Source organism: Luteibacter sp. KNZ12-1A (genome assembly GCF_056755675.1).
Genome location: NZ_JBPGXU010000013.1, coordinates 1 through 56684, shown reverse-complemented (window position 1 = coordinate 56684; position 56684 = coordinate 1). Strand labels below are relative to the sequence as shown.

Sequence of the window (56684 nt, the reverse complement as noted above, 5' to 3'; positions counted from 1 at the left end):
GCGGCATCCTTTCCCGAGCGACGGTGCAACCGGAGCGACGAGGGTGGCGGCCGACGGCTCTGCCTACCGCGCTCCCGGACTTCCGTGAAGAACCAAAAAAAAACGGCGCGAGTGCCGCTCGCGCCGTTCTGGGTCACCTTTCGAGGGAGGGGTGGGTAACCCGCCGTGCCTTGGGCCGGGGAGACACCGGGCACGAAACGAATTGTGACGGGGGGCGATGACAGCTCCGTGACGCGTCGCTTCAACACCGATGACGGCCTTGCAAATTCCGACTTATGCACATTGGGCCAAATCCTCACTTGGCCGTCACAGCTGCTGCCAGCACGCAAGTGAATGCCTTAACCTCATGAATAACAACGGGATTAGTTATTACGAATCCATGTCATCATCCCTACCTCGCTGGGGGCCACCAAAAACCGTCGTATTGCCCACAGAGTTATCCACAGGCTGTGGATGATGCGAAACCCGCCACGACCGGCCGGCTCGCCCCTTCTGATAGGATTGCCGGTTCCATATCCGCGCCGCGTATTCCGTGAAACAAGAGCTGAAACAACTCGTCCTGCAGGCCATCGGTGCGCTGCGGGAGTCCGGCAAGCTGCCGTCCGACTTCGTCGCGCCCACCTTCGTCATCGAACGTACCCGTAGTCGCGAGCACGGCGACTTCGCGACCAACGCCGCGATGATGATGGCCAAGACCGCCGGGCGTAAGCCGCGGGACATCGCCACCGACCTGGTCGAGGCGATGCCGGCGTCCCCGTGGGTCGGCAAGGTCGAGATCGCCGGGCCCGGTTTCATCAATTTCTTCCTTGCGCCGGCCGCTTTCCACGCCGAGATCGTCCGCGCCCTCGGCGAAGGCGACCGCTATGGCCGCAACCGGGATGGCTCCGGCCGCACGGCGGGCGTCGAATTCGTCTCCGCCAACCCGACGGGCCCGCTGCATGTCGGCCACGGCCGCGCGGCCGCCATCGGCGACAGCCTCGCCCGCTTGCTGGACGCGGCAGGCTGGAAGGTATTCCGCGAGTTCTATTACAACGACGCCGGCGTCCAGATTGCGAACCTGGCCCTCTCGACCCAGGCACGGGCCAAGGGCATCGCTCCGGACGAGCCCGGCTGGCCGGAGTCCGGTTACCGGGGCGATTACATCGCCGAAGTGGCGCGGGCCTTCCTGGCAGGCGAATCCGTCGAGGCCGATGGCGAGACCGTGACCGCCAGCGGTGACGCCGACAACCTGGACGATGTGCGCCGCTTCGCCGTGGCCTACCTGCGCCACGAGCAGGACCTCGATCTCAAGGCCTTCGGCGTCGGCTTCGACGTCTATTATCTGGAGTCGTCGCTCTACACCGAGGGCAAGGTCGAGGAAACCGTGCGGGAGCTGGTCGCCCACGGCCACACTTACGAGGAAGGCGGTGCGCTCTGGCTGCGCTCCACGGATTTCGGTGACGACAAGGACCGCGTCATGCGCAAGTCCGACGGCACCTACACCTATTTCCTGCCGGACGTGGCCTACCACCGCACCAAGTGGCAACGCGGCTACGAGCGTGCGATCACCGAACTGGGCTCCGATCACCACGGCTCCCTGGCGCGCGTGAAGGCCGGCTTGCAGGCGCTCGACACGGGCATTCCGAAGAACTGGCCCGAGTACGTGCTGCACCAGATGGTCACCGTCATGCGCGGTGGCGAGGAGGTGAAGATCTCCAAGCGCGCGGGCTCGTACGTCACCTTGCGTGACCTGATCGACGAAGCCGGACGCGACGCCACGCGTTACTTCCTGATCGCGCGCAAGGCCGATTCGCAACTGGTGTTCGACATCGACCTGGCCCGTTCACAGAGCAACGACAACCCCGTGTACTACATCCAGTACGCCCACGCGCGCGCCTGCCGCGTGTTCCGCGAACTGGCCGACCGTGGCCTGTCCACCGACCGTGGTAACGGCCTGGCGAAGCTCGACCTGCTCGCGACGGAGCACGAATCGGCGTTGATGGTGCAGCTGTCGCGGTATCCGGAAATGGTCGAGGCCGCGGCGGCCAATCTGGAACCGCACCTGATCGCGCAGTACCTGCGTGAACTCGCGGGCGAGCTTCACAGCTACTATCACGAGCACAAGTGGATCGTCGATGACGCCGACCTGCGCGATGCCCGTCTCGCCCTGGTGGCGGCCACGCAGCAGGTGCTCAGGAACGGTCTGGATCTGCTGGGCATTTCCGCCCCGGAGAGCATGTAATGGCAACACGCAAGAAGGGCAAGGGCCGTCAGGCCGTCCGCAATGGTTCGAGCGGCATGCCGGGCTGGAGTTGGGCGCTGATCGGCATCCTCGCCGGCGCCCTGCTCATGGCTTTCGCGATGCGCGGTACCTGGATGCCGATGATGCACCAGCAGGATGGGCCCGCACCGAATCCACAGGCCACGGCGCAGAAGGGTAGCGACCCCGGCGTCGTCGACCAGCAAGCCGCCGAGCCGGAAAAACCGAAGAAGCCGTCCTACGATTTCTATTCGGTGCTGTCCGAGAAGGAAGTTCGCATCCCCGATGCGGAGATCCGCGCGCAGGCCAGCGCCGAGGCACAGCAGAAGCAGCAACAGGCCACGCAGCAACAACAGCAGCAAGCCGCCGCCGCGCAACAGCAGGCGGCCGCGGCCCAGCAGGCCCAGGTCACTTCGGCGACCTCGAACCTGCCGAAGGCAACCACGCAGACGGTAACCGCGGCACCCCCGCAGCAGGCACCCGCGGCCACTTCCGCAGGTTCTGGTTACCTCCTGCAGGTCGGCGCGTTCCCGAGCGCGGCGGATGCCGAGGCGCTCAAAGCCAAGCTCGCCTTGCAGGGCTTCGTGGCCAACGTGCAGTCGGTCAAGGTCGGTGCGCAGACATACAACCGTGTACGCCTTGGCCCATTCAAGTCGGCGACGGAACTGGAAGGCACCAAGCAGCGTTTGCAGTCGGCGGGCATCAGCGCCATCGCGCTGAAAGAAGGCGGTTGAACCAACGCCGCGTCTTGGACGAACACGAAAAGCCCGCCTGGCAAGGCGGGCTTCTTTTTTCAGGGTGCCTACCTACCCCCGGCTAGGGGATTCAGGCCTCTGGAACCGCGTTGTCCGGCAGATCCGTATAGGGCATCGAGAACGAACCCTTTCGGATGATGCGATCGCCGAGTTCCTCACCGGCCGCATCGAACTCGAAGGTGGCATCGACGCGGGTTCGATCGACATTGAACTTGAGGTCGATCCATCCGCTGTCGGCGTTGAATACGGCGAAGCCGACAAAGGGCGGCGGTGCGTCCATGGGCTCGCCAAGGGCCATCTCCGGCTTGGGCCCCCCGGGTGGCGCCGTGGGCAGCCCGAATTCGTAATGACCGTCGCGCACGTGGGTATCCCCGTTTCTCACCGGAATCGAGAGGATCAAGGCGCGGCCCCTCTCCGTCGGGCCATGTTCGATGCCCAGATAGCGCCGACCATCCAGTTGAAAAACGGATTCGTAGGCGAACGCCTTCGTCGCGACGAACGGCGCACCATTGACCCTCGCCGTGATCAGGCCATCGGCAGTCGCTGCGCGGACGGCACGGTCTTCCTGGGCTTGTATGGCCGACAGCGGGACGGTTCCGGTGGAACCCACATGCACTCGTTCGGTCGCCACGGCATGGAGCGAGGCCGTCAAGAGCGACGCCGCAAGAATGGAACGGGTCAGACTGGGTCGATATTTCAAACGGTGGTCCTCACGATTGGGAGGACCACCATATTTTCTGCTGTCGCGAATCACCATCGGACTGCTCTGAAAATGCCGATCCATTTGCAGCAGGGATGAGGAAGGCGGACTCGATCGCAACCGTTTATGACGGCCGTTTCAAGCGAATCAGCGCCGAGATATCGTCGTCACCGTAGCCCTGGGCCATCAGTTCACCGAAGTCCGCCAGCGACTGCTCGATGATGGTGCGGTCGGTACCGGCGTCGGTGGCGATGCCGCGAACGATGCCGAGATCCTTGTGCAGCAGGGCCAGCTTGAAGCCCACCGAAAACTCGTTGCGCAACATGGTCGCGCCGCGCTTGTCGAGGAACCAGTTGCCCGCCGCGCCCGCTGCCAGCGTGGGGATGAGGCGATCCGCTTCGAGACCCAGCGCCTCGCCAAGGGCGAGCCCTTCCGTCACCGCATGGGCGATACCCGCCACCAGCACCTGGTTCACCGCCTTCGTCGCCTGGCCGCTGCCGATGGGGCCCATGTGCGTGATGCGCGCGCCATAGGCTTCCAGCACCGCACGCGCACGCTCCAGCACGGCCGCGTCGCCGCCAACCATGACCGAGAGCTTGCCGTTCTTCGCGCCTTCGACGCCACCGGACACCGGCGCATCGAGGAAATCCGCGCCGACGTCCGCGAGCATGCGCGCCGCCTTCGTGGCCGTCGCGGGCGCCACGGTCGAGTGGTCGACCACGATGGCGCCCTTCCTGAGCGACGGCGCCAGCGCTTCGACCACGCCGATGACATCGGCGTCGGCGCTGACGCAGAGCGCGATGACGTCGCAGGAGGCCGCGATATCCGCGAGGCTCGGCGCCTGGACGCCGAGTTCCTTCGCCAGCGCATCGGCCTTCGCCTGGCTGCGGTTGCCGACGGCGGCCAGCAGGCCCTTCGCATGGAGATGGCCGGCCATGGGCGCGCCCATCGCGCCCAGTCCGATGAAAGCTGCCCTGAGAGTCATGGTCGTGCCTTGTGTCCTGCGGTTTCCGCGAGATACGTGTAGCCGGTGAGGCCCTTGTCGAGCGACGTCGCCAGCGTTTCCGCCTCGGCACCGGCAATGCCTGCCGCGGCGATGCGATCGGCATAGGCCTGGCGAAGCAGCTTCAGGTCGTAGCCCACGTAGTCGAGCATCAGGTCGGTCGTGTCGCCATGGCGGATATGCGCGAACTCATAGCCGTCTTTCGTCGCACGCACGTTCACCGCGTCGGTGTCGCCGAACAGGTTGTGGATATCGCCCAGGGTCTCCTGGTACGCGCCCACCATGAAGATGCCGAGGCGATACGACTCGTCGTCCTTCAGCGGGTGCAGCGGCAGGCTCACGTCCACGCCTTCCGCGTCCACGTAGTGGTCGATGCGGCCGTCGGAATCGCAGGTGAGATCGGCGATGACACCGCGTCGCGTCGGCTCTTCGTCCAGCCGGGAGATCGGCACGATCGGGAATATCTGGTCGATCGCCCAGATGTCCGGCACCGATTCGAAGACGGAGAAGTTCACGAAGTACTTGTCGACCAGCTTCTCGTCCAGGTCGTCCAGGGCCTGCCGGTGGGCACGCTCCGCCGGAAGCAGGCGCGGCCGCACCGCGTTCGCGATGGCATAGAACAGGTCGTCGAGCCTCGCGCGATCGCGCAGGTCGAGCTGGCCCAGCGCGTAGAGGGTCTGGCCCTCCGCAAAATGGTGTTGCGCCTCGTGGAAGAGCTCCAGCGGTGGCCGGTGGTCGAGTTCGGCGTGGGTCTCGCGCAGGTGTCGAAGCACCATCGGTTCACCCTCGCGCGCCGCGGGAATGGCGCCCTGCGGGAGCGACTCCACTTCGCTGACGTTCACCACCATCACCGCGTGGTGCGCCGTCATGGCGCGCCCCGACTCGGTGAAGATCACCGGCGCCTTCATGCCGTGCTCGGCCACGGCCTCGGCCAGGGGCTGGACGATGCTGGCCGCGTACTGTTCGAGGCTGTAGTTGATCGAGTTGTAACTGCGCGAGCGCGTGCCTTCATAGTCCACGCCCAATCCACCACCGACGTCGACGATCTCAAGCGGCACGCCCAGTCGATGCAACTCGACGAAATAGCGGACGGCCTCGCGCATGCCCGCGGCGATGTCGCGGACGTTGGAGATCTGCGAGCCCATGTGGAAGTGCTGCAGCTTCAAGGTGTGCTTGAGCCCCGCGGCCTCCAGGCGCTGGATCAACTCCAGCACCTGGCCGGGGCTGAGGCCGAACTTGCCCTTGTCACCGCCCGTGTTCTGCCACTTGCCGGCGCCGATCGAGGACAGGCGCACGCGCACGCCGAGCAGTGGCTCGACATCCAGCGCCCGGGCCTCGGCGAAGACATGGTCCAGTTCGGACAGCTTCTCGATGACGATATGCACGCGCAGGCCGAGCTTGAGGCCGATGAGCGCGAGGCGGACGTACTCACGGTCCTTGTAGCCGTTACAGACCACCATGCTGCCCGGCCGCGCGTGGGCGAGTACCGCCATCAGCTCCGGCTTCGAGCCGGCTTCGAGGCCGAAACCCTGCTCGCCGGCGGCGACCAGTTCGCTGACCACGCCGCGCTGCTGGTTCACCTTGATCGGATAGATGGCCGTGTAGGAGCCCGCGTAGCCGGCGTCGTCGATCGCCTTGGCGAAGGCCTGCTGCAAGCGGGTCAGGCGGTCGGCGAGGATGTCGGGAAAACGCACGAGCAAGGGCAGGCGCAGGCCTTCGGCGGTCGCCTTGGCGACGATGGCGGGCAGGTCGAGCGCCGGGCCTTCGTCGCCGCGGGGGCGCATCAGCAGGTGGCCATCGTCGCCTACGTCGACGTAGCCATTGCTCCAGTGGGGGATCGCGTAGGTCAGCTTCGCGCGATCGGTGGTCCAGTTCGTCATGGGTGTGACGATCTCCAAGTGATTGTGACGTGTCCCCGGAAGGGGGGCGCGGAACAGTCGCAGCGGCGAACCTTGACCTGAAGCGGGCCTGGCGGCCGGGAGCCTCGCACGCCGCGGGGCCGACCAGACTTTCTTGCTGCGCGCGGCCCGGTGCGGGTACGGCAGGCCGTCTATTGTAGCGGCGCCTCGTGACATCCGGGTATCGGCCGGCCCCGTCGTAAGGCTTCGCTCACGTACCAGGCAGGGCAAGGACTTGGCCGCATTCTGGCCCGGAGCCGGTACAATCCGGGGTTTAGTCCCCTTACCCGTTTCCAGGAAAGCGTCATGTCGCAGCAGCAGCTCAGCTGGTTTACCGAGGCCCACCAGGCTTCGGGATCCTCCATCGGTTTCCGCGTCGAGCGCCTGTTGCACGCCGAGAAGACCCCGTTCCAGACGATCGAGATCTACCAGACCACCGACTGGGGCAACCTCATGGTGATCGACGGCTGCGTGATGCTCACCGGCCGCGACAATTTCCTCTACCACGAGATGATGACCCATCCGGCGCTGTTCACCCACGCCCGCGCCAAGCGCGTGGTGATCATCGGCGGCGGTGACTGCGGCACGCTGCGCGAGGTCCTCAAGCACGAGGAAGTCGAGACGGCCACCCAGGTGGAGATCGACGAGCGCGTCACCCGCCTCGCCGAGCAGTACTTCCCGGAACTGTGCGACGCCAACGACGACCCGCGCGCCGAACTCCTGTTCATCGACGGCATCAAGTACATGGCCGAGGCCGACCCGGAATCGATCGACCTCATCATCGTCGACTCCACCGACCCCGTCGGCCCGGCGGAAGGCCTGTTCAACGCCGCCTTCTACTCCAGCTGCTACAAGGCGCTGCGTCACGGCGGCATCCTGGTGCAGCAGTCGGAATCGCCGCTGGCCCACATCGAGTTGATCAAGGCCATGCGTTCGGCCATGCGTACGTCGGGCTTCAAGGCCGTGCGCACCCTTCCGTTCCCGCAGCCGTGCTACCCCACCGGCTGGTGGAGCTGCACCATGGCCCGCAAGGACGGCGACCTCTCGGGCTTCCGCGAGCGCGGCGCCATCAGCAAGAACTTCGCCACGAAGTACTACAACGCCGACATCCACAAGGGCGCCCTGGCCCAGCCGGAATTCATGCGCGAGGCGCTGGGCGAGTAAGCACCGGAGTGGTGGTGGGAGCCGACCTTGTCGGCGATCCCGCAGCAGCGGGCCGGGTTGCGGCAAGCACCCATCGCCGCTGAAGCGGCTCCCACAACAGCCATCGAGTAGACCGGTCAGGAAAGACCTGGTGGGAGCTTGGGAACAAACCTGTGGGAGCCGACCTTGTCGGCGATCCCGCGGCAGCGGGCCAGGTCGAGGCGAGCACCCATCGCCGACAGGGTCGGCTCCCACCACGGTGGCTGCCACGGCTGGGAAGCCATCGTGGATGAACGTGGAGTTCAGTCGCGGTCGGTTTTGTGTCCCTTGGCGACCGCTGGAACAGCGAGGTCTGTCACAAAAAACCTCAACGATTCAACCACCTTCCGCCCCTTCCTCAGAAACGGCTGGAAATTGGCATGAACGTGAGCTTTCTCCTTGATTCACAAGAAAAAATTCCTTGACAGTCTCAGGACCCGAGACTATCGTGGGCCCCAGTGTTAAATCGTGGGATTTGGTGGGGCGGCCAACGAAGATGTTTCAAGGCGAGACAGCCATCACGGTCGACGACAAAGGTCGTCTGACGATTCCGACTTCGTATCGGGATCTGGTGGCCGACGCCTGCGCGAATCGCCTGGTCGTGACCTACAACCCGTTCGAGACCGGCTGCCTCTGGATCTTCCCGTACGCGGAGTGGGAGCAGGTGCGTGACCAGGTCAATGCGCTGCCCAGCGTGAAGGCCGTCCACCGGGCGTTGCAGATGAAGCTGGTGGGTGCCGCGGCCATCGTCGAACCCGACGGAGCCGCCCGCATCCTCCTCCCTTCCAGCCAGCGGTCGGCGGCGGGCATAGAAAAAAAAGCCGTGTTGCTCGGCATGGGAAAGAAGTTCGAGCTCTGGAGCGAACTGGCCCACCTCGCGAAGATCCGCCAGACGATCGGCGAGGACGACATCAGCGACGACATGGCGGAGTTGCGGTTGTGACGACGAACTAACTTTCGAGGTTTTTTGGTGGAACGGGAGCGGGATGTGGCAATGGCGGGGCGCGACGTGCACATCCCTGTGATGCTCGACGAAGTGCTGGAGGGCCTCGCCTTGCGCGAGAATGGGCGTTATCTGGACGGGACTTTCGGCCGCGGCGGTCACGCCCGGGCGATCCTCGCCCGTCTCTCCGACGCGGGCAGGCTCTTCCTCATGGACCGCGACCCGGCCGCCATCGCCGTGGCCGAAGCCGGCCTCGCCACCGATCCCCGTGTGTCCCTGCGCCACGACAACTTCGCCACCATGGGTGACTGGCCCGCCCTGGAAGGTGGCCTCGACGGCATCCTCCTCGACCTGGGCGTGTCTTCGCCGCAACTCGACGACGCCAGCCGTGGCTTCAGCTTCATGGCCGACGCGCCGTTGGACATGCGCATGGACACCACGCGCGGCATCAGCGCGGCGGAATTCCTCGCCGATGCCGACGAGGCCGAGATCGCACAGGTCCTGTGGACCTTCGGCGAAGAGCGCTTCAGCCGCCGCATCGCCAAGGCGATCGTCGAGCGCCGCGCCACCGATCCCATCACGCGTACCGGCGAACTCGCCGAACTGGTCGCGCGCTGCGTCGGCCGCCGCGAGCCCGGCAAGAATCCCGCCACGCGGACGTTCCAGGCGCTGCGCATCCGCGTGAACGCCGAACTCGAATCCGTCGAGCGTGGCCTCGATGCCGCGCTCGAACTGCTCGACGTGGGTGGCCGCCTGGCCGTGATCAGCTTCCATTCGCTGGAAGACCGTACGGTGAAGCAGTTCATCCGCGCCCATGAGGGCCGTGTGCAGGGCAGCCGTCGCGGTCCGCCGGTCGAGGCGAAGACCGCCCGCCTGAAGCCCGTGGGCAAGGCCATCTTCCCCTCCGACGCCGAAGTGTCCGCGAACCCGCGTTCGCGCTCCGCCGTGCTGCGCATCGCGGAGAAACTCGCATGAAGGCCTTCGGCGCCGCCTGCCTCTCGATCCTGCTGCTAGCGGTCATCGCCAGCGCGATCGGCGTGGTGTGGACGCGCCATGAGAGCCGCGTGCTGTTCGTCGAGCTTTCGCGGCTGCAAAGCCAGAAGGACGATCTCGGCGTCGAATACGGCCGCCTCGAACTGGAACAGGCGACCTACGCCGAACCCAGCCGCATCGATGCGGACGCCCGCGGCAAGCTCGGCATGTTCACGCCGAAGCCGCAGGACATCCAGTTGGTGCGTCGATGAAGGCCCGTTACGGCAAGCCCGTCGTGCCGAGTCGCCGCCGCGGCCAGGGCCCGAGCCCGCGCAAGCGCATGACGGTGATCGTCGCGCTGCTCTGCGTGGCCGTCTCGGGACTGGTGGTGCGCGCCTTCGACCTCCAGGTGGTACGCAAGCAGTTCTACCAGGACCAGGGCGACGCCCGATTCCTGCGAGAGATGCCCATCGCGGTGTCGCGCGGCACCATCTTCGATCGCAATGGCGAGCCCCTGGCGGTATCCACGCCGGTGGCTTCGATCTGGGCGAATCCGCCGGAAGTGCTGGAGAACGAGGACCGCATCCCGGAGCTTGCCAAGGCGCTGCACGTCGACGCCGACGACCTGAAGCAGAAGATCGTGCAGCGGGCGGACAAGGAATTCATGTACATCGCGCGCCAGCTGCGTCCGGAGGATGCGCAGGCGATCGTGGACCTGAAGATCCCGGGCATCGCCTCGCAGCGCGAATACCGTCGCTACTATCCGTCGGGTGCGGTGAACAGCCATATCCTCGGCTTCACCAACATCGACGACCACGGCCAGGAAGGCCTGGAACTGGCGTTCGACGAATGGCTCGCCGGCAAGCCGGGTGCGAAGCGCGTCATCCGCGACCGCATGGGCCATGTCGTCGAGGACGTGGAACTGGTGCGCGAGCCGCAGCCGGGCCGCGATCTCACCCTGTCGATCGATCGGCGCATCCAGTACCTCGCTTATAGCGCCCTGAAAGATGCGCTGGAGAAGAACAAGGCCGAGTCCGGCTCCATCGTCGTGATGGACGTGCACACGGGTGAAGTGCTCGGCATGGCCAACCTGCCTTCGTTCAACCCGAACGCGGTGCGCGGCAGCACGCCGTCGGAACGGCGCAACCGCGCCGTCACGGACGTGGTCGAGCCGGGTTCGACGATGAAGGCGTTCACGATGGCCGCGGCGCTCACCAGCGGCAAGTACACGCCGACCGCGCCGCTGATCGAGACCTCGCCCGGCACCTGGATGATGGGCGGCCATCCGGTGCGCGACACGCACAACTGGGGCACGCTGACACCGACGGGCGTGATCACGAAGTCGTCCAACGTGGGCGCGGCCAAGATCGCGATGACGCTGGACACCGATTTCCTCTACGGCGTCTACAAGTCGTTCGGGCTGGGCAACAGCACCGGCAGCGGCTTCCCCGGCGAAGCGGCGGGTTACCTGCCGGTGGGCCGCACCTGGAAGCCGATCGAGAAGTCGCGCCTGGCCTACGGCTACAACCTCAACGTCACGCCGTTGCAGCTGGCCACGGGCTATGCCGCCATCGCCAACGGCGGCGCCTTGCGCTCGCCGAGCTTCATCAAGGGCGCGGACAACCCGCCGAACCAGATCGTCACGCCCGACGTGGCGCACAATCTCGTGCGCATGCTCGAAACGGTGATGGCGCCGGGCGGCACGGGCTACGGCTTCGCCTCCGTCGCCAACTACAGCGTCGCGGGCAAGACCGGCACCTCGCACAAGAATTCCGCGGGCGGCTACTACGCCAACAACTACATTTCGCTGTTCGTCGGCATGATTCCGGCGAGCGCGCCGCGCCTGGTGACCGTCGTCGTCATCAACGATCCGAAGGGCGGGCACTACTACGGCGGTTCCGTGGCCGGTCCGGCCTTTGCCCAGGTGATGGAAGGCGCCGTGCGCCTGCTCGACATCCCGCCGGACAACGTGGGCCGCTGGTACGCGGGCGGCCCGAGCCAGGGCGGGTTGATCGGCACCACCAACGCGCAACCGCCGCAGGCGGACGAAAGCGCCGCCGAAGAGGTGGTGCCATGACCATGCGCCTCGCCGACTTGCTCGACGGTTTCGCCGACGCTTCCCGCGCCGGCGACATCGACGTTTCGGGCCTCGCCCTGGATTCGCGCGAGATCGCCCGCGGCAACGCCTTCGTCGCGTTGCGCGGCATGAAAGGCCACGGCATCGAGTTTGCCGCCAAGGCGGTCGGGCAGGGCGCGGTGGCGATCCTCGCCGAGCCGCCTTTCGACGCCGATGCCGCAGGCGCGGGCGTACCGGTCATCACGGTCGACAAGCTCCGCGAGAAGGCCGGGCCCCTCGCCGCGCGTTACTACGGCGACCCGTCCCGCGCGCTCGATGTCATCGGCGTGACGGGTACCAACGGCAAGACCTCCACCGTCCAGCTGATCGCGCAGGCGCTGGCCTTCCTCGGCCGCAAGCCGGCCACGGTCGGCACGCTGGGCGCGGGCCTGCACGGCGCGATCGCCGAGGGTGAGCGCACCACGCCGGACGCGATCCGCATGCAGGTGCTTCTCGGCGAGTTCCGCGACGCCGGCGCCACGCACGTCGCGATGGAAGTGTCCTCGCACGCGCTGGAGCAGGGTCGCGTGAACGCCATCGCCTTCGACGTGGCCGTGTTCACCAACCTCACGCGCGACCACCTCGATTACCACGGCACGATGGAAGCGTACGGCGCCGCCAAGGCCAAGCTGTTCGCTTTCGAGGGCCTGCGCAGCGCGGTGATCAACGTGGACGACCCGTTCGGCGCGAAGCTGGCCAAGGGCCTCGGCGAAGGCATCGCCAGGCTGCGCGTCTCGATGGCGGGCGACAGCACGGAAAAGGATGCCGAGATCCGCGCGGACATCGTCGTCACCTCGGCGAAGGGCCTGTCGTTCAACCTCAACACGCCGTGGGGCATGCGTACCGTACGCAGCGCGCTGCTCGGGCGCTTCAACGTCGCCAACCTGCTCTCGGTCGCCGCCGTGCTGGGCGCGCTGGGCGAACCGTTCGAGCGCATCCATGCGGCGCTGGAAGCGCTGCAGCCGGTGAATGGCCGGATGAGCCGTCTCGGCGGCGACGGCCGCAAGCCGCTTGTCGTGGTGGATTACTCGCATACGCCCGACGCGTTGAAGCAGGCGCTGCTCGCCCTGCGCTCGCATACCAAGGGCAAGCTGGTCTGCGTGTTCGGCGCCGGCGGCGATCGCGACCAGGGCAAGCGCCCGATCATGGCGGCTATCGCCGAGCGGCTCGCCGACGTGGTGATCGTGACCGATGACAATCCACGCAGCGAGGACGGCGACGCGATCGTCGCGCAGATCGTTGCCGGCTTCGCCCACCCCGACACCGTCATGGTCGAGCGCGACCGCGCGCAGGCCATCGCCCTGGCACTGGCCGACGCGAAGGCCGACGACGTCGTGCTGATCGCCGGCAAGGGCCACGAGACCTATCAGGAAGGCCCGGAGGGCAAGCGTCCCTTCGATGACCTCGCCGTCGCCCGCGAGGCGATGGAGACGAGCAAGAAGGGAGCCCGCGCATGATGCGCCTGTCCGCCGTCGCCCTCTGGACCCGCGGCCGCCTGCAAGGCGCCGACGCCGAGGTCAGCGGCTTTTCCATCGATACCCGTACCCTCCGGCCGGGCGACTTGTTCGTAGCCTTGCCGGGCGAGCGCGTCGACGGGCACGCCTTCGTCGCCGCGGCGGCTGAGCGCGGCGCCGTCGCCGCGCTGGTCACGCGTCCGGTCGACGCGCCGATCCCGCAGGTGATCGTCGACGACACCCAGGCCGCGCTGGGCGACCTCGCCAGCGCCGTGCGTGCGCAGCGCGACGTGCGCGTGGTCGGCATCACCGGCTCCAACGGCAAGACCACGGTGAAGACGCTCACCGCGTCGATCCTGTCGCGCCATGGCCGCACCCATGTCAACGCCGGCAACTTCAACAACGAGATCGGCATGCCGCTGACCTTGCTGGCGATGCCTGAAGACACCCGCTACGCGGTGCTGGAAATGGGTGCCGGCAAGCCGGGCGACATCGATTACCTCGCCGCCATCGCGCGGCCCGATATCGGCCTCGTCAATTCCATCGCGCCCGCGCATCTTGAGCGCATGGGCACGATCGAAGGCGTCGCCGAAACCAAGGGCGCGCTATACCGGTCGCTGCCCGCCGACGGGATCGCCATCGTCAACGCGGACGACGAGCGCTTCGCCGGTTTCTTCGCCAACCTGGCCGGATCGCGCGCCATCCTACGCTATGCGCTGAACCACCGGGCGGACATCGGCGCGGACATCGTCGAAGAGCGCATCGACGGCACGCACTTCGTGCTGTCGACGCCGCATGGCGACGGTGACGTGCATCTTCCCCTGCCGGGTCGTCACAACGTGGCGAACGCGCTGGCCGCGGCGGCGATCGCCACGGCGCTCGGCGTCCCGGTGGACGTCATCGTGGAGGGCCTGGAGCAGGTCCCGCACGTACCCGGTCGCCTCGAACTCGAACCGATGCCCGGTGGCTGGACCCTGATCGACGACAGCTACAACGCGAATCCCGGCTCGGCGGCGGCGGCGATCGACACGCTGGCCCTCGCCCGCGGCGAGCGCTGGCTGATCCTCGGCGACATGGCCGAACTGGGGCCGGATGCGCTGAACCTGCACGCCGGGGTCGGTCGCCTGGCGCATGCGCGAGGCATCGAGCGCCTGCTCGCCACGGGGACCAGGAGCGTGGCGGCGGTAGAGGCCTTCGGCCCGGGGGCGCAGCATTTCGCGACGCAGGAGGCGCTGATCGAGGCCGCCTGCGCGCAGATCCACGAGGGGGTGACCTGCCTCGTGAAGGGGTCGCGTTCCTCCGGCATGGACCGGGTCGCGGCGGCGATGAAGAAATACGCTGAAGGAGCATTCCATGCTGCTTGAACTGGCGGAATGGATGGCTCGGCACTTCACGTCGCTGCATCTGTTCCAGTACATCACCTTCCGCGCGATCATGGCCGCGCTCACGGCGCTGGCGGTCTCGCTGCTGCTCGGGCCCGCGCTCATCCGCAAGCTCGCCGCGCTGAAGGCGGGCCAGGTCGTGCGCAGCGATGGTCCGCAGACCCATCTGGCGAAGGCCGGCACGCCGACCATGGGCGGCTTGCTCATCCTGTTCGCGGTCGGCATCGCCACGCTGCTGTGGGCCGATCTCGGCAACCGCTACGTGTGGGTGGTGCTGGCGGTGACCTTGTTGTTCGGCGCGATCGGTTTCTATGACGATTACCGCAAGCTGGTGCTGAAGGACAGCCGTGGCCTCGCCAGTCGCTGGAAGTATTTCTGGCAGTCGGTATTCGGCCTCGGCGCCGCGGTGTTCCTCTACCAGACCCACCAGCTTCCGGCCGAGACCGCACTCTACGTGCCCTTGTTCAAGCAGGTCGCCATCCCGCTCGGCGTGTTCTTCGTGGTGGTCGGCTATTTCATCATCGTCGGCTTCTCCAACGCAGTGAACCTCACCGATGGACTCGACGGCCTCGCGATCATGCCGAGCGTCCTGGTGTCGGGCGCGCTGGGCATCTTCGCCTACCTCGCCGGTAACAAGCTGTTCTCCGAATACCTCGGCATCCCGGCGATTCCCGGGGCCGGCGAACTGGCGATCTTCTGCAGCGCGCTGGCGGGAGCGGGGCTCGGCTTCCTCTGGTTCAACACGTATCCGGCGCAGGTGTTCATGGGCGACGTGGGCGCGCTGGCGATCGGCGCCGCGCTCGGTTGTGTCGCGCTCATCGTCCGCCAGGAGATCGTGTTGCTGGTGATGGGCGGCGTGTTCGTGCTGGAAACCGCCTCGGTGATGCTCCAGGTCGGCAGCTTCAAGCTGCGCGGCAAGCGCATCTTCCGCATGGCGCCGATCCACCATCACTTCGAGTTGAAGGGCTGGCCCGAGCCGCGGGTCATCGTCCGTTTCTGGATCATCAGCGTGGTGCTGGTGCTCATCGGTCTTGCAACCTTGAAGGTACGCTGAGAAAAGCATGTTCGGCTTCGGTAACAAGCAGGCGAAACGCCGTCAGGGCCCGCGGGGGAGCTTCGACCTCCCGCTGCTCGTGGCCGCGCTCGCCTTGGCCGCGCTGGGCGTGGTGATGGTCACTTCCAGCTCGATCGCCGTGGCCGATGGCTCGCACCAGGGCGCGTTCTATTACCTGAAGCGCCACCTCGTCTTCCTGTTCCTCGGTGGTTGCCTCGCCGCGGCGGCGATGCGTACGGAACTGAAGACGCTGGAGAAGCACAGCTTCCTGCTCCTGCTGGTGGGCATCATCATGCTGCTGATGGTGTTCCTGCCGGTGTTCGGCATGCGCATCAACGGTGCGCGGCGCTGGGTCAACCTGCTGGTCACCAGTTTCCAGCCGGTCGAGGCGGTGAAGCTGATCCTCGTCGCCTATCTTTCGAGCTACCTCGTGCGCCATCGCGAAGGCGTGGAGTACGAACTGTTCGGCGTGGTGAAGCCGGTGGGCGTCGCCGGTTTCATCGTGTTGCTGCTGCTTGCCCAGCCCGACTTCGGCTCGGCCGCGCTGGTCGTCGCCACCACCGTCGGGATGGTCTGGCTGGCCGGTGCGCGCATGCGCAACCTCCTGCTGCTCGCCACGCCGCTGGTGCCCGCGCTGATCTACGCGGCCACGGCCGAGGATTACCGTATCAAGCGCCTCACGTCCTTCCTCGACCCGTGGAAAGATCCCTTCAACGACGGATTCCAGCTGACCCAGGCGCTGATCGCCGTGGGTCGCGGCGAGTGGACGGGCGTGGGCCTGGGGTCGAGCGTGCAGAAGCTGTTCTACCTGCCCGAGGCGCATACCGATTTCATCCTCGCGGTGCTGGCGGAGGAGCTTGGCCTGGCCGGGATCATGGTGGTCATCCTGCTCTACATCGTGCTGGTCGGTCGCGGGCTCTACGTGGGGCTCAAGGGTGTCGAGCTGGGCCATCGCTTCTCGGGCTACGTGGCCTACGGCATCTCGTTGATGATCGGTTTCCAGGCGATGGTGTCGATCGGCGTGAACCTGGGCGTGCTGCCGACCAAGGGCCTGACCCTGCCGCTGATCAGCTCGGGCGGCTCGTCCGTGCTGATGACCTGCGCGATGGTCGGCGTGCTGCTGCGCGCCACCTTCGAGATCAACCGCGCCGAAGACGCGCGCCAGACAGCGGTGCGCCTGCCCGCGAACGCCGTGCCCGATTCCGCGGCGGCGGCGGGAGGCATGGCGTGAGCGCCCCCGTGCTGATCATGGCCGGCGGTACCGGTGGCCACATCTTCCCCGGCCTCGCCGTCGCCGACGAATTGCGTTCGCTCGGCATCCCGGTGGCCTGGCTCGGTGCCGAGGGTGGCATGGAGACCCGCGTGGTGCCCGCGCATGGCCTGGACCTGCATACCGTCGCCGTCGGCGGGCTGCGCGGCAAGGGCATGAAGACGCGTGTCCTCGCCCCGCTGATGCTCGCCCGCGCGTTGATCGCCTCGCTGAAACTCCTGCGCAAGCTGCGTCCGCGCTGCGTCCTCTCGATGGGCGGCTACGTGGCCGGACCGGCCGGCGTCGCCGCGCGGATCGCGGGGATTCCGCTGGTCGTGCACGAGCAGAACGCCGTCGCCGGATTCACCAACCGCAAGCTCGCCTCGTTCGCCAGGAAGGTCCTCACGGGTTTCCCGAACGTGCTGCCGAACGGCGAGTGGGTGGGTAACCCGGTGCGCGCGCGGATCGCCGCGTTGCCGCCGCCGGGCGAGCGCATGACCGGTCGCACGGGCCGCGTGCGCATGCTCGTGCTGGGTGGGAGCCTCGGCGCCCGCACGCTCAACCTGGCGGTCCCCAAGGCGCTCGCACATATGCGCGGCAACGCCAGCCTCCACAACGCCGAGCCGGAAGTGGTCCACCAGACCGGCGAGCGCGGCCTCGACGAAGCGCGCGACGCGTACACCGAGGCGGGCATCGCCGCCACCATCGTGCCCTTCATCGAAGACATGGCCGGTGCCTACGAATGGGCCGATATCGTGGTCTGCCGCGCTGGCGCGCTCACCGTGGCGGAACTCTGCGCCGTGGGCATCGAAGCCTTGCTGGTGCCGTTCCCGCATGCCGTGGACGATCACCAGACGGCCAATGCGCGAGCCATGGTCGACGTCGGCGGCGCCCGGCTGGTTCCCGATGCCACGCTGAACCTGCCCGGCGCCCACGAGGCGTTCGCGGTGCTCCTGTTCGACATGATGCTGGATCGCCAGAAGATCCTTTCCGCCGCCAACGCGTCCCGCACGCTGGCCAAGCCCGACGCAGCAGCAACGATTGCCCGTCACTGCATGGAGGTTTCCGCATGACGCCCGGTCGTTTGCGTGCCCACGAAGATTTCATGACCTCGTTCCGCCGTGTCCATTTCATCGGCGTGGGCGGCGTCGGCATGAGCGGCATCGCCGAGGTGCTGTGCAACCTCGGTTACGGCGTGTCCGGTTCCGACCGCGCGCACTCGCCGACCACGGAACGCCTTGCCAAGCTGGGCATCGAGGTGCACATCGGCCACGAAGCCTCGAACGTGGATGGCGCCGACGTGATCGTCACTTCGAGCGCGATCCGCCAGGACAACGCGGAACTCGTCGCCGCGCGCGCCGCGCGCATCCCGGTCGTGCCCCGTGCGGAAATGCTCGGCGAGCTGATGCGTTTCCGCCGTGGCATCGCCATCGCCGGCACGCATGGCAAGACCACCACCACGAGCCTCGTGGCGAGCGTGCTCGCCGAGGCCGATTACGATCCCACCTTCGTCATCGGCGGACAGCTCAATGCCGCTGGCGCGAACGCGCGCCTGGGCACCGGACAGTACCTGGTGGCCGAAGCCGACGAGTCCGACGGCTCGTTCCTGATGCTTTCCCCGGTGATCGCGGTCGTGACCAACATCGACGCCGATCACCTGGAGAACTACAACGGCGACTTCGGCCAGGTGAAGAAGGCCTTCGGCGATTTCCTCCATCGCCTGCCGTTCTACGGCCTGGCCGTGCTGTGCATCGACGACGAGGAAACCGCGAAGCTGGCCGAGGACACCTCGCGCCGCCTGCTCACCTACGGCATCGACAAGCCGGGTGCGGACGTGACGGCGAGCAACGTCCGCCAGGTCGGCTTCGAGATGCATTTCGACCTGCACCTGCCCGGCATGGCCGGCACGTTGCCGGTGACGTTGAACCTGCCGGGCCGGCACAACGTGCAGAACGCGCTCGCCGCCGCGGCGGTGGGCTGGCAGCTGGGCGTGGACGCGGAAGCGATCGCGCATGCGCTTGCCCGTTTCGAAGGCGTGGGCCGTCGCTTCCACCGTCGTGGCGAGATCGCGCTGGATTCCGGCAGCGCGCTCCTCGTGGACGACTATGGCCACCACCCGCGCGAACTGGCCGCCGTGTTCGCCGCCGCGCGTGGGGGCTGGCCGGATCGACGCCTCGTGGTCGCCTTCCAGCCGCATCGCTACAGCCGCACGCGCGACCTGCTCGACGATTTCGCCAAGGTGCTCGCCGAAGTGGACGTGCTCGTGCTGACCGAGGTGTATCCGGCTGGCGAATCGCCCATTCCCGGCGCGGACGGGCGGGCCCTGGCGCGTGCGATCCGCGCGCGCGGAAAGACCGATCCGGTCCTTGTCGACCATCCGCGCGACCTGCGCGACACGCTGCCCGCCCTGGCGCGGGACGGCGACCTGATCATGCTGCTCGGCGCCGGCGACATCGGCGCGGCGGCCATCGAGCTGGCCAACGCCGGCAACCTGAGGACCCGTACGTGATGAGCAGTACCCGCTTCCCCCGCATCGTCACGGACGCCGCCGATTTCGGCCGCGTCGCCGTCGTGATGGGCGGCAATTCGGCCGAGCGCGAGGTGTCGCTCGACTCCGGCCGCGGCGTGTTCGAGGCCCTGCGCTCCAGCGGCGTGGACGCGCAGCTGATCGACGGTATTCCCGCCTTGCTCGACGCCGTGCGCGCGGGCCATTTCGCGCGGGTGTTCAACATCCTCCACGGCGCCGGCGGCGAGAATGGCGAATTGCAGGGGGCCCTGCAGTCGCTCGGCGTGCCGTACACGGGTTCGGGCGTCCTTGGTTCGGCGCTGGCGCTGGACAAGGTGCGAGCCAAGCAGGTGTGGATCGCCCTGGGCCTGCCGACCCCGAAGTTCAAGGCGCTGCCGCGCGGCGCCGACGTGCACGCCGCGGCGCGCGAGGTCGGTTTCCCGCTGATCGTGAAGCCGGCGTGGGAAGGGTCGAGCGTGGGCGTGACGCGCGTGTTCGACGAATCCGGCCTCGACGCCGCCGTCGAACTGGCGCGCAGGTATCCGGGCGACATGCTGATGGAGACCCTCATCGAGGGCGACGCGAACGAAGGTGGCGAGTTCACCGTCGGCATCCTGGGCCGCGAAGTGCTGCCGACGATCAAGATCGTGCCCCAGGGCGAGTACTACGACTACAACGCCAAGTACATCGCCGAGGACACGCAGTACATCGTGCCCGGCCTGTCGGGCGCGGAAGAGGAAGCCATGCGGGCGCTCGCGCTGCGGGCGTTCGACGCGCTCGACTGCGTGGGCTGGGGTCGCGTCGACGTGATGCGCGACCGCCATGGCAAGAACTGGCTCCTCGAAGTGAATACCGCGCCGGGCATGACCTCGCATTCGCTCGTGCCCAAGGCCGCCGCCGCCGCGGGCCTGGACTATGCCGCCCTGTGCTGGCGGATTCTCGAAACCTCGATGCAGCGGGAGGGCGCGAAGGCATGAAGGGAGCCGCCGCCACGCGGATCGTCGCCTGGGGTATCGCCATCACGCTGGTGGTGTTGCCCGTGGTCGGCGTGATGCAGGGTTGGTTCGCCGCCGGCCGTTGGCCGGTGACGCAGCTCAAGGTCGAGGCGGAGTTCGCGCATGTCAGCGCCGAGCAGATCCGCAGCGCCGTGCTGCCGCGGCTCGGCAAGGGATTCTTCGCCACGGACCTGGAAGACGTGCGCCACGCGATCGGCGCGCTGCCTTGGGTGGAGTCGGTGGAGGTGCGCAAGCGCTGGCCCGATACGCTGCTGGTGCGCATCTACGAACGGCAGCCGTTCGCGCGCTGGAACGAAGACCGCCTCATCAGCCGCCAGGGCCTCGTCTTCGACGCGCCGGGTGCCGACCAGATGGGCGACCTTCCGCGCTTGCGCGGCCCCGATTCGCGCCTCGCCGAAGTGGTGAGTTTCTACGCGCAGGCACGCAAGTCCTTCGAGGGACGCACGGGTCTGTCCATCGTCGGCGTCAGCCTGAGCGAGCGTGGCAGTTGGAGCGTCACCACCGACAGCGGTGCCGAGATCGTGATCGGCGATCGCGACCAGGCCGATCGCCGCCTCGCGCGCTTCCTCGATGTCTACCCGCAACTCGTCGCCGGCCGGCAGGGCGGTTTCGCCTACGCCGACCTGCGTTACACCAACGGATTCGCCATCCGGTGGCCGCAACCGGAAACCACGGCCACACCCAAGGTCGGAAGCTGAGCTAACCATGAGAAACAAGAACGACAAACAGCTCGTCGTCGGCCTCGACATCGGAACCTCGAAGGTGGTCGCGATCGTAGGCGAGTACGAGCCGGGCGAACCGATCGAGGTGATCGGCATCGGCACGCACGTCTCGCGCGGCATGAAGCGCGGCTCGGTCGTCGATATCGAATCCACCGTGCACTCGATCCAGCGCGCGGTGGAGGAAGCCGAGTTGATGGCGGGTTGCGATATCCGCTCGGTGTACGCGTCGATCTCGGGTAGCCACCTGGAAACGCGCAACTCGCACGGCACCGCGGCCATCCGCGACCGCGAGGTGATGTCGGCCGACCTCGAACAGGTGCTGGAGGCCGCAAGCGCGGTCGCCATCCCGGCGGACCGCAAGGTGCTCTACAAGGAATCGCAGGAATACCGCATCGACGGCCAGGACGGCATCCGCCACCCGGTCGGCATGAGCGGCGTGCGCCTGGAAGCCAGCGTGCACCTGGTGACCGGCGCGGCGAGCGCCGTGCAGAACATCTCCAAGTGCATCCAGCGATGCGGCCTGTCCGTCGACGAACTCGTCCCGGCCGCCGTCGCCAGCGCCAAGGCCGTGCTCACCGAGGATGAGCTGGAACTGGGTGTCTGCCTCGTCGACATCGGCGCGGGCACCACCGATATCGCCATCTACACGCAGGGCGCCATCCGTTACACCAAGTCGTTGCCGGTGGGCGGCGACCAGGTCACCAACGACATCGCCTACGGTGTCCACACGCCGACCGCCCACGCGGAAGAGATCAAGATCAAGTACGCCTGCGCGCTCGCCCAGCTCGCGCACGCGGAAGAAACCATCCAGGTGCCCAGCGTCGGCGATCGTCCGCCGCGCCGCCTCGCCCGGCAGGCGCTCGCGCAGTCGGTGCAGGCGCGCTACGAGGAGATCTTCGAGATGGTGCAGGACGAACTGCGCCGCTCGGGTTACGAAAGCCTCGTCGCGGCGGGCATCGTGCTGACCGGCGGCGCCTCGCGCATGGAAGGCGCACTGGAACTGGCGGAGGAGATCTTCCACAAGATGGTCCGCATCGGGGTCCCGCAGCACGTCTCGGGACTGGGCGACGTCGTTTCCAGCGAACTCCATTCGACCGGCGTGGGCCTGCTCCTGCATGGCTCGCGGTCGAGCGGCGGTTCGCGTCACGCGAGTTCGGCTGCCGGCAATGTCGGCAGCGTGGTCGAGAAGTTCCGAAGCTGGTTCACCAAGAACTTCTGAGTTCGTTTCATTGGATTGTCGGTGCCCGATGGAAGGGGGGCGCCGGGGCACGAGGAAGGCCCGCAACCCGCGGCCGACAGGAGTCGGACACGGGACATAAACCAAAAAAACTAAAAGTTCTGCGGAGGACGGGAAATGTTCGAACTGATTGAAAAACTGGCACCGAATGCGGTCATCAAGGTCATCGGCGTGGGTGGTGGCGGCGGCAACGCCGTGGCCCACATGGTGAATTCCAACATCGAAGGCGTCGAGTTCGTCGTCGCCAACACCGACGCGCAGGCGATGAAGAGCTGCGCCTCGCGCACGCACCTCCAGCTGGGTGGCAATGTCACCAAGGGCCTGGGTGCCGGCGCGAACCCGGAAGTCGGCCGCCAGGCCGCGCTGGAAGACCGTGAGCGCATCGAGGAAATGCTCGAAGGCGCCGACATGGTCTTCATCACCGCCGGCATGGGCGGTGGCACGGGTACCGGCGCGGCGCCGGTAGTGGCGCAGCTGGCGAAGGAGAAGGGCATCCTGACGGTCGCCGTCGTGACCAAGCCGTTCCCCTTCGAGGGCCGTCGTCGCATGCAGGTGGCCCTCAAGGGTATCGAGGACCTCTCCCAGCACGTCGACTCGCTGATCACCGTGCCGAACGAGAAGCTGCTCTCGGTGCTGGGTCGGGAAGTGACCTTGCTCAATGCCTTCAAGGCGGCCAACGACGTGCTCCAGGGCGCGGTCCAGGGCATCGCCGACCTGATCACGGCCCCGGGCCTGATCAACGTCGACTTCGCCGACGTCCGCACCGTCATGAGCGAGATGGGCATGGCGATGATGGGCTCGGGCACCGCCCGTGGCGACGATCGCGCCCAGGCCGCCGCGGAAGCGGCGATCAACAACCCCTTGCTCGAGGACGTGAACCTGGCAGGCGCCTGCGGCATCCTGGTCAACGTGACCGCCGGCCCGAACCTCACCATGCGCGAGTTCGACGAGATCGGCCGGGTGATCCACGATTTCGCCTCGGAAGACGCGACGGTCGTGATCGGTACCTCGCTCGATCCGGAAATGCAGGACGACGTTCGCGTGACGGTCGTCGCCACGGGCCTGAACCGTGGTGTCACCGCCAAGCAGCCGATCCGCCAGCCGGTCCAGCAGCATGTGGAAATGCGCCAGCGTCCGCGCCCGGTCGTGCTGCGCACGGGTACCGGCAACGAAGTGGTCGACTACGCCCAGGCCGACGCGATGCCGTCGGTCCGGTCGGAACCCGCCCAGCCGCAGAAGAATGCGGAACCGGCCATCGATTACCTGGATATCCCGGCGTTCCTGCGTCGCCAGGCCGACTGACCGGCACTCACCGCTGAAGGCACGTTAAGGAAAACGTGAGGCCGACCCGGCACGATGCCGGGCCGCCCGGTGCCCCGCCGCCCTCCCGTTCCGGGTGGCGGGGCACCGCCGTGCCTCGACAGGAAAACCTGCAAGTGATATCAATCGTTTGCAAGTCTTTGAATGAGCGCCATTTCAGTCGCAAGCTAGATGAGAATGGGTCGCGGATCTTGCTGAAGGAACGGTGAAGCAATGCTGGACTGTACCGTCCGGTTTGTTTATTCCGAGGTTAAGACTGTGTTAGCATGTCCGCTACTTTAGGCTGCTGCCAACAAGGTTCGACCCAACATGATCAAGCAGCGCACGCTCAAGAACATCATTCGCGCCACGGGCGTCGGCCTCCATACCGGCGACAAGGTGTACATGACGCTTCGTCCGGCGGCGCCGAACACGGGCATCGTGTTCCGCCGTACCGATCTCAATCCGCCGGTCGAGTTGCACTCGCGTCCGGAGAACGTCGGTGACACGCGTCTTTCCACCACCCTGATCAATGGCGACGTTCGCGTGTCGACCGTGGAGCACCTGCTCTCGGCGATGGCCGGTCTCGGTATCGACAACGCCTACGTCGACCTCTCGGCGCCTGAAGTGCCGATCATGGACGGCAGCGCCGGTCCGTTCGTCTTCCTGATCCAGTCCGCCGGCATCGAGGAACAGGATGCGGCCAAGCGCTTCATCCGCATCAAGAAGCCGGTGATCGTGCAGGACGGCGACAAGTGGGCCAAGCTGGAGCCGTTCGACGGCTTCAAGGTGGGCTTCTCGGTCGAATTCGACCACCCGCTGTTCAACAAGCGCAATTCGCAGGCCGAGATGGATTTCTCGACGACTTCGTTCGTCAAGGAAGTCAGTCGCGCCCGCACGTTCGGCTTCATGCGTGACATCGAAATGCTCCGCGAGCGCAACCTCACGCTCGGCGGTTCGATGGACAACGCCGTGGTGCTCGACGACTACCGCGTGCTCAACGAAGACGGCCTCCGCTACGACAACGAGTTCGTCAAGCACAAGATCCTCGACGCCATCGGCGACATCTACATGCTGGGCCACAGCCTGATCGGCGCGTACTCCGCGCACAAGTCGGGCCACGAGCTCAACAACAAGCTGCTCCGCAGCCTGATGGCCGACGCCACGGCGTGGGAAGAAGTCAGCTTCAAGGACCCGGCCAAGGCGCCGATCTCCTACGCCCATCCCGCCCAGGCGGTGTAAGGCACCGCCCCTCGGGGCGACCGGAGACGCCTCAGGCGATCCGTTACGAAAAAGGCCGCGAGCGATCGCGGCCTTTTTCGTTGTCCGGCCCAACCCAGTGGGATCCACCCAGAAGGAGGCAACCTGGTGGGAGGCAACGTTGTGGGAGCCGACTTGTCGGCGATCCCGCGGCAGCGGGCAAGGCCACGGCAGCCCCCATCGCCGACAGGGCCGGCTCCCACAGGAGCCTCCTGAACCCATGAGACCGCCCGTGACCCACGTCACGTCAGTGAAATTTACGTGCAATTTAGGCATTTCCACGCTTCATGCGTGCTATAAAGTTCGCCGCTCTTCGCGGTCCGTGGGTGCTTACGGATCAGCGAAGGTGAACGCAAGCATAGGATTATTCTGAATTTTCGGCCTTGGAGGCCAATTCAAGGAACAGATCCCGCAACGTGGGGTCGGAGAGTGACGCCGCGGCGCTCCGAAGATGTCGGGCCGCCGAGGTGGAAAGCGGTTTGTGCCGGTCGGGGATCACTTCCACGGGCGGTAGGGGGGCCACTTTCACGGCAACCGAGTGGGCCTTCGCGCCGATGGCGCGAGCGGCTTCGAGGATTTGCGCCTGGTAAAGGCGTACCCGCGAAGCCCAGGCCGACGAGGGCGCAAGGAAGACGAGCCTGCCGTCGCGCAGGTCCGCGAAACGGACCTGGTCACGCAATGGCGAGGGCAATGTCGCGCGCAGCTGGCGATCCAGTTGGTCGAGTTCGCGGGCCCGCTGGGCCAGCGACGCGACGGGCCCGAACTCCGTGATGGACGTCAGTCCACGCGTGGAGCGGCGGGGCGGCTGGGATGGCGGTGGCATGGGCCGGCTTTAACTATTCGATGTGGAACGTATGCAGATCATACTCGTGTCTCGTGGCCTGAAAGGGCCGAAAACGCTCGACCTGACTTGCCGGCGCCTGCGCTGCAAGTTCGCACTGATGGCCATCGCCGGTTTCGTGGGTATCGCCTGTCTCGGCGCGGGGGTGGCGCTCGCGGTGGCGAGTCCGAAGGAGCGCGCGCTCGGCGATATCGGTAGCCTCGCCCAGCGGGTGGGCGATCAGGACGCACGGGTCGCGGAAATCAAGCGGGATGCACAGCGCGATCTGGACGCGCTGGCCGTGAAACTGGGCCAGCTCCAGGCCCAATCCGTCCGTCTCAACGCCTTGGGCGAACGCCTCACCCAGGTCGGCAAGCTCGACGACGGTGAATTCGATTTCGACGAGGAGCCGGGCCAGGGCGGCCCGGAACTCACCACCGGTGCCGATGTGCCGGCTTATGCCTTGCCGGCATCGCTCGACAAGAGCATCGACCAGCTTTCCGGGCAGTTCGACACCCAGCAGGCCCAGCTCGAGGCGCTGCGCGACATGCTGATGGACCGCACGATCGAATCCAGCCTTCGGCCCACCGGCATGCCGGTGAATGGCTACATCTCCTCGTATTTCGGTGGGCGGCCCGATCCCTTCAGCGGCCATGCCGCCCGTCACACGGGCATCGACATCGCCGCGCCCACGGGTACGCCCGTGACGGCGGTCGCTGAAGGAATGGTCACATTCGCCGGTCAGCGCAGTGGTTATGGCGACGTAGTCGAAATCGACCACGGCAATGGCTACATGACCCGGTACGCCCATAACAGCGTCATCCTGGTGCACCCCGGGCAGCGCGTCCGGATCGGCGACGCCATCGCGAAGGCCGGCTCCACGGGGCGCTCCACCGGGTCGCACGTCCATTTCGAGGTCTGGTACCGCGACCGCGTGGTGAATCCGCTGGCCTACGTCCGCAGCCATCGTTGAGAAGGCTTGAATCCGGTCCGGGCCGCCGCCACCCCGAGGAAAGCCGGGGACGCCCGTAGTATGATCGTCCCTTCGTGCCGGCCGGCCATGGCCGTTCGGCAGCCCTTTTCGCTTCAGATCCGGATGATCGATGTTCAATCGTGCCCTGACGAGTATTTTCGGCAGCCGTAACGAGCGTGTCCTGCGCGACCTCTCCAAGACGGTCAAGCGCATCAACGCCCTCGAGCCGGAGTACGAAAAGCTTTCCGACGACGCTCTTCGTGGGAAGACCGAGGAATTCCGCCAGCGCCTCGCCGCCGGTGAGACCCTCGACAAACTGCTGCCCGAAGCCTTCGCGGTCACCCGCGAGGGGGCCAAGCGCGTCCTCGGCATGCGTCATTACGACGTGCAGCTGATCGGCGGCATGGTCCTGCACGGCGGCCGGATCGCGGAAATGCGCACCGGTGAAGGCAAGACCCTGGTCGGCACGTTGCCGGTGTACCTCAATGCCCTGGAAGGCAAGGGCGTACACGTGGTCACCGTGAACGACTACCTGGCCCGCCGCGATTCGGCGCAGATGGGCAAGCTCTACAACTTCCTCGGCCTCAGCGTCGGTGTCGTGTATCCGGGCATGGACCACGCCGACAAGCGCAGTGCCTACCAGGCCGACATCACCTACGGCACCAACAACGAGTTCGGTTTCGACTACCTGCGCGACAACATGGCGCTCAGCAAGGAACAGCGCAACCAGCGCGGCCTGCACTACGCCATCGTCGACGAGGTGGATTCGATCCTGATCGACGAGGCCCGTACGCCCCTGATCATCTCCGGCCCCGCCGAGGATTCCCCGCAGCTGTACATCGCGGTGAACAAGATCGTGCCGGGCCTGACGCGGCAGGAAAAGGAAGACGGCCCGGGCGATTATTTCGTCGACGAGAAGCAGAAGCAGGTGCACATGTCCGAAGAGGGCATGGAACACGCCGAGCAACTGCTGCGTGAGGCGGGCGTCATCGATCCCGATAGCGGCCTGTATGACTCGAAGAATCTCGCCGTCGTCCATCATATGAACGCGGCGCTGCGCGCCAACGCCATCTACCAGCGCGACGTCGACTACATCGTCCGCGATGGCGAAGTCATCATCGTCGACGAGTTCACCGGCCGTACGCTGGCGGGCCGTCGCTGGTCGGACGGCCTGCACCAGGCGGTGGAAGCGAAGGAAGGCGTGCCCATCCAGCGCGAGAACCAGACCCTGGCGACGGTCACGTTCCAGAACCTGTTCCGCATGTACAAGAAGCTGGCCGGCATGACCGGTACGGCCGACACGGAAGCGTACGAATTCCAGACCGTCTACGGCCTGGAAGTCGTCGTGATCCCGACGCACAAGCCGATGATCCGCGTGGACAACCCGGACTCGGTGTTCCTCGGACAGGAAGCGAAGTACAAGGCGGTCATCGCCGACATCAAGTCGTGCCACGAGCGCGGCCAGCCCGTCCTCGTCGGTACCGCTTCCATCGACGTGTCGGAACTGGTGTCGGGCCTGCTCAAGCAGGAGCGCATCCCGCACGAGGTGCTCAACGCGAAGCAGCACGAACGCGAAGCGCACATCGTGGCCCAGGCGGGCGCCCCCGGTGCCGTGACCATCGCGACGAACATGGCCGGCCGCGGTACGGACATCGTGCTCGGCGGCAGCCTGGAGGCCGCACTCGCCACCTTGCCGGAAACGGCGTCCGAGGCTGAGCGCCAGAAGGTTCGCGAGGACTGGAAGAAGCGCCACGAACAGGTGCTCGCCGCGGGCGGCCTGCACATCATCGGCACCGAGCGTCACGAATCCCGTCGCATCGACAACCAGTTGCGTGGTCGTTCGGGCCGCCAGGGCGATCCGGGTTCCTCACGCTTCTATCTGTCGCTGCAGGACAACCTGATGCGTATCTTCGGCGGCGAGCGCATCGGCCGCTGGATGCAGATGTTCGGCATGAAGGAAGACGAGGCGCTGGAAGACCGCCTGATCACGCGTCAGATCGAGAAGGTGCAGCGCAAGGTCGAACAACACAACTTCGACATCCGCAAGAACCTCCTTGAGTTCGACGACGTTGCGAACGACCAGCGCAAGGTCATCTACGCGCAGCGCGACGAACTGCTGGAGACCGACGATATCTCCGACATGATCGGTGACATTCGTCAGGACGTCATCGTCGGCTTGGTGCGCAAGTACGTACCGGCGGACAGCATCGACGACCAGTGGGACATCCCCGCCCTCGACCGCGAACTGGCGAGTGACCTGAACCTGCGCCTCGACCTCGTCCAGTGGATCGAGACCCAGAAGGACATCGACGCCGACGGCATCCTCGACCACGTGCGCGAGGCGGTGGACGCCATGTTCGCCGAGAAGGAAGCCCAGGTCGGTGCGGAAACCATGCGCTCACTCGAGAAGCACGTGATGCTCTCGGTGGTCGACAATGCGTGGAAGGAGCACCTCGCCAGCATGGATTACCTGCGCCAGGGCATCTACCTGCGCGGTTATGCGCAGAAGCAGCCGAAGCAGGAGTTCAAGCGCGAATCGTTCGAACTGTTCGCCGAGATGCTCGACCGCATCAAGCTCGAAGTCGTGCAGATGCTCGCACGCATCCGCATTCGCAGCGAAGAAGAAGTGCTGGCGATGGAAGCGGAGCAGCAGCGCGCCGCCGAGACACAGCGCCTGCAGTTCCAGCATGCCGACGCACAGGCCATGGGTCAGGGCGGCGGCAACACCGAGTCCGAGCCGGCCATGGCCCCGATCTTGAACGACGGCCCCAAAGTCGGTCGCAACGATCCGTGCCCCTGTGGGTCAGGCAAGAAGTACAAGCACTGCCACGGCCAGTTGAGCTGATACGAAAGAACAGGACTGCGTCGAACCTTTTCTGGCGCAGCTACGAAGGCGCTCCTCATCCGAGGGGCGCCTTTTTCTTTACGGGAGCACGGCTCGGCTTCGCCATCGCAGTGGCCTTTGCGTCGAGGCAGGGGAGCCGCCGGGCGTCACCCTGGTCGCTAAGTCCTCGTCCGGCCTACGCCTCCCTGCGGAATCGCTCCCAGGGTGACACCCGACGCCTCCCCCCTTCCTCAGTCGCCACCGCCCTTGGGTTTCTGCCTGTACGGCTCCGCATCGACGGTGACGTAGACCGGCTCGGGCACGTCGATGCGCATGGCGGTCAGTTGGCCGCCCCACACGCAACCCGTGTCGATCGCATAGACGCCCAGGCCCGCGAAGCGTCCCAGCGCGGACCAGTGCCCACAGACGATCTTCGTCTCGCGACGACGCATCCCCGGTACTTCGAACCACGGGTACATGCCGGGCTTCTGTGTGCCGGGGATACCCTTGCCCTCGAAGTCGATGCGGCCGTTGACGTCGCAGTAGCGCATGCGCGTGAGCGTGTTGATCGTGGCGCGATGACGCTCGACGCCCTGCAATCGATTGTTCCAGCCAGGCGGACGATTGCCGAAGAGGTTCTTGAGCAAACGCTGGTGGCGGGGGCCGCCGAGTTCGCGTTCCACTTCCAGCGCGGCCCGCTGGGCCTGGCGCAAGGTCCAGATCGGTGCCAGGCCGGCATGGACCATCGTCCAGCCAAGCTCTTCGTCGTTATGCAGCAATTTCTGCATGCGCAGCCATTCGAGAAGCACCGGCGCGTCCTCCGCGAACAGCACTTCACGCAACTCGGGGTTCACCCGTGCCTGTGCGTCTTCACGACGTTGGCCGATCGCCAGCAACGAGAGGTCGTGGTTGCCAAGCGTGATGACCGCCTGGTCGCGCAGCGAGTGGATCAGGCGCAACGTGGCCAACGACTCACCACCTCGATTCACCAGGTCGCCGCAGAACCACAGCCGGTCGTTGGCCGGGTCGAAGCGGAGCTTCTCCAGCAGGCGCTGGAGTTCGGGGTAGCAACCCTGGACGTCGCCGATCGCGTAGACGGCCATCAGTACTGTTGCTCCGTGAGGCCGTTCCCGGCGTGCGCACTATCCATGGGTTCGATCCTAGTGGAGCGTGCGCGGGATCGAAAGCACGAATGGCGGGATGGGCGCGTCGAAATGCGTTCCATCGTCGGCGACCATGCGATAGCTTCCTTCCATGGTCCCGACCGCGGTTTCGAGCACGGCGCCCGAGGTGTACTCGAAGGTATCGCCTGGTCGCATCCACGGTTGCTCGCCGACGACACCGTCGCCGCGTACTTCTTCGACCTTGCCGTTCGCATCGGTGATCAGCCAGTGCCTCGTGAGCAACTGTGCGCCGGTGGCGCCGACGTTGCGCAGCGTGATCGTATAGGCGAACACGTAGCGGTTGTCGGTCGGTTGCGATTGGTCGGGAACGAAGCGGGAAGCGACCTCCACGTCGATCGTGTAAGGGGATTTGGAATTCATGCCGCGATTGTCATGGACGGGGAGGGGGTGGGCAAGTGAGTCCGCGGCAGGATTCACATCGCATTCGCGAGTTTCACGAAATCTCCCGGGGCCAGGGTCTCCGCACGTGCACGCGGATCGATGCCGAGTTCACGAATGGTCGCCTCGTCTACGAGGCCTTTCAGCGTGTTCGTGAGCGTCTTCCGGCGCATCGCGAAGGCCGCCTTCACGATTGCGTGAATCTTCGCCGGATCGCCCTTGGGCAGCTGCTCCGGCGCCAGGGGCACCAGGCGGACCACGGCGGAATCCACCTTGGGGGGCGGCCGGAAGGCTCCCGGAGGCACCGTGAAGAGCGGCGTCACCTTGCAGGCTAGCTGGAGCATCACGCTCAAGCGGCCGTAAACCTTGCTGCCGGGCTCGGCGGCCATGCGGTCCACGACCTCCTTCTGGAGCATGAAATGCATGTCCTGGATCGCCGCCGCGTGTTCGACGCAGTGGAAAAGGATGGGGCTGGAAATGTAATAGGGCAGGTTGCCCGCGATACGCAGCCGCTCGGCGCCGAGCTCCCGGGCGAGCTGGCTGAAATCGACCTTGAGCACGTCCGAATGGACGATCCTCAACTCACCGATCGCCGCCGCTCGCGCCTGCAGGCCGGGAATCAGGTCGGTATCCAGTTCGATGGCCGTCATCTTCCGGGCCACGCCGAGCAGGGGCAGGGTCATCGCCCCTTCGCCAGGACCGATCTCGACGACGGTGTCGCCATCCTTCGGCGCGATCGAGGCGACGATGCGTTCGATATAGCGCTTGTCGTGCAGGAAGTGCTGGCCGAAACTTTTCTTGGGGCGTGCGTTCATGGGCGGCCCCGGTGGCGGGCGAGATCGATGGCGAAGCGCGTGGCGGCGAACAGGCTGGCAGGATCCGCCCGGCCCGTGCCGGCAAGGTCGAGCGCCGTACCGTGGTCGACCGACGTGCGGATGAAGGGTAGGCCCAGGGTCACGTTCACGGTTCGGTCGAACGCCTCGCTCTTGAGCACGGGCAAGGCCTGGTCGTGATACATGGCCAGCACCGCGTCGTAGCGTCCACGCATGGCGGGGACGAAGGCGGTGTCGGCCGGAAGCGGCCCGATCAGGTCCATGCCTTCGCCACGGAGGCGCTCCAGCAGGGGGATGATCGTGTCGATCTCCTCGCGGCCCATGTGCCCCCCTTCGCCCGCATGCGGATTCAGGCCGAGCACCGCGATGCGTGGATGGGCAAGGCCGAAAAGCGAAGTCAGCGCAGCGGCGACGATGCGCAACGTGCGCTCGATCAGGGCCGGCGTGACCGCCGCAGGGACCGCCGACAGCGGCAGGTGCGTCGTGGCCAGGGTCACCCGCAGTTCCGGACTGGCGAGCATCATCACGACCTCGGTACCCGCGCGCTCGGCGAAGAACTCCGTGTGGCCGCTGAAGGCGACGCCCCCTTCATTGATGCTGGATTTCTGTACGGGTCCGGTCACCACGGCGTCGAAATCGCCAGCCATGCAGCCATCCGCGGCCATGCGCAGGAGATCGAGCACGTGGTGCGCATTGCGGGGGTCCGGATGGCCGAAATGGACATCGGCCCCAAGCGGCACGTGGCGAACCCGGATACGTCCAGCGGGGCGCGAGGCGATGCGCGTTCCATCGTCGTCCACGATGTCGAGGTCGAGCCCGCAGAGGATGGCCGCACGGCGAAGCAGGTCGCGATCGGTGATGGCGACGAGGTCGGCAGGGAGTTCGGAGGCGGCGAGCCGCGCGACCAGCTCGGGTCCCACCCCGGCTGGCTCACCGGCGGTAACGGCGAGCCGTGGCAGGGTGGTGAGAGTCATCGGGGCATTACGGCGTGTTCGAGACCTGCTTGTCGTCGGGATCCTTCAGTTCCGGCACGCGGATATCGACGAACGAGGTCGAGCGCAGTTCGCGCAGGTAGTTCTCGTAAGCCTCGTCCGCCTTGCGGTTACCGATGGCCTGACGGGCCTGGTCACGCTGGAGCTGGTCGGTGAGATCGCTCTGGCGGGTGCCGAGGCGCTGCAGCACGATCCAGCCCGCATCGGTCTGGATCGGGTGCGAGACCTCGCCATCCTTCAGCTGATCGACCTGGGCGGCGATGGCCTGGCCCCAGGCGTCCTTCACGAACCAGCCCATGTCGCCGCCGTTGTTCGCCGTGGTGTTGTCCTTGGACTCGTCCTTGGCGAGCTTGGCGAAGTCTTCCTTCTTGTCGACGACGCGGGTGTAGATGTCCTGCGCCTTCTTCTCCGCCTGCTCCGGCGTGACGATCTCGGAAGGCTTGATGAGGATCTGGCGGGCGTGGTACTCGGTAACGATCTGCCGGCCCGGCTGGCGGGTTTCCACCAGCTTGAGGATATGGAAGCCGGTCGGGCCGCGCAGGGCCGCCGTGTTCTCGCCAGCCTTCAGCGACGACACGGCGTCGGCGAACGCCGGCGGGACTTCGTCGAGGCGACGCCAGCCGAGGTCGCCGCCATCGAGGGCGTCGGGAGCATCGGAGTAGCGAATGGCCGCGGCGTTGAAATCCATGCCGCCCTGGATCGCCTTGATCGCTTCCTCGGCCTTCGCCTGGGCCTGGGCGATGTCGCTGGCGCCGCCGCCGGCCGGGGTGCTGATCTGGATGTGCGCGAGGTGGACCTCGCCGGCCTTGTAGGTCGGGCTGGCGAGCAGGTTGTTCACTTCGGCGTCGGTGACCGTGACCTGGTCGCGGACGATGCTCTCGTGCAGCTTCTGCGCGACGATCTGGTCGGACAGCTGCTGGCGGAAGGCGGCATAGCTGTAGCCGTCCTGCTCGACCGCCGCGCGCAGCTGGTCGAGGCTCATCTTGTTCTGCTGGGCCACGTTGGCGGCGGCCTGGTCCACGTCCTGATCGGACACGCGGATGCCCTGGTCGTTGGCGCGCTGGACCTGCAGCTTCATGAGGACCAGGCGGTCGAGCACCTGGCGGGCCAGGACGTCCTTGGGCGGCAGCTGGGCCGGATTCGATGCGTATTGCCGCACGATGGCGTTGATCGCCTCGTCGAGCTCGCTCTGCAGGATGACGTCTTCTTCCACGACCGCGACGATGCGGTCGAGCGAGCCATTGCCGACGCTCGCGCCTGGTGACGGCTGGGCCGAAGGCATCAACTGGGCCTGGGCGGAAGGCACGGCCACGAGCAGGGAAGTGGCGAGCAGGGAGTACGCGAGGATCTGCTTCATCGAATAGGGAGCCCGGGGCGCCTGCCCCATTTATTGATAGCCAAGGATAGCACGCCGCAGGTATTGGCCCGATTGCGGGTTGAGCGAGCCAATGCCCTTGAATTCCACCTCGAACATGATCGCGTTGTCCGTGGCCCGCAGGTAGTCGTGCACGTAGTGGCGGCCGAGCACGCGGAACGCGACGCAGCAACTGTCGTACTCGACGCCCACGGCGGCCTCGAGGGTCCGGTGCGAGAACGTGAAGGAGGTGAAATCCCGTCCGTTGTAGGTGACAGGCAGCACGTCCCGGCGGGCGAAGACCCAGCGGGCGAGCGCCCGCCACCGCTCGGACACAGGAAAGACAACGGACGTGTCGAATTGTTCCATGGTGTTACGGCGGTACCGGTACGAGAAATTGACGATGCCGTCGTTCTTGATCCGGCGTTGGATCTGCACCGTTGCCAGGTCGGTGTCCCGGCCCTGGTCGACGTACACGCCCTTGTCGTTCGGATACGGCGAAGGTTTCTTGTTCGGATTCCACTGGTAGGAGCTGTTCAGGCGCCACTTGTCGTTGAACTGGATGGCGAGCTGGGCCACGTAGTCCGAACGACTGAAGTCGGTGGGGGCGACCCCCGGCATCTGCACCTTCTGGTCGCTGAAATACTTGATCTGGCCGACGCTGGCCGACAGCCTTTCCACGCCGGTGTCGTCGAGCAGGCGGGTGGTCAGGGCCGCGGTCAGGTTGTTCGCGTCCATCTGGCGGTCGGCGCCGGAGAACCGGTTGGTGGTGAACAACTGCCAGAAGTCGAACGACATCTCATTGGTGTCGAAGGTCGGCAGGTTGTTCTGGTTCCGGTAGGGTACATACAGGTAATACAGGCGCGGCTCGAGGGTCTGGGTATAGTTCGTGCCGAACAGGCTGGTCTGTTTGTCGAAGATCAGGCCGGCGTCGAGGCTGCTGATCGGTACGGAGCGGGATGGGCTCTGCCGTGCGTAGTTGTACTGCGAGTAGTCGGAGTCCAGCCGGTAACCGGTGTAGCGGTATTCGACGCGCGGCCGCACGAACCACGAGGCGCCCGAGAAGTCGGCCGCGAGATAGGGGGCGAGGTCGATGCGGTTGCCGTCGATCTGGCCGGGCGCGCGATCGACCTTGCGGAAGGCCACGGCTTCGGTGTCCACGCCCACGTCCAGCCAGTGGTTCAGCGGCGCCTGCAGGTTGAATGTTCCGCGCGGCCAGCGGCGGTACGGCACCACATAGTTCGGCAGGCCGGCATCCACGTTCTGGTAATCGTCGGCGCCCAGCGAGGCGCTCCAGTACTTGCCGCCCTTGCTGACGTAGGCACTGGACGAGAGGATGCCCACCGCCGACTGGTACAGGTCGTTGCTGAAGTCGCGGAAATACTGGTTGTCGGATGCGTGGTTGATGTTGGCCGCGAAGTTGAACCCGCCGCCGAGGTTGGTGGAATTGGTGATCTGGACCAGGTAGCGCTGTTTGGAGCCGTCACGGTCGCTGGTGCCGCTTTCGTCGTCGTCCGGACCCTTGTCGTGGGCCATGTACTGAAGGTTGAACGTGCCGTTCGACCGCGGCAGCAGGTAGCGGAACTCCGTGCCCAGCATGAATCCGCGATCACTGTAGTACCCGGGGGTGATCGTCGCGTCGTAATTCGGCGCGATGTTCCAGTAGTACGGCAGGTTGAGGAACAGGCCCGAACGGCTCGACGAGCCGAAGGTTGGATACAGGAAGCCGCTCTTCCGTCGGTCGTCCAGCGGGAAGGTGAAATACGGCAGGTACATGAACGGCACGTCCTTGAAGCGCATCGTCGCGCTGCGTGCCTCGCCGACGCCGGTTTCCTTGTTGAGGTTGAGCGTCTTGGCGCGGAATTCCCACATATGGCTGCCGACATCGCAGGTCGAGTAGGAGGCCATGCGGAAGCGGCCGTGCTGCGGGTCGAGCACCTTGGCGTGGCTGGCCACGCCGTTGCCGCGCGACTGCAGCAGCTGATAGCGGACGTTATAGGCGTCGCCTTCGTTCGGCGTCGTCGTACCGGTCATGCGGTCGGCGGAGACCAGCATGCCCGCCTCTTGATACTTCACGTCACCCTTCGCGTCGTAGGCCGTGGAGTCGGAGTTGTACGTGACGTCGTTCGCTCGCAGCACCTGGTCGGCGCGTTCGAGACGGACGCCACCGGTCATGTGATAGAGGTTGGGTTCTGGGCTCTCGACCTTGACGCCACTGGTATTGCCGTCGTCGATGCCCGAGTGGACGTCGGTGACGGCGGTATCGCGCAGCGTGCTGTCCTTGGTGATGCCCGGCTCGTAGAAATCGAGCATCGCGTTCGGCCGGCACAGCGCGTAGCTGATCGGCCGCGGTGGGCAGATGAACGAACCGAGGGGGCAGGTTTCCGCGGCGACGGGCGTGGCTGGCGCGGGCGCGACGGCGTGTGTCTCTCCCTGTGCCGGCGAGGACTGCGCCTGTGCGTCCAGGGCGGCGCCCGCCACGATGAGGGCGACGGCGGTCGCCAGCAGGCGGCGTTTAGGCAGGATGCTGATGCGTGACGTCACAGGCTCGGTCTTGTCCGTTCGAAAGGTCGCCAACTTAGCAGAATCGCCAACCCCACCGCACGATGGCACGTCGCCCATGAGCATGACCCCTCGAAGGATGCGGCGGCGATCGCCGCACCGGCCGGACGAGCTTACACCGCCGGATCAGCCGCGCGGACGGCGCTCGTGCTCCCAGAGCACCTCGCCGTGGCCGCTGCGGCGGGCCAGCACGCGGGCGATGACGAAGAGCAAGTCTGAAAGCCGGTTCAGGTAGCGCTGCGCTTCCGGACGCACTTCCTCGACCCGGCCGAGGGCGACCACCTCGCGTTCGGCCCGGCGGCAGACCGTGCGGGCCAGATGGCAGGTGGCGGCCGCCATGCCGCCACCGGGCAGGATGAAGTCCTTGAGCGCGGGAAGGTCGGCGTTGAAGGCATCGAGCACCGTCTCGAGGCGGTCGATGTCCCGTGCCTGGACCATCGCCATGCCCGGGATGCACAATTCGCCGCCCAGATCGAACAGCTCGTGCTGTATCTGGACGAGGGCCTCGCGGATGTCGTCGTCCACGCCGTCGGAGGCCATGATCATGCCGATGGTGCTGTTGAGCTCGTCCACGATGCCGTAGGCGCCGACCCGGAGAGAGTCCTTGCCGGTGCGGCTGCCGTCGCCCAGGCCGGTGCTGCCGTCATCGCCGGTGCGTGTGTAAATCTTCGAGAGTCGATTGCCCATCCGCGCATTCTATCGGGGCTCATCGCCACTGCGGCAGGGGGCCGCAGGATCGGCGCCTTCACGTGGCGAGGGTATGATCCGCGGATGAGCCCGTCCGAACCCATCCTCATCGTCGGCGGCGGCCTGGTCGGTGCCAGCCTCGCCATCGCGCTCGACACCGCCGGCCGCCCCGCCGTCCTTGTCGAAGCCTCCGCGCCGCGCGTGGGCGAGCAGCCCAGCTACGACGAACGCAATCTCGCCCTTGCCCGTGCGACCGTGAACGGCCTGGAGGCCATCGGCGTATGGAGCCTGGCCCGGCACCGGGCCACGCCGATAACCCATATCCATACGAGCCGAGCCGGCGACTTCGGCAGTGTTCGCATGGACGCCGCAGTCGAGGGCGTCGACGCCCTCGGCTGGACCCTGCCGGCACGGGAACTGGGCGCGGCCTTGCTCCAGCGGCTGGAAACCTGCCGTCACCTGACCCGCCTGGCGCCCGCGCGGGTCGAGGCCATCGAGCCGGTCGAGGGTGGCTGGGCGGTCACCATCGCGTCGAATGGGCAACGGCGTCGCCTGGAGACACCGCTGCTGGTAGGGGCGGATGGCACGGCTTCCGGCGTACGCGCGCAATTGGGCATCGGTACCCGCGAGCACGATTACGGGCAGGCCTTGTTCGTCAGCACGATGACGCCGGGACGGGACCCTGCGGGCCGCGCGTTCGAGCGTTTCACCGACCAGGGGCCCGTCGCGGTCCTGCCGCTCGCCGAACGGCGCATCGGCGTGGTCCTGACCGTGCCCGCCGAACGTGCCGACGAGGTGGCGGCCATGGATGATGAAGCCTTCCTGGCCCTCGCCCAAGAGCGTTTCGGTTGGCGCCTCGGGCGCCTGGACCGCCCGGGCAAGCGCTCTCCCTATCCGATTCGCCGGGTCGCCGCGGAATCCCTGACGGCGCCCCACGCCGTGTTGGTCGGCAATGCCGCGCAGACGGTGCATCCCATCGGGGCACAAGGGTTCAACCTCGGCCTGCGCGATGCGCTGACCCTGGCCGAGCTGGTGGTGGCCGCCGACGACCCGGGTGCCGCCACCCTGCTCGACGAATATGTACGCCGGCGCACGCCGGATCGCGAGGGGACGATGGCGATGAGCCATGGCCTCGTGCGCCTGGCATGCATGGACCAGCCCTTCCTGGGGCCGCTGCGTTCGCTTGCCATGCTTGCGCTCGATCGCGTGCCACCGCTGCGCCATGCCCTGAGCCGGCGCGGGATGGGATTCCGCGCGAACGCGCCTTTCGCCGTGCGGGAGAAGACGCCGTGAACGATTCCCGGGCTAACGCCGTGCCTTCGCGCCGGCGCAGCGGTGGCCTTCTCGACGTGGCCGTGGTGGGCGGTGGCATGGTCGGCGCGGCGGCGGCGCTGGCCCTGGCTCGCGCCGGTTTCTCGGTGGCGCTGGTCGACGCACGCGAACCCGCTCCCTGGGCCGCCGCGGACGAGGTCGACCTGCGCGTGGTGGGGCTCGCCCCGTCATCCATCGGCCTGCTCGATGAACTGGGGATATGGGCCTCCATCCAGGCCGCGCGTGCGTCCGCCTATGAGCGGATGGTCGTATGGGATGCGGAGAACGGCGCCACGATCCGTTTCGACGCCGCCGATGAAGGGCGTGACGTGCTCGGCTACATCGTCGAGAACGGGCTCGTGCAGGCATCGCTCTGGCACGCGTTGGACGATGCCGGCGTGCGTCGTATCGTTCCCGCCGAGGTGGTCGCCTACGCGGTGCGCGAAGATCGGGCCCAACTGGAACTGGCCGATGGGCAGGTCGTTGCCGCCCGCCTGGTGGTGGCCGCGGATGGCGCGGAGTCACCGCTGCGCACGATGGTGGGTATCGGCACGCATGGGCGCGACTATGCCCAGCGTGCGGTGGTGGCGCATGTCGAGACGGCACGTCCGCATGAGCGGACGGCGTGGCAGCGGTTCCTGCCGACGGGGCCGCTGGCGCTCTTGCCGCTTGCCGATGGGCGCAGTTCCATCGTCTGGTCGTTGCCGGATGCCGAGGCGGCGCATGTGCTGGCGCTCGATGATGCCGGTTTCCGCGGCGCGCTCGGCGTGGCCAGCGACTTCCGCCTTGGGCCCATCGGCGCGATCAGCCGCCGCGCCGCCTTTCCCTTGCGCCTGAAGCTCGCCGATCGGTACGAAGCGGAGCGGCTGGTCCTTCTGGGCGATGCCGCACACGCGGTCCATCCGCTGGCGGGGCAGGGCGTCAACCTGGGCCTGCGCGACGTGGCCGAACTCCGCGATACCCTGGTCGACGCACGCGAAGCGGGCCGCGATATCGCCGCCGCGCACGTGCTGCGCCGCTATGCGCGGCGCCGCCGCAGCGCGGACGGGCTCGATGCCTGGTCGTTCGACGCCCTGGAGCGCGTCTATGGGTGGAAGGCCACGCCGCTGGTCGCCATGCGAGGGGGGGGCGTCCGCCTGCTCGACGCCTTCGGGCCACTGAAACGAAAGCTGGCCAGGCACGCGGCAGGGCTCTGAGGGCGGTCGCCACATTCCCTCGCCCGGGGAGGACGCCTATGCTTGGCGAACCTTCCATGGGAGCCACGCCGATGCGCCGTTCGCTGCTTGCCTTGTCCTTGCTGGTCCTCGGTCATGTCGGTGCCGCCTCGGCGGCGATGGTCGCCAAGCCGGTCCAGTGGACCGACCAGGGAGTGACCTACAAGAGTTTCCTTGTGTACGACGATGCCATCGCGACCAAGCGACCCGGTCTGCTCATGGTGCCCAACTGGTTCGGGGTGAACGACATGGCGGTGGCGAAGGCGAAGGAGATCGCGGGCAAGGACTACGTGATCCTGTTGACCGACATGTATGGCGGCGGCACGCGGCCGACATCGGAAGCCGAAGCGGGCGCCGCCGTGAAGCCGCTCTACGCCGATCGCAAGGTGATGCGGCTGCGCGTATCGCGGGCATTCGAAGCATTGAAGGCGCAGGCGAAGCACGCGCCCATCGATCCGGCCAGGCTCGCCGCGATCGGCTTCTGTTTCGGTGGCTCGGCCGTGCTCGACCTGGCTCGTGCCGGCGCGGATGTCTCCGCGGTGGTCAGCTTCCACGGTCTGCTCTCGACCGACGACCCGAAACTCGCGTCGAACATCCACGCGAAAGTGCTGGCGCTCAATGGCGCCGACGACGCCAACGTTCCCGCCGAGCAGCGCGCCGCGTTCGAGGCGGAGATGCGTGACGCGAAGGTGGACTGGGCCTCCGAGGACTTCGGCGGCGCGGTGCACTGCTTCACCGAGAAGGAAGCGACGGCGGCGACGGGCAATTGCCGTTACGACGCGAAAGTCGCCCGACGTGCCTACGCCGCCATGCGGTCCTGGTTGAACGAGGCTTTCTAGAACCGCCGTTCGACCGAATAGTCGGCCAGTGCCGCGAGTGCGTCGCGGTAACTGGACGCGGGCAGTTCGGCGAGCGCCTCGCGCGCCGCCGCGGCGTGAGCCACGGCTTTTTCGTGCGTGCGTTCAATCGCGCCGGAGTCGCGTATGGCGGCGACGATGCGATCCAGTGAATCGAGCCCGCCATGCTCGATCGCGTGGCGCAGCGATTTCAACTGATCGGCGTCCGCCACCTGCATCGCGTAGATCAACGGCAGGGTGGGCTTGCCTTCGGCAAGATCGTCTCCGATGTTCTTGCCCAGCGTTTCCGCGTCGGAAACGTAGTCGAGCAGGTCGTCGGCGATCTGGAAGGCGTAGCCGAGTTCCATGCCGTAACGGCGCAGCGCGGCGACCTGCGTCTCAGGCAAGCCACCCAGCACGCCGCCGAGTTCGGTGGCCGCCGCGAAGAGCACGGCCGTCTTCCGTTCGATCACGGCGAGATATGCGTTTTCGTCGACGTCGGCGTTGCCGATGTTCAGCAGTTGCAGCACTTCGCCTTCGGCGATGGTATTGGTGGTGTCGGCGAGGACGCGCATGATCCGCATGTCGTCCAGTTCCACCATTAGCTGGAACGAGCGCGAGTAGAGGAAGTCGCCCACCAGCACGCTGGCGGCATTGCCCCAGAGCGCATTCGCCGTCTTGCGGCCGCGGCGCATGTCGGACTCGTCGACCACATCGTCGTGCAGCAGGGTGGAGGTATGGATGAATTCGACGATCGCCGCCAGCTTGGCATGCTGCTGCCCGTGATAGCCCGCGGCGCGCGCCGCCAGTACGTGGAGCATCGGGCGAAGGCGCTTGCCGCCGCCGGCGATGATGTGATCCGCGATGCGGTTGATCAGGACGACATCCGACGAGAGCCGATGGCGGATCAGTGCATCGACCTCCTTCATGTCTTCCGCCGCCAGGGCACGGACGCCAGCGAAATCGAGGAGGGTGGAACGAGCGGCGATGGATGACATGGACCAGGGTCGTATGCGGCAGGTGGATCACATTATAGGGGTAGCCCGGCCCATTCCGTGTCCACGGCCCGGGACGTCCTCGGCCCGGGTCGGAGCGGCATGCACCGCCCTTCACCTGCGCCGGCTGCGGGCGGGCGCTTACGAAGACCGCGGAAGGGCCCGCAAGATGCTGCCGAAGGGGCATTTTTTTCAGAATTTACGTATCGCAACGGGGGCTTGGGATACGCAGACTTTCTGTGCGCGCCGATCGCTCCATTGCCGGCACGCCATCCCTTTTCCAGGAAGCCGCCATGTACAGAAAACGTAGCGCCATCGCCTTGCTCGCCACGGCCCTCATCATCTCCGCCCCACGTTCCCACGCAGCGAACGACGGCATCATCGACATCACCGGCCGCATCGTCGCCACGACATGCCAAGTGGAGGGAAAACCTCCTGGCGGCGGCGCGGCGACGAAGGCCGTGGACCTGGGCAGCATCAGCGCGGGTGCGCTGGCCAACCCGGGCGATACGGCCGGGGACCGTGGCTTCGTCATCCGTATTGGCGGTAACGACGAATGCACCAACGACATCACCGCGAAGATCCGTTTCGATCCCGCCAGTCCCGCCCTGGATCGCACCACGGGCCGTCTCAATGTCGATGCCGGCGATGGCGCGGCCACGAACGTGCAGATCCAGATGGCGAACCAGGACGGCACGCCCATCAACATGTACACCGAGGACTCCCAGGGCGTGAAGGTCACGGACCATGTCGCCGAAATCGGCCTGATCGCACGCTACTACAGCATGGGCGATGTCAAGGGCGGCACGGCTGCCTCCAGGGTGGGCTTCCAGGTCGTTTACGACTGAGCAGCCTGTGCATCGGGTGCCGGCCGGACCATCGTGCCCGGTCGGCTCATGGAAGCGAGACGAAGGATTCCCCATGTTTCGAGCGAAGCCGACGATCCTGGCCATCGTCCTGGCAATGTGTGGCATGTCAGCGGCGAATGCAGCCGTTGTCATCGGCGGTACACGGGTGGTCTTCCCCGCACAGGTGCGCGACGTATCGCTGCGCCTGGAAAACAAGGGCGGCGATCCGGCACTGGTCCAGGTATGGGTCGATGACGGCGATGAGCGCTCCACGCCCACGAGCGCGCACGCACCGTTCGCCATCACGCCCCCCGTGTTCCGCATCGACCCCGGCAACGGCCATGCCTTGCGCATCGTGCACGTGGACGACGACCTCCCTCGCGATCGGGAAGCGCTCTACTGGCTCAACGTATTGGAGATCCCGCCCAAGGCGTCGGACGTCGACGGTAAGAACGTGCTGCAGCTCGCGTTCCGTCATCGCCTGAAGCTCTTCCACCGGCCGAAGGGTCTTCCGTCGTCACCGGACCGCGCAGCGGCGACTTTGCGGTGGTCGATCGAGCGGGGTGCGGACGGCTCGTCGCTGAAGGTCGTGAATCCCTCGCCGTATCACGTCTCCTTCAACGCGGTCGACCTGCATGCAGGCAACGATGCCGGTTCGCCTGTGTCGCTGGGTGGTGGAATGGTGGCTCCGGGCATGTCGCTCGGTTTTCCCCTGCCGAAGGGAAAGGCCAACGTCGATGTCGCCAAGGTGGCTTTCGTGACCATCAACGATTTCGGAGCCACGGTCAGTGGCTCCGCAGCGGTGGATCGGTGAGCAGGGGAGCCTGTGCATGCCGGTTGTCGTCAGTCGGCGATTCCACCAGGGTTCGTCGCGCTTCACGGTCCCGTGGCGTATCGCTTTCGCCGGCTGCCTTGTCGTGGGATGTGCCGCCCAAGCGCAAGAAATACCCGAGGTGGAATTCGATTCGGCGTTCCTTCCCGTGGAAGAGCGTTCGACACTCGATCTGTCGCGTTACTCGCATGGCAACCCGGTGCTTCCGGGAAACTACGAAGTGGACATCTGGATGAACGGCGAGTGGCAGATACGCAAGAACGTCCGGTTCGAGTCGAAGGCGGGCCGCGCGGACGCCACGCCATGTATCACGCATGACGAACTTTTATCTTTCGGTCTCTCTTCGACCGTACCGGGGACGCCTGCGGACGACCCGTGTCGATCGATAGGCGAGCGTATCGATATGGCCACGTCGCGCCTCGATATCGGCGAACAGCGCCTTTACATCGAAGTGCCACAAGCGATGATGACGCGCCGGTTCAGTGCGGCGGTTCCGCCTGCCCAATGGGACCAGGGCATCGGCGCGGGGCTGCTTGCATGGCGCACGAACGTTCGCCATGCGTCTTCCGCGAACCACCGCCGTCGTTCGGTTTTCATTGGCGCCGACGCCGGCTTGAACCTGGGCGCCTGGCGCGTGCGTCAAGCCGGCGCATGGTCGGGCCGGCGCTACCGCAGTCGATATGGATTCGTCGAACGACAGTTGGGAGCGTGGCGCTCGCAGCTGCGCATGGGCGATATCGCTCCGACCGACGACCTGTTCGCGCCCTTGCGACTGCGCGGACTCAGTATCGCCAGCGACGCACGCATGTCCGCCGACGCAACGGCCGGCTATGCGCCGCGGGTGACGGGAACGGCGGTCAGCCATGCGACGGTCAGGGTGACGCAGAACGGCATGCTGCTGCGCGAACTGACCGTTCCTCCTGGGGCTTTCGTGATCGACGATCTCTACGCCACCGGGCGTGGCGGAGACCTCGAAGTGGACGTCCTGGAAAGCGATGGCGTCCACAGGACCTTCCGCGTACCTTTTTTTCCCGTACCCGAACTTCTGCGCGAAGGGCATACGAGCTATGCGCTCAGCGCGGGCAACGCCTTGGTGGGTCGCGGACGTACCAAGGCGCTGTTCCAGGCGAGTTGGCGGCATGGATTTCCGCATGACACGACCTTGTATACCGGCTGGCGTCAATGGCCACGCCAGGCTTCGGTGGTGCTGGGTGGGGCGGTCGATACCCTGGCGGGGGCTTTCGCCATGGATGTCACTCATTCCGTATCCCGGAATGGCCGGCATGGAAGCTTGTGGCGCCTGCGTCACGGCAAGCAATGGCGTGACGGGACGCTGGTCTCGGTGAGCATGGCGCGGGGGCGGGAAACGCCGCTGCCCACGCCGTCCAACGCCAGGAGCCGCCTTGCGTCGATGCGCCGGATCGACCTGGTCGCGCAGCGGGATCTCGGTGACGAGCGCGGCTCACTGAGCGTGAGCATCAGCCATGTTTCGCGCAAGCGCGCCGAAGGCACGACAGTCGACCACGCGATGTCGTGGACCCGAGGTTGGCGGCGCGCCACGATGGATCTCTCCCTGCGCAGGTCGCGCCACGATATGACGGGACAATGGACGCTTTCGGTGCCGCTTGGTACGGGGGCGTCTTCGACGACCCTGCATACGTCGCTGCTCGGCGAGCATTCGGGCGGCGCTCGTGTCGGCCTCAGCGGAAGCATGGATGACGACGGGACGATGTCGTACGGCGCGGCACTCGCGGGACACCGTCACGAAGGGCAGCGGCTCGATGCATCCTTGACCAAGGTGCTGCCGATGGGCGAGGTATCCGCGAGCATCGAAAGCACAGGTACCTCCCGGGGTGGTTCCCTTTCGGCAGCGGGCGGCGTCGTGTTCCATGCCGGTGGCGTCACCTTCGCACAGCGCCTTGGGGAGGCGACCGCCCTGGTTCGGGCCCGGGGAGCGGGGGGAGCCCGTGTGGGAGCCGGCCCGGGCATTCGTATCGATCGCAGCGGCCACGCCGTTGTTTCCCATCTCACGCCCTTCCGTTGGAACAGTGTCGATCTCGATCCCTCGGGCCTGTCGTTGGACGTTGCCCTGGCCTCCACCCACCGGCGCGTGGCGCCGACGTCGGGTGCCGTGGTCCTGGTCCCGTTCGAGACGGACGTAGCTACCACGTTCCTCGTGACCGCGGCCTTCGCCGACGGGACCCCCCTGCCGTTCGCGGCTGAAGTGGTCGATGGCGCTGGCCGTTCCGTGGGTGTCGTCGGCCAGGCGGGTCGTGTCTTCCTGCGTGGTCAGGATGCCGGGGGCCAATGGACGGTGCGCTGGGAGGGCATCGATGGCCGTTGCGGCCTGCGGCTGCTTGCCACTACGAAAACCGCCGCCGGCGACGTCCGGCACATGGGAGTATGCGAATGAACACGATCCGGTTACACGTTCGAAAATGCGTTTCGACGGCCACGGCCCTCGCCATGGGCACGGCTGCCGTCGTCCACGCCGACGATCGCCTCGATTTCGAGGTGCAAGGGGCGGTGACCCCTTCCTGTGGTCTCGCGCTCAGCCGTGTCCGGATCGACCTGGACACGGTGGCGGCGTCCGAGTTGGGTGCCGTGGGCGACGGCAGTCGTTGGCGCGAGGCCAGTTTCATGGGGGTGGACTGCGTAGGTGCGACCAAGGCCAGCGTCACGATGCGTGCCGCCGCCCACCCGGCCGATCCCCGTTATATCGCTCCCGTGGGGGGCGCCGAGGGGGTGGCCATCGAGATGCGCACGGCGGATGGCCAGCCTCTGCCGCCTGACGGCTCCTCGCCTGTGGAATTCAGCTGGATGGGGGATGTCCCGGCGCTTGCCTTCCAGGCCCGCTATGTACGCGTGGGCCCACTCAAGGCCGGGGACGCCGTCGCCACGGCCCTGGTCCAGATCCAATGGGAGTGAGCCCGGGGCCTACGGCATGCGCAGGGCTCCGCCGTCACCGTACGGTTTGCCCTCCGCACGCCCTTCGACCAAACTAGCCGGTCCGACCCCGCAAGCCCCCGCCTCGGCGCTGGCTCGCTATCATGGGCGGGAAAGACACGCATACGAGGGAAATCCATGGCACGCGGCATCAACAAGGTCATCATCGTCGGCAATCTCGGCGCGGACCCGGAAACCCGTTACACCGGTAGCGGCACGGCGATCACGTCCTTGCGCATCGCCACGTCCGAAGCCTGGACGGACAAGCAGTCCGGCGAGAAGCAAGAGCGCACCGAATGGCACCGGGTGAAACTCTTCGGCAAGCTCGCGGAAATCGCGGGCGAATACCTGAAGAAGGGTCGCCAGGTCTATATCGAAGGCTCGCTGCGCACCGACAAGTACACCGACAAGGACGGCGTCGAGCGTTATTCGACCGACATCATCGCCAACGAAATGCAGATGCTCGGTGGCCAGGGCGGCGGTGAAGGCGCCGGTTTTGCCGGTGGCCAGGGCGGCGCTCGCCCGCAGCAGCAACCCCGCGGCAATTTCGGCGGCGGCGCGGGCGGCGGTGGCCAGCAACGCGGCAACTTCGGTGGCGGTGCGCGTGGCGGCGACGATTATGGTCAGCCGCGAGGCGGCAATGCACCGCAGCGTTCGGCTCCGCCGGCCAACGAAGGTTTCGACGACGACGATATTCCGTTCTAGATTCCATCTGAGATCGATTTGTAACGGTTGCAATTATAAGCCCCTGTTTGTGCAGGGGCTTTTTGCATGTCACGGATCGACTTCCCGTTTTGCTGGCCATTCAAAAGGCAACAGTTTCTAGCCTTGAAAACTAGTGCAAATGCTTCCGGCGTTTTGTGGATGCGGCATAGTTTCAACCTACATGCTTAGCCTTTAGGCTTACACGTCATAGCAACAGAGGTTTTTGCCTTGACGCCATCTGCATCAGTAAAGAAGGCATCCCACTTGGTGGTGAAGGGTTGGTCTTTCATCGCCATGCAGTCATAGCGAATGGACAATGGTGCAGCCGAGTCCTCGAAATGCCGACGTGGCAAAATCTTCGATGATTCCATTTATCGATGATCTCTGTGTGGTCCAGCCGTATTTCTTATGGAAATAGTATCCGTGACCGCCTGAGACGAGCACGCGGCCGCTTCCGGTATCAGCTCGATGAAATAACGCGTCTCGCTGCGACATCTCCGCTTGTTCTTTGAGCCCCCTTTCGTAGGGGAAGTAGTCGAGAATGTCCCTTCCTTCGAAGGTGAAGTCCACGCTGCGAAGCGGACCGATTTTTTCCATGTAAGCATATACATTATTAGCCAGTGCATGGATGTGATCTTCGAAATCACCTCCGTAGTATGTAGGTACGTAGCCTTTTCCAAGCTCCACTACGAGCTCATCACCGGAATCATTAAAGGACACCTTACTCACCACGATAACTGGTGCCTGCCCTGGTATGCGTTCCTGTGCGTCGACCTGAGCCTGCAGTAATCCTCGTAAGATCGGCTCCAGGGAGGCACGATGATTGGCGATAAGTTGGGTCGAATCCTCGGCAGGCCCAGCATCTGTCAGTGTTTCACTCCCCGGTTGTGCCGCTAGGGAATGTTCGATGGGCAAAATGGTTGCGGCACCGCAAAGGATGGTTGCATATAGTGCTTGCATCATCGTGGTCGTGCTTTTCATTTTTATCTCTCCGGCGAATGAATCGACCTGATCGCATCGATCGAACGATGCGCGGCAATCGTCCGTCCTTCCGAAGATTCGCTACAGTCACCGACGCTCTCAGTAATCTGTCAGGACATGGAGATTTACATTCGAGTCATCGCTGTCGGCGTGTGCGCTGCCGACCCAAATACCCATAAGAAATCATAGGTTTTTGCCTTTCGGCGCAAGGTTCGCCAATACCGCCACGCCCATAGAGCCAGAATCGGCACCACCGGGCGGGCTGCGCTTGCTCTTTCCGGACTCCTTCCTTCAAGGCCTCCATTCCGATGAACAGCAAGAAAGGCGCGACCCTGCTCCTCTCCGCCGCGATCCTCCTCGGAGGCGTACTGGCCGGCGGTTCCGTCATGGCGGCGACCCCTGTGCGGAACATCGTCCTGGTTCACGGCGCATGGGCGAACGGAAGTGGCTGGAAGCCGGTCTACGACATCCTGGTGAAGAACGGTTATCACGTGTCGGTCGCCGAGCATCCGCTGACCTCGTTCGCCGATGACGTGACCGCTGTCAAGCGTATCGTCGACATGCAGGACGGGCCGACGATCCTCGTGGGACACAGTTACGGCGGCGCGATCATCACCGATGTCGGCAACGATCCGAAGGTGGTGGGCCTGGTGTACATCGCCGCGCACGCGCTCGACCAGGGGGAGACCGAAGTGGCCAACGGCAAGCGCTTCCCCAGTGCCACCAGCCAGACCAAGGACATCAAGAAAACTGCGGACGGTTTCCTTTATCTCGATCCCGCGAAATACCCGGCCGACTTCGCCGCCGACCTTGCGCCGCAGCAATCCACCTTCGAGGCGAACGCCCAGGGCTTCACGGCGGCGTCGGTGTTCGACACGCCCGCCGGTCATCCCGCCTGGAAGGACAAGCCGAGCTGGTACGCCGTGGCGACCGCCGACAAGATCATCAACCCCGACCTGGAGCGCATGTACGCCAAGCGTGCGCAGAGCCACACGATCGAGGTGAAGGGCGCGAGCCATTCGGTCTATCAATCGCGCCCGAAGGAAGTGGCGGCACTGATCGAACAGGCCGCCACCCAAGCCACTCCGTGACGGAGTGGCTCTGGCTCAATGATCAGTGCGTCGAACCGTGCAGCGCGTGCTTGAGGTCGCGCATCTGGTCGTGCCCGTTCTTCACCGTGACGTAGGCTTCGTTGATCAGTGAGCGTGTGCCTGCGGTCACGTCGTTGTCTTCCAGGGCGTGCTCGTACTTCGCCTTGATGTGGTCTTCGCCACGCTCGACCTCGTCGACGATGGCGGTGTCGTCCCGGGAACTCATCTTCGAGCGCAGCTCCACGAACATGCGGTGCGCCTTGGCCAGTACGGAGCCGTCGTCTTCCGGCTTGCCGCCGAGCGAACTGACCTGCTGTTGCAGGCGACGCGCCAACTGGCGGCGCTCGGCCGCGCGCTGCTGGAACGAGGCGGCATAACGCGTATTTCCGGCATCCTTCGCCGCCTCGCCATAGCCTTCGGCGCTGTCGATGGTGGTTTCGATCAGGGTGTTGAGAACCTTGATGTCATGGTCGGTGCTTGTCATGGTCGTGGACTCCTCGTGATCGACGGGATCGTTCGTAGGGAGCACGAGCTTCGTGGCCAGGGGGTGCACGAAAGCGTGAAAGGCGCGTCGCGCCGGCAACGACGACCGCCTCTCGTTCATGCTCCGCCGGTGCATACTCCTGCTCACACAGGTTGCACGGGAGAGCACCCATGACATCCAATCGTCGCGCCCTGGTCACGGGCGCATCGGCAGGGATCGGCGAGGCTTTCGCCCGCGAACTCGCCCGCCGCGGCCATGACCTCGTGCTGACGGCACGCCGGGCCGACCGCCTCGAAACGCTGGCCAAGGAACTGCGTGAACGCCACGCCGTCGAGGCGGTCGTCGCGCCGCTGGATCTCGCCCGGCCGGACGGCCCGGAGGCGCTGGTGGCGGCGCTCGACGCCCAGGGCTTGTCGATCGATGTGCTGGTCAACAACGCCGGCTACGGTGTCACCGGCTATTTCGACGAGCAGCCGTGGCCGACGCATGCAGCCTTTATCCAGGTATTGATGACGGCACCCACCGAATTGGCGTATCGCTTGTTGCCGGGCATGAAGACGCGTGGCTATGGCCGGATCGTCAACGTCGCCTCGCTCGCCGGCCACGTGCCCGGCTCCGCCGGCCACACGCTGTATGCGGCGTCGAAGGCCTACCTGATCAAGTTCTCGCAGTCGCTGGCGCTGGAAGGCAAGGGTACGGGCGTGCACACCACCGCGGTTTGTCCTGGTTTCACCTATTCCGAATTCCACGATGTCACCGGTTCCAGGGAACTGGTCTCGAAGATGCCCGGCTTCATGTGGATGGATGCGCAGACGGTCGCCCGGCAGGGGCTGGACGCGGTGGAGGCGGGCAAGGCCGTGTACGTGAACGGAGGGGTGAACAGGGCCATCAAGGGCCTGTTCAAGCTGATGCCGGACAGCCTCGCCCTGAAGATGGTGGAGCGCCAGGGCCGGCGTTTCCGCACCGGGCCACGCAACGCCTAGCCCACCCATGACCTCTGGCATAGGCCCCGTGGGCCGCCGGGGGCTAGCCTCGTCCGGTTTGCGGCGCTTTCCGCGCCGCCCTGCCGTCACGGGGACCATCGATGTCGATCACACGCAACGCGGCGCTTTCCGGCGCCGTCCTCCTCGGCCTGATCGGGGCCTCCGCCGCCTCGGCGCAGACCGTCACCACGGACGATTACCGGCGCGCGGACTCGTTCCTCGCCAACAACACCATGCCGCTGGTGGACCACTCGGTCCAGCGCGTGACCTGGATCGACGATGGCCACTTCTGGTATCGCGACCACGACAAGGATGGCGACCAGTTCATGAAGGTGGACGCCGCCACCGGCGAGGCCACGCGCGCATTCGATCGCGACAAGGTGGCCGCGGCGCTTTCCGCCGCGACCGGCAAGAAGGTCGATGCGGCAAAGCTGCCCGTCACCGGCTTCGTCGTCCGTCCGGACGATGGCCTGGACATCACCTCGCACGGCAAGCGCTACGTCTGCGACAAGGCGGTCGGCAAATGCGAACTCGCCGCGGTGAAGAAGGACGCGAACGGCAAGGCCTACGGTGACGAGCCCGGCCTGAAGTCGCCGGACGGCAAGTCCGAGGCCTTCATCCGCGACTGGAACCTCTGGGTGCGCGATATCGCCACGGGTGCGGAAACGCAGCTGACCACCGATGGGGTCAAGGATTACGGCTACGCCACCGACAACGCGGGTTGGAAGCACACCGACGAGGCTATCCTGGTCTGGTCGCCGGATTCGAAGAAGATCGCCACCTTCCAGCAGGACCAGCGCAAGACCGGCGAAATGACCCTGGTCGGTGTCAACGTAGGGCACCCCAAGGTCGATACCTGGAAGTATCCGTTGCCGGGCGACAAGGACGTGACGATGATCGAGCGCGTCGTGATCGACGTGCCGACGAAGAAGGTCGTCCGCTTCAAGATGCCGCCCGACCAGCACCGCTCGACGATCTGCGACGACGTCTCGTGCAGCCCGGGCGTATGGGACGACGTACGTTGGGCCGCCGACGGCAAGAGCGTCGCCTTCGTTTCCACCGCGCGTGACCATACGCATGAATGGTTCCGCGTGGCCAACCCGGAAACCGGTGACGTCCGTACCGTATTCGACGAAAAGGCGAAGACCTATTTCGAAGGCGGCAACGACATGGCCAATTGGCAGTACGTGCCAGAGACCGACCAGGTGATCTGGTTCTCCGAGCGGAGCAACTGGGGCCATCTGTACATGTACAGCCTCAAGACCGGCAAGCTCGAACAGCAGATCACCAAGGGCGACTGGAACGTCACCCAGGTGCTGCATGTCGATCCGAAGACGAAGACGATCTGGTTCCGTGGCGTCGGCCGCGAGAAGGGCGTCGATCCGTACTACCAGCAGTTCTACAAGATCGGCTTCGACGGCAAGGGCCTGACCCTGCTCACGCCCGAGAACGCCGACCACAGCGTGTCGATGTCGAAGGACGGCACGTACTTCTTCGACTCGTATTCGACGATCGACACGCCGCCCGTCGCCGTGGTGCGCCGCTCCGATACCGGGGCCACGGTGAAGGAGATCGCTCGTGCTGATATCTCGCGCCTCAAGGCCAAGGGCTGGGTGCCGCCCACCGCGTTCACGGTGAAGGCGCGCGACGGCAAGACCGACCTCTACGGCCAGATGTTCAAGCCGACGAACTTCGATCCGTCGAAGAAGTATCCGCTCGTGGTCTACATCTACCCGGGCCCGCAGACCGGTTCGGTACGCACGCGCAGCTTCATTCCCTCGCATGGCGACAACCAGGCGCTGGCCGAGCTGGGCTTCGTCGTGGTGGCCGTGGATGGCATGGGCACGCCGTGGCGCTCGAAGGCCTTCCACGACGCCTACTTCAAGAACATCGGCGACAACACGCTGCCCGACCAGGTCGCAGCGGTGAAGCAGCTGGTACAGAAGTATTCCTGGCTCGACGGCGATCGCGTCGGTATCTGGGGCCATTCCGGAGGCGGCAACGCCACCGCCACCGCCATGTTCCGTTACGCCGACGTGTTCAAGGTCGGTATCTCGGAATCGGGCAATCACGACAACCGCAACTACGAAGACGACTGGGCCGAGAAGTGGCAGGGCCTGATGGTCACCGACAAGGATGGCAAGTCGAACTACGACGATCAGGCGAACCAGAAGTGGGCATCGGGCCTGAAGGGCCATCTGATGCTCGCCCACGGTACTTCCGATGACAACGTGCCGCCCTACGAGACCCTGCTGGTGGTGGAAGCACTGATCAAGGCCAACAAGGACTTCGACCTGGTCATGATTCCCAATGCCCACCACGGTTATGGCGCGGCCACGCAGTACATGACGCGCCGCCGCTGGGATTACTTCGTGAGCTACCTGAAGGGTGAAACGCCCCCGAAGGAATTCGAACTGACGCCGATGACGCCCCCGGGCGGTTGAACCAGAAACCCCGCCTAAATGGCGGGGTTTTTTTACGGTGGGAGGCCGCCAGGTGGGAGCCGACCCTGTCGGCGATTCCGCGGCAGCGGGCCAGGTCGAGGCAAGCACCCATCGCCGACAAGGTCGGCTCCCACCAGGCAGGCCGTGGGAGCCGCTTCAGCGGCGATTACCGTCCTCGGCTAGGCCGCGTAGGCCACGAACCGCATCGCCGCCGCGTTCATGCAATAGCGCAGCCCGGTCGGATCGGGACCATCGTCGAACACATGGCCCAGGTGCGCGTCGCACCGCGCGCAGTTCACCGCCGTGCGCTCCTCGATCAGGCTGCGGTCGGTCTTCTCCGTGATGTTCCGCTTCGAGATCGGCTGGTAGAAACTCGGCCAGCCGGTGCCCGAATCGAACTTGGTCGCCGAATCGTAGAGGGCCGTGTCGCAACAGATGCACCGGTAGATGCCGTTGTCATGGCGGTCCCAGCCCTCCCCGGTATAGGCCGGCTCGGTGCCATCGTGGCGGGTGATGTAATAGGACTTGCTGCTCAGCTTCGCCTTCCACTGCTCATCGGTGAGGACGATGCGGGGCTCGACGCAGGTCCCCAGCGGTTTCTTGTCGTTGCCGAAACAATCCAGCGTCACATTGCCGCCCTTGGGCACGGGCGCGTCGGCCGCCATCGCGGGCCGGGTGGCGCGCAGGACGAAAGGCAGGGAAATGGACGCGGCCGCCGTGGCGGCCAGCACGCCGAGGAAACGACGACGATCGGGATCGGTACGCATACAGCCTCCGGAAGCGGGAAAGGGCGCCAGGGCGCCCTTTCCATGAGACCGGCGCCACCGCCGTCCGCTTACACCCCCGCGACGCTCAGTCGTCCACCCAGCGGCAACGGCGCTCCGTGGTGTACGTCGCATTCTTGTCCTGGTGACTCTTCTGGATGCGGTTGCCGGCGTAGCCGCCGCCCACCGCGCCGGCCACCGTGGCCAGGGTCTTGCCCTTACCGCCGCCGACCTGGTTGCCGATGAGGCCACCGGCCACGGCGCCGACGCCCGTGCCGATCAGGCGGTTGTCGTCCTTGGAGTTGATCTGCTTCACCCGGACGTTCTCGCAGACCTGGTGCTGGCTCCGCCGGGCCTGGGCCTCGGCCGGTGGCGTGGAAACGGCGGCCGTGCCGGCGATGGCGATCGCGGCGACGGCGAGCAGGTGGGTCTTCATGTCGGGTCCTCCTTCTCGGTGGCATTCAGGGATACCGCCGGCTTCGTGACGGACGGGTCAATCCCGGGCGTTCGAGGCGTCCGCGTCGACATCGCATATGGCCGCGGTTTAATCGGCGTGCCTCGCTCCTCGGCCACGGCTTCCGTCAGTTCGGCGCCCAGCAGCAGGATCAGGACCGAGTAGTAGACCCAGACCAGCAGGACGACGACGCCGCCCGCGGGGCCATAAGGGCCACCCACGTTGCTGCGGTCCAGGTAGATGGCGATGGCGAACTTGCCCACGGCGAAGAGCAGGGCGGTCAGCGTCGCACCGATCATCGCGTCACGCCATTCGATGATCGCGTCCGGCAACACCTTGTAGATCGCGCCGAAGATGAGGACGAAGACGGCCAGGGAGATCACGATCTCCAGGACCTGCCAGCCGGTGGTCCCGCCGCGGACGAACACGGCGATCAACGCGCTGGCGGAAAACGAGATCACCAGCAGGAAGGCCAGCGAGAGCAGCAGGCCCAATGCATGCATGCGCGCCCGCAGCCAGCCGAGAATGGCGCCCTTGGTCGATCCGGGGCGGGGTTGGAGGCTCCAGACCCGGTTCAGCGCACCCTGCAATTGCGCGAAGACCGCGGAAGCGCCGATCAAGGTGACGCCCAATCCGATCACGCCCGCCATGCTGCCGACGCTGGGACGCTGCCTGGCATTGTCGATCACCAATCGCACCGCCTCCGAGGCTCGTGGACCGACCAGTCCGTTGAGGCTGTCGATCAACTGCGCCTGCCATTCCGGCCGCAGCGAGGCCACGATCCAGAGCAGGAGGACCAGCAGAGGGGCGAACGACAGCGCCGAGTAGAAAGCCAGTGCCGCGGCACGGGTCATCAGTTCATCGTCACTGAAACCCCTCGCCGTGGTCCGGACCACGCGCCAGGCCAGGTGCAACCTCGAATCCATGCCCTACCTCCGTCTCGCCTGGGTGCAAGCTTCGTGCGGGACCTGCGAAAGAAACGTGGATCGCGAGCGCCGCGACCACGCTCCCATGCCATCACGCCCTGTGCATTCGTTCGATCGCGGCCGCGATACCGGTCGCATCGGCCACTTCGATCACCCGCTCGGTCATGGCGAACTCCGTCACCAGTTCGTGGGCCCAGGTGCTGTGATAAGGCATGTATACGCCCCAACCCCCAAGCTCGACCACCGGGACGATGTCCGACTTCAAGGAGTTGCCGACCATGGCGAACCGATCCGGACCCACCTCGAACTCGCCGAACAACCGGGCATACGCCGCCGGGTCCTTTTCCGAAACGATCTCGATACGATGGAAGATGTCCGCGAGCCCGCTGCGCGCGACCTTGTATTCCTGGTGGAACAGGTCGCCCTTGGTGATCAGGACCACGCGATGCTTCGCCGCCACGGCTTCGACGGCCTCGCGGATGCCGGGCAGGAGTTCCACGGGGTGGGAAAGCACGTCTTTGCCCAGGCGCACGATGCGGTGGATGTCGCGCGCCTCGATGCGGCCGTCGGTCAGTTCGATCGCCGATTCGATCATCGACAGCGCCATGCCCTTCGCGCCGTAGCCGAAGAGGGCTATGTTGCCGCGTTCGGTAGCCAGCAAGGCGTCGCGGAGGCCTTTGGTGGTGAGGTCCACATAGCGGCCCAGGATGGCTTCGAACGCCTCCTGGGCCTGGTCGTAGAACTCCTGGCTGCGCCAGAGGGTATCGTCGCCGTCGAAGCCGACAAGATCGATCATGGGTGCAAGTCTCGTTTGTCGCAGCGGGATAGGATACAGCGAACCGAATCGCCGACAGGGTCGGCTCCCACCAGGGCATCGGCCCACCGAAGGCTCAGTCCAGGGTTGGCTTTCATCGGCCTTGGTGGAAGCCGACCCTGTCGGCGATGCCAACGGAGCGAGAGACCATGTTCAATTTCACCGACATCGCCTGCCCCTATTGTGGGGAGACCATCGAAGTCGCCGTCGACACCTCGGCAGGCAGCCAGACGTATATCGAGGACTGCCAGGTGTGCTGCCGCCCCATCGTGATGCGACTGGTGGTGGATGAAGGTGACGAGACCTTCGAACTCCATGCGTCGGCGGAGAACGACGGGTGAGGGAATCGCCGCTGAAGCGGCTCCCACATGAGCCCTGTGAGGGAATCGCCGCTGAAGCGGCTCCCACATGGAGCCCCGCGGCCATGGATTGCGAGGTTCACGAGGAGCCCCCTCAACAGCG

At 65.9% G+C, this 56684-nt stretch carries 50 protein-coding genes; 32 read left to right on the top strand and 18 right to left on the bottom strand.

Going from position 1 to position 56684, the window contains the following annotated elements:
• Nucleotides 1–532 precede the first annotated feature (532 nt).
• Both argS and ACR9ZJ_RS05145 read left to right on the top strand, forming a co-directional pair.
• The gene (gene argS, locus ACR9ZJ_RS05150; RefSeq protein ID WP_481287077.1) at nt 533–2221 is read left to right on the top strand and encodes an arginine--tRNA ligase; all 1689 of its coding nucleotides are present in this window, start codon (nt 533–535) and stop codon (nt 2219–2221) included.
• The gene (locus ACR9ZJ_RS05145) at nt 2221–2973 is read left to right on the top strand and encodes an SPOR domain-containing protein (RefSeq protein WP_481282204.1); all 753 of its coding nucleotides are present in this window, start codon (nt 2221–2223) and stop codon (nt 2971–2973) included. The genes argS and ACR9ZJ_RS05145 overlap by 1 nt, the downstream gene beginning before the upstream one ends.
• Nucleotides 2974–3064: 91 nt before the next feature.
• Here the strand turns inward: ACR9ZJ_RS05145 and ACR9ZJ_RS05140 are convergent, their stop codons facing one another.
• The 3 genes from ACR9ZJ_RS05140 to speA all read right to left on the bottom strand — a co-directional run bounded on the left by ACR9ZJ_RS05140 (nt 3065) and on the right by speA (nt 6577).
• Nucleotides 3065–3751, bottom strand: coding sequence for a hypothetical protein (locus ACR9ZJ_RS05140; protein WP_481287076.1), 687 nt, complete (start codon nt 3749–3751; stop codon nt 3065–3067).
• A 67-nt stretch (nt 3752–3818) separates the two neighbouring features.
• Nucleotides 3819–4679, bottom strand: a complete 861-nt coding sequence (locus ACR9ZJ_RS05135; protein ID WP_481287075.1) for an NAD(P)-dependent oxidoreductase — start codon at nt 4677–4679, stop codon at nt 3819–3821.
• Complete coding sequence (gene speA, locus ACR9ZJ_RS05130; RefSeq protein ID WP_481282201.1) at nt 4676–6577, bottom strand: arginine decarboxylase; 1902 nt, start codon at nt 6575–6577, stop codon at nt 4676–4678. The genes ACR9ZJ_RS05135 and speA overlap by 4 nt, the downstream gene beginning before the upstream one ends.
• A gap of 324 nt (nt 6578–6901) precedes the next feature.
• On the opposite strand from speA, the gene speE reads away from it, so the two are divergent.
• The 16 genes from speE to lpxC all read left to right on the top strand — a co-directional run bounded on the left by speE (nt 6902) and on the right by lpxC (nt 24969).
• The gene (gene speE, locus ACR9ZJ_RS05125; RefSeq protein WP_306848856.1) at nt 6902–7759 is read left to right on the top strand and encodes a polyamine aminopropyltransferase; all 858 of its coding nucleotides are present in this window, start codon (nt 6902–6904) and stop codon (nt 7757–7759) included.
• Nucleotides 7760–8273: 514 nt separating this feature from the next.
• Entirely contained in the window at nt 8274–8720 is a 447-nt protein-coding gene (gene mraZ, locus ACR9ZJ_RS05120; protein WP_371022700.1) for a division/cell wall cluster transcriptional repressor MraZ, read from the top strand.
• A 51-nt stretch (nt 8721–8771) separates the two neighbouring features.
• Nucleotides 8772–9695 carry a 16S rRNA (cytosine(1402)-N(4))-methyltransferase RsmH gene (rsmH, locus tag ACR9ZJ_RS05115; RefSeq protein ID WP_481287074.1) on the top strand — a complete coding sequence of 308 codons (924 nt, stop codon included), beginning with the start codon at nt 8772–8774 and terminating at the stop codon, nt 9693–9695.
• Nucleotides 9692–9964, top strand: a complete 273-nt coding sequence (gene ftsL / locus ACR9ZJ_RS05110; protein WP_306850873.1) for a cell division protein FtsL — start codon at nt 9692–9694, stop codon at nt 9962–9964. The genes rsmH and ftsL overlap by 4 nt, the downstream gene beginning before the upstream one ends.
• Entirely contained in the window at nt 9961–11769 is a 1809-nt protein-coding gene (locus tag ACR9ZJ_RS05105; protein WP_481281499.1) for a peptidoglycan D,D-transpeptidase FtsI family protein, read from the top strand. The genes ftsL and ACR9ZJ_RS05105 overlap by 4 nt, the downstream gene beginning before the upstream one ends.
• A complete protein-coding gene (locus ACR9ZJ_RS05100) occupies nt 11766–13265 on the top strand; it encodes a UDP-N-acetylmuramoyl-L-alanyl-D-glutamate--2,6-diaminopimelate ligase (RefSeq protein ID WP_481287073.1) in 1500 nt (499 codons plus the stop codon). Before ACR9ZJ_RS05105 ends, ACR9ZJ_RS05100 begins: the two co-directional genes overlap by 4 nt.
• The gene (locus ACR9ZJ_RS05095) at nt 13262–14626 is read left to right on the top strand and encodes a UDP-N-acetylmuramoyl-tripeptide--D-alanyl-D-alanine ligase (protein WP_481281497.1); all 1365 of its coding nucleotides are present in this window, start codon (nt 13262–13264) and stop codon (nt 14624–14626) included. Before ACR9ZJ_RS05100 ends, ACR9ZJ_RS05095 begins: the two co-directional genes overlap by 4 nt.
• Entirely contained in the window at nt 14616–15698 is a 1083-nt protein-coding gene (gene mraY, locus ACR9ZJ_RS05090) for a phospho-N-acetylmuramoyl-pentapeptide-transferase (protein ID WP_306850870.1), read from the top strand. The genes ACR9ZJ_RS05095 and mraY overlap by 11 nt, the downstream gene beginning before the upstream one ends.
• A gap of 7 nt (nt 15699–15705) precedes the next feature.
• On the top strand, nt 15706–16929 hold the full coding sequence (gene ftsW / locus ACR9ZJ_RS05085; protein WP_481281496.1) for a putative lipid II flippase FtsW: 1224 nt from the start codon (nt 15706–15708) through the stop codon (nt 16927–16929).
• 17 nt (nt 16930–16946) lie between these two features.
• On the top strand, nt 16947–18020 hold the full coding sequence (murG, locus tag ACR9ZJ_RS05080) for an undecaprenyldiphospho-muramoylpentapeptide beta-N-acetylglucosaminyltransferase (RefSeq protein ID WP_481287078.1): 1074 nt from the start codon (nt 16947–16949) through the stop codon (nt 18018–18020).
• Nucleotides 18017–19456: a UDP-N-acetylmuramate--L-alanine ligase gene (murC, locus tag ACR9ZJ_RS05075; protein WP_481281494.1), complete on the top strand. Its 1440-nt coding sequence runs from the start codon at nt 18017–18019 to the stop codon at nt 19454–19456. Before murG ends, murC begins: the two co-directional genes overlap by 4 nt.
• The gene (locus ACR9ZJ_RS05070) at nt 19456–20430 is read left to right on the top strand and encodes a D-alanine--D-alanine ligase (protein WP_481281493.1); all 975 of its coding nucleotides are present in this window, start codon (nt 19456–19458) and stop codon (nt 20428–20430) included. The genes murC and ACR9ZJ_RS05070 overlap by 1 nt, the downstream gene beginning before the upstream one ends.
• Nucleotides 20427–21167: a cell division protein FtsQ/DivIB gene (locus tag ACR9ZJ_RS05065; protein WP_481281492.1), complete on the top strand. Its 741-nt coding sequence runs from the start codon at nt 20427–20429 to the stop codon at nt 21165–21167. The genes ACR9ZJ_RS05070 and ACR9ZJ_RS05065 overlap by 4 nt, the downstream gene beginning before the upstream one ends.
• Before the next feature lie 7 nt (nt 21168–21174).
• On the top strand, nt 21175–22410 hold the full coding sequence (gene ftsA, locus ACR9ZJ_RS05060) for a cell division protein FtsA (protein WP_306850864.1): 1236 nt from the start codon (nt 21175–21177) through the stop codon (nt 22408–22410).
• 135 nt (nt 22411–22545) lie between these two features.
• Complete coding sequence (ftsZ, locus tag ACR9ZJ_RS05055) at nt 22546–23730, top strand: cell division protein FtsZ (protein ID WP_371022711.1); 1185 nt, start codon at nt 22546–22548, stop codon at nt 23728–23730.
• Between the two features lie 327 nt (nt 23731–24057).
• Nucleotides 24058–24969 (top strand): UDP-3-O-acyl-N-acetylglucosamine deacetylase, encoded by a 912-nt coding sequence (gene lpxC, locus ACR9ZJ_RS05050; RefSeq protein ID WP_167031507.1) that lies wholly within the window; start codon nt 24058–24060, stop codon nt 24967–24969.
• A 382-nt stretch (nt 24970–25351) separates the two neighbouring features.
• On the opposite strand, the gene ACR9ZJ_RS05045 is transcribed toward lpxC, so the two are convergent.
• Entirely contained in the window at nt 25352–25810 is a 459-nt protein-coding gene (locus ACR9ZJ_RS05045) for a DciA family protein (protein ID WP_306850861.1), read from the bottom strand.
• A 31-nt stretch (nt 25811–25841) separates the two neighbouring features.
• Here ACR9ZJ_RS05045 and ACR9ZJ_RS05040 point away from each other — a divergent pair, with 31 nt between their 5' ends.
• On the top strand, nt 25842–26780 hold the full coding sequence (locus ACR9ZJ_RS05040; protein ID WP_481281491.1) for a M23 family metallopeptidase: 939 nt from the start codon (nt 25842–25844) through the stop codon (nt 26778–26780).
• A gap of 130 nt (nt 26781–26910) precedes the next feature.
• A complete protein-coding gene (gene secA / locus ACR9ZJ_RS05035) occupies nt 26911–29625 on the top strand; it encodes a preprotein translocase subunit SecA (protein ID WP_481281490.1) in 2715 nt (904 codons plus the stop codon).
• A 230-nt stretch (nt 29626–29855) separates the two neighbouring features.
• Here secA and ACR9ZJ_RS05030 read toward each other — a convergent pair whose 3' ends face one another.
• The 7 genes from ACR9ZJ_RS05030 to ACR9ZJ_RS05000 all read right to left on the bottom strand — a co-directional run bounded on the left by ACR9ZJ_RS05030 (nt 29856) and on the right by ACR9ZJ_RS05000 (nt 37594).
• A complete protein-coding gene (locus ACR9ZJ_RS05030) occupies nt 29856–30707 on the bottom strand; it encodes a symmetrical bis(5'-nucleosyl)-tetraphosphatase (RefSeq protein ID WP_481287072.1) in 852 nt (283 codons plus the stop codon).
• Between the two features lie 57 nt (nt 30708–30764).
• A complete protein-coding gene (gene apaG / locus ACR9ZJ_RS05025) occupies nt 30765–31148 on the bottom strand; it encodes a Co2+/Mg2+ efflux protein ApaG (protein WP_481281487.1) in 384 nt (127 codons plus the stop codon).
• A gap of 53 nt (nt 31149–31201) precedes the next feature.
• Complete coding sequence (gene rsmA, locus ACR9ZJ_RS05020; protein ID WP_481287071.1) at nt 31202–31981, bottom strand: 16S rRNA (adenine(1518)-N(6)/adenine(1519)-N(6))-dimethyltransferase RsmA; 780 nt, start codon at nt 31979–31981, stop codon at nt 31202–31204.
• Nucleotides 31978–32973: a 4-hydroxythreonine-4-phosphate dehydrogenase PdxA gene (gene pdxA / locus ACR9ZJ_RS05015; protein WP_481287070.1), complete on the bottom strand. Its 996-nt coding sequence runs from the start codon at nt 32971–32973 to the stop codon at nt 31978–31980. The genes rsmA and pdxA overlap by 4 nt, the downstream gene beginning before the upstream one ends.
• Nucleotides 32974–32980: 7 nt before the next feature.
• Nucleotides 32981–34348, bottom strand: a complete 1368-nt coding sequence (locus tag ACR9ZJ_RS05010) for a peptidylprolyl isomerase (protein WP_481281484.1) — start codon at nt 34346–34348, stop codon at nt 32981–32983.
• A gap of 30 nt (nt 34349–34378) precedes the next feature.
• Entirely contained in the window at nt 34379–36889 is a 2511-nt protein-coding gene (locus ACR9ZJ_RS05005) for an LPS-assembly protein LptD (protein ID WP_481287069.1), read from the bottom strand.
• Between the two features lie 144 nt (nt 36890–37033).
• Nucleotides 37034–37594 (bottom strand): cob(I)yrinic acid a,c-diamide adenosyltransferase, encoded by a 561-nt coding sequence (locus ACR9ZJ_RS05000; RefSeq protein WP_481287068.1) that lies wholly within the window; start codon nt 37592–37594, stop codon nt 37034–37036.
• Between the two features lie 84 nt (nt 37595–37678).
• Between ACR9ZJ_RS05000 and ubiH the strand changes: the two genes are divergently transcribed.
• The 3 genes from ubiH (at nt 37679) to ACR9ZJ_RS04985 (ending at nt 40958) form a co-directional block, all read left to right on the top strand.
• Nucleotides 37679–38887, top strand: a complete 1209-nt coding sequence (gene ubiH / locus ACR9ZJ_RS04995; protein ID WP_481287067.1) for a 2-octaprenyl-6-methoxyphenyl hydroxylase — start codon at nt 37679–37681, stop codon at nt 38885–38887.
• Complete coding sequence (locus ACR9ZJ_RS04990; protein ID WP_481287066.1) at nt 38884–40101, top strand: FAD-dependent oxidoreductase; 1218 nt, start codon at nt 38884–38886, stop codon at nt 40099–40101. The genes ubiH and ACR9ZJ_RS04990 overlap by 4 nt, the downstream gene beginning before the upstream one ends.
• 71 nt (nt 40102–40172) lie before the next feature.
• Complete coding sequence (locus ACR9ZJ_RS04985) at nt 40173–40958, top strand: dienelactone hydrolase family protein (protein ID WP_481287065.1); 786 nt, start codon at nt 40173–40175, stop codon at nt 40956–40958.
• Here the strand turns inward: ACR9ZJ_RS04985 and ACR9ZJ_RS04980 are convergent.
• Nucleotides 40955–41953 carry a polyprenyl synthetase family protein gene (locus ACR9ZJ_RS04980; RefSeq protein ID WP_481287064.1) on the bottom strand — a complete coding sequence of 333 codons (999 nt, stop codon included), beginning with the start codon at nt 41951–41953 and terminating at the stop codon, nt 40955–40957. The genes ACR9ZJ_RS04985 and ACR9ZJ_RS04980 overlap by 4 nt on opposite strands.
• Before the next feature lie 290 nt (nt 41954–42243).
• Here ACR9ZJ_RS04980 and ACR9ZJ_RS04975 point away from each other — a divergent pair, with 290 nt between their 5' ends.
• From ACR9ZJ_RS04975 to ssb, 5 genes are all read left to right on the top strand, one after another.
• Entirely contained in the window at nt 42244–42798 is a 555-nt protein-coding gene (locus ACR9ZJ_RS04975; protein ID WP_481287063.1) for a fimbrial protein, read from the top strand.
• 73 nt (nt 42799–42871) lie between these two features.
• Nucleotides 42872–43612 (top strand): fimbrial biogenesis chaperone, encoded by a 741-nt coding sequence (locus tag ACR9ZJ_RS04970; RefSeq protein ID WP_481287062.1) that lies wholly within the window; start codon nt 42872–42874, stop codon nt 43610–43612.
• Nucleotides 43613–43751: 139 nt separating this feature from the next.
• Entirely contained in the window at nt 43752–46043 is a 2292-nt protein-coding gene (locus ACR9ZJ_RS04965; protein ID WP_481287061.1) for a fimbria/pilus outer membrane usher protein, read from the top strand.
• Between the two features lie 53 nt (nt 46044–46096).
• Nucleotides 46097–46558, top strand: a complete 462-nt coding sequence (locus ACR9ZJ_RS04960) for a fimbrial protein (protein ID WP_481287060.1) — start codon at nt 46097–46099, stop codon at nt 46556–46558.
• 156 nt (nt 46559–46714) lie between these two features.
• Nucleotides 46715–47281 carry a single-stranded DNA-binding protein gene (ssb, locus tag ACR9ZJ_RS04955; RefSeq protein ID WP_481287059.1) on the top strand — a complete coding sequence of 189 codons (567 nt, stop codon included), beginning with the start codon at nt 46715–46717 and terminating at the stop codon, nt 47279–47281.
• Between the two features lie 300 nt (nt 47282–47581).
• Here ssb and ACR9ZJ_RS04950 read toward each other — a convergent pair whose 3' ends face one another.
• On the bottom strand, nt 47582–48262 hold the full coding sequence (locus ACR9ZJ_RS04950; RefSeq protein ID WP_481287058.1) for a hypothetical protein: 681 nt from the start codon (nt 48260–48262) through the stop codon (nt 47582–47584).
• 308 nt (nt 48263–48570) lie between these two features.
• Between ACR9ZJ_RS04950 and ACR9ZJ_RS04945 the strand changes: the two genes are divergently transcribed.
• Nucleotides 48571–49353: an alpha/beta hydrolase gene (locus ACR9ZJ_RS04945; RefSeq protein ID WP_481287057.1), complete on the top strand. Its 783-nt coding sequence runs from the start codon at nt 48571–48573 to the stop codon at nt 49351–49353.
• Between the two features lie 22 nt (nt 49354–49375).
• On the opposite strand, the gene ACR9ZJ_RS04940 is transcribed toward ACR9ZJ_RS04945, so the two are convergent.
• Nucleotides 49376–49837, bottom strand: a complete 462-nt coding sequence (locus ACR9ZJ_RS04940) for a PA2169 family four-helix-bundle protein (RefSeq protein WP_481281470.1) — start codon at nt 49835–49837, stop codon at nt 49376–49378.
• Between the two features lie 170 nt (nt 49838–50007).
• Between ACR9ZJ_RS04940 and ACR9ZJ_RS04935 the strand changes: the two genes are divergently transcribed.
• Nucleotides 50008–50820, top strand: coding sequence for an SDR family NAD(P)-dependent oxidoreductase (locus tag ACR9ZJ_RS04935; protein ID WP_481287056.1), 813 nt, complete (start codon nt 50008–50010; stop codon nt 50818–50820).
• Nucleotides 50821–50921: 101 nt separating this feature from the next.
• Nucleotides 50922–53264 (top strand): S9 family peptidase, encoded by a 2343-nt coding sequence (locus tag ACR9ZJ_RS04930; protein ID WP_481287055.1) that lies wholly within the window; start codon nt 50922–50924, stop codon nt 53262–53264.
• 179 nt (nt 53265–53443) lie between these two features.
• Here ACR9ZJ_RS04930 and msrB read toward each other — a convergent pair whose 3' ends face one another.
• The 4 genes from msrB to ACR9ZJ_RS04910 form a co-directional block, all read right to left on the bottom strand.
• On the bottom strand, nt 53444–54031 hold the full coding sequence (gene msrB / locus ACR9ZJ_RS04925) for a peptide-methionine (R)-S-oxide reductase MsrB (RefSeq protein WP_481287054.1): 588 nt from the start codon (nt 54029–54031) through the stop codon (nt 53444–53446).
• A gap of 85 nt (nt 54032–54116) precedes the next feature.
• Complete coding sequence (locus ACR9ZJ_RS04920) at nt 54117–54464, bottom strand: glycine zipper 2TM domain-containing protein (RefSeq protein WP_481281466.1); 348 nt, start codon at nt 54462–54464, stop codon at nt 54117–54119.
• Nucleotides 54461–55408 (bottom strand): YihY/virulence factor BrkB family protein, encoded by a 948-nt coding sequence (locus ACR9ZJ_RS04915; protein ID WP_481287053.1) that lies wholly within the window; start codon nt 55406–55408, stop codon nt 54461–54463. The genes ACR9ZJ_RS04920 and ACR9ZJ_RS04915 overlap by 4 nt, the downstream gene beginning before the upstream one ends.
• A 91-nt stretch (nt 55409–55499) precedes the next feature.
• Entirely contained in the window at nt 55500–56204 is a 705-nt protein-coding gene (locus ACR9ZJ_RS04910; RefSeq protein ID WP_481287052.1) for an HAD family hydrolase, read from the bottom strand.
• 167 nt (nt 56205–56371) lie between these two features.
• On the opposite strand from ACR9ZJ_RS04910, the gene ACR9ZJ_RS04905 reads away from it, so the two are divergent.
• A complete protein-coding gene (locus ACR9ZJ_RS04905; protein ID WP_306850833.1) occupies nt 56372–56563 on the top strand; it encodes a CPXCG motif-containing cysteine-rich protein in 192 nt (63 codons plus the stop codon).
• Nucleotides 56564–56684: the final 121 nt, after the last annotated feature.

Excerpts from the sequence above, each read along its gene's own strand:
- ftsL (WP_306850873.1), top strand. The coding sequence starts at position 9,692 with ATGAAGGCCTTCGGCGCCGCCTGCCTCTCGATCCTGCTGCTAGCGGTC.
- ssb (WP_481287059.1), top strand. The coding sequence starts at position 46,715 with ATGGCACGCGGCATCAACAAGGTCATCATCGTCGGCAATCTCGGCGCG.
- ACR9ZJ_RS04940 (WP_481281470.1), bottom strand. The coding sequence starts at position 49,837 with ATGACAAGCACCGACCATGACATCAAGGTTCTCAACACCCTGATCGAA.
- ftsA (WP_306850864.1), top strand. The coding sequence starts at position 21,175 with ATGAGAAACAAGAACGACAAACAGCTCGTCGTCGGCCTCGACATCGGA.
- ubiH (WP_481287067.1), top strand. The coding sequence starts at position 37,679 with ATGAGCCCGTCCGAACCCATCCTCATCGTCGGCGGCGGCCTGGTCGGT.
- ACR9ZJ_RS04980 (WP_481287064.1), bottom strand. The coding sequence starts at position 41,953 with ATGTCATCCATCGCCGCTCGTTCCACCCTCCTCGATTTCGCTGGCGTC.
- speA (WP_481282201.1), bottom strand. The coding sequence starts at position 6,577 with ATGACGAACTGGACCACCGATCGCGCGAAGCTGACCTACGCGATCCCC.
- ACR9ZJ_RS05040 (WP_481281491.1), top strand. The coding sequence starts at position 25,842 with ATGCAGATCATACTCGTGTCTCGTGGCCTGAAAGGGCCGAAAACGCTC.
- ACR9ZJ_RS04915 (WP_481287053.1), bottom strand. The coding sequence starts at position 55,408 with ATGGATTCGAGGTTGCACCTGGCCTGGCGCGTGGTCCGGACCACGGCG.
- msrB (WP_481287054.1), bottom strand. The coding sequence starts at position 54,031 with ATGCGTACCGATCCCGATCGTCGTCGTTTCCTCGGCGTGCTGGCCGCC.
- ACR9ZJ_RS04905 (WP_306850833.1), top strand. The coding sequence starts at position 56,372 with ATGTTCAATTTCACCGACATCGCCTGCCCCTATTGTGGGGAGACCATC.
- ACR9ZJ_RS05000 (WP_481287068.1), bottom strand. The coding sequence starts at position 37,594 with ATGGGCAATCGACTCTCGAAGATTTACACACGCACCGGCGATGACGGC.
- ACR9ZJ_RS05065 (WP_481281492.1), top strand. The coding sequence starts at position 20,427 with ATGAAGGGAGCCGCCGCCACGCGGATCGTCGCCTGGGGTATCGCCATC.
- murC (WP_481281494.1), top strand. The coding sequence starts at position 18,017 with ATGACGCCCGGTCGTTTGCGTGCCCACGAAGATTTCATGACCTCGTTC.
- ACR9ZJ_RS04935 (WP_481287056.1), top strand. The coding sequence starts at position 50,008 with ATGACATCCAATCGTCGCGCCCTGGTCACGGGCGCATCGGCAGGGATC.
- ACR9ZJ_RS04960 (WP_481287060.1), top strand. The coding sequence starts at position 46,097 with ATGGGCACGGCTGCCGTCGTCCACGCCGACGATCGCCTCGATTTCGAG.
- ACR9ZJ_RS04920 (WP_481281466.1), bottom strand. The coding sequence starts at position 54,464 with ATGAAGACCCACCTGCTCGCCGTCGCCGCGATCGCCATCGCCGGCACG.
- pdxA (WP_481287070.1), bottom strand. The coding sequence starts at position 32,973 with ATGACTCTCACCACCCTGCCACGGCTCGCCGTTACCGCCGGTGAGCCA.
- ftsZ (WP_371022711.1), top strand. The coding sequence starts at position 22,546 with ATGTTCGAACTGATTGAAAAACTGGCACCGAATGCGGTCATCAAGGTC.
- ACR9ZJ_RS04975 (WP_481287063.1), top strand. The coding sequence starts at position 42,244 with ATGTACAGAAAACGTAGCGCCATCGCCTTGCTCGCCACGGCCCTCATC.
- mraZ (WP_371022700.1), top strand. The coding sequence starts at position 8,274 with ATGTTTCAAGGCGAGACAGCCATCACGGTCGACGACAAAGGTCGTCTG.
- rsmH (WP_481287074.1), top strand. The coding sequence starts at position 8,772 with ATGGCGGGGCGCGACGTGCACATCCCTGTGATGCTCGACGAAGTGCTG.
- rsmA (WP_481287071.1), bottom strand. The coding sequence starts at position 31,981 with ATGAACGCACGCCCCAAGAAAAGTTTCGGCCAGCACTTCCTGCACGAC.
- ACR9ZJ_RS04970 (WP_481287062.1), top strand. The coding sequence starts at position 42,872 with ATGTTTCGAGCGAAGCCGACGATCCTGGCCATCGTCCTGGCAATGTGT.
- apaG (WP_481281487.1), bottom strand. The coding sequence starts at position 31,148 with ATGAATTCCAAATCCCCTTACACGATCGACGTGGAGGTCGCTTCCCGC.
- ACR9ZJ_RS04945 (WP_481287057.1), top strand. The coding sequence starts at position 48,571 with ATGAACAGCAAGAAAGGCGCGACCCTGCTCCTCTCCGCCGCGATCCTC.
- ACR9ZJ_RS05010 (WP_481281484.1), bottom strand. The coding sequence starts at position 34,348 with ATGAAGCAGATCCTCGCGTACTCCCTGCTCGCCACTTCCCTGCTCGTG.
- ACR9ZJ_RS04930 (WP_481287055.1), top strand. The coding sequence starts at position 50,922 with ATGTCGATCACACGCAACGCGGCGCTTTCCGGCGCCGTCCTCCTCGGC.
- mraY (WP_306850870.1), top strand. The coding sequence starts at position 14,616 with ATGCTGCTTGAACTGGCGGAATGGATGGCTCGGCACTTCACGTCGCTG.
- ACR9ZJ_RS04910 (WP_481287052.1), bottom strand. The coding sequence starts at position 56,204 with ATGATCGATCTTGTCGGCTTCGACGGCGACGATACCCTCTGGCGCAGC.
- ftsW (WP_481281496.1), top strand. The coding sequence starts at position 15,706 with ATGTTCGGCTTCGGTAACAAGCAGGCGAAACGCCGTCAGGGCCCGCGG.
- ACR9ZJ_RS05030 (WP_481287072.1), bottom strand. The coding sequence starts at position 30,707 with ATGGCCGTCTACGCGATCGGCGACGTCCAGGGTTGCTACCCCGAACTC.
- lpxC (WP_167031507.1), top strand. The coding sequence starts at position 24,058 with ATGATCAAGCAGCGCACGCTCAAGAACATCATTCGCGCCACGGGCGTC.
- speE (WP_306848856.1), top strand. The coding sequence starts at position 6,902 with ATGTCGCAGCAGCAGCTCAGCTGGTTTACCGAGGCCCACCAGGCTTCG.
- ACR9ZJ_RS05140 (WP_481287076.1), bottom strand. The coding sequence starts at position 3,751 with ATGGTGATTCGCGACAGCAGAAAATATGGTGGTCCTCCCAATCGTGAG.
- ACR9ZJ_RS04985 (WP_481287065.1), top strand. The coding sequence starts at position 40,173 with ATGCGCCGTTCGCTGCTTGCCTTGTCCTTGCTGGTCCTCGGTCATGTC.
- ACR9ZJ_RS05045 (WP_306850861.1), bottom strand. The coding sequence starts at position 25,810 with ATGCCACCGCCATCCCAGCCGCCCCGCCGCTCCACGCGTGGACTGACG.
- ACR9ZJ_RS04950 (WP_481287058.1), bottom strand. The coding sequence starts at position 48,262 with ATGAAAAGCACGACCACGATGATGCAAGCACTATATGCAACCATCCTT.
- ACR9ZJ_RS05105 (WP_481281499.1), top strand. The coding sequence starts at position 9,961 with ATGAAGGCCCGTTACGGCAAGCCCGTCGTGCCGAGTCGCCGCCGCGGC.
- secA (WP_481281490.1), top strand. The coding sequence starts at position 26,911 with ATGTTCAATCGTGCCCTGACGAGTATTTTCGGCAGCCGTAACGAGCGT.
- ACR9ZJ_RS05070 (WP_481281493.1), top strand. The coding sequence starts at position 19,456 with ATGAGCAGTACCCGCTTCCCCCGCATCGTCACGGACGCCGCCGATTTC.
- ACR9ZJ_RS05100 (WP_481287073.1), top strand. The coding sequence starts at position 11,766 with ATGACCATGCGCCTCGCCGACTTGCTCGACGGTTTCGCCGACGCTTCC.
- ACR9ZJ_RS05095 (WP_481281497.1), top strand. The coding sequence starts at position 13,262 with ATGATGCGCCTGTCCGCCGTCGCCCTCTGGACCCGCGGCCGCCTGCAA.
- murG (WP_481287078.1), top strand. The coding sequence starts at position 16,947 with ATGGCCGGCGGTACCGGTGGCCACATCTTCCCCGGCCTCGCCGTCGCC.
- ACR9ZJ_RS05145 (WP_481282204.1), top strand. The coding sequence starts at position 2,221 with ATGGCAACACGCAAGAAGGGCAAGGGCCGTCAGGCCGTCCGCAATGGT.
- ACR9ZJ_RS05135 (WP_481287075.1), bottom strand. The coding sequence starts at position 4,679 with ATGACTCTCAGGGCAGCTTTCATCGGACTGGGCGCGATGGGCGCGCCC.